34 protein-coding genes (1 of these 34 running past the window's edge) are annotated in these 57671 nt (G+C 62.8%); 6 read left to right on the top strand and 28 right to left on the bottom strand.

Annotation, left to right across the window (positions count from 1 at the left end; genetic code table 11):
- From V7M64_RS00885 to V7M64_RS00955, 15 genes are all read right to left on the bottom strand, one after another.
- Window positions 1-8207, bottom strand: partial view of a hemagglutinin repeat-containing protein gene (locus V7M64_RS00885; RefSeq protein ID WP_333676341.1) — the 5' portion only. Its footprint begins 850 nt before the window's first position; only the first 8207 of its 9057 coding nucleotides appear in the window; the start codon lies at window positions 8205-8207; the stop codon falls past the left edge of the window.
- Between the two features lie 161 nt (window positions 8208-8368).
- On the bottom strand, window positions 8369-10096 hold the full coding sequence (locus tag V7M64_RS00890; protein WP_333676343.1) for a ShlB/FhaC/HecB family hemolysin secretion/activation protein: 1728 nt from the start codon (window positions 10094-10096) through the stop codon (window positions 8369-8371).
- Between the two features lie 216 nt (window positions 10097-10312).
- Window positions 10313-11083 (bottom strand): glycosyltransferase family 2 protein, encoded by a 771-nt coding sequence (locus V7M64_RS00895; RefSeq protein ID WP_333676345.1) that lies wholly within the window; start codon window positions 11081-11083, stop codon window positions 10313-10315.
- Entirely contained in the window at window positions 11080-12267 is a 1188-nt protein-coding gene (locus V7M64_RS00900; protein ID WP_333676347.1) for a hypothetical protein, read from the bottom strand. Before V7M64_RS00900 ends, V7M64_RS00895 begins: the two co-directional genes overlap by 4 nt.
- The gene (locus V7M64_RS00905; RefSeq protein ID WP_333676348.1) at window positions 12267-13466 is read right to left on the bottom strand and encodes a glycosyltransferase family 4 protein; all 1200 of its coding nucleotides are present in this window, start codon (window positions 13464-13466) and stop codon (window positions 12267-12269) included. Before V7M64_RS00905 ends, V7M64_RS00900 begins: the two co-directional genes overlap by 1 nt.
- Window positions 13463-14104 carry a polysaccharide deacetylase family protein gene (locus tag V7M64_RS00910; RefSeq protein ID WP_333676349.1) on the bottom strand — a complete coding sequence of 214 codons (642 nt, stop codon included), beginning with the start codon at window positions 14102-14104 and terminating at the stop codon, window positions 13463-13465. The genes V7M64_RS00905 and V7M64_RS00910 overlap by 4 nt, the downstream gene beginning before the upstream one ends.
- The gene (locus V7M64_RS00915; protein WP_333676351.1) at window positions 14101-15270 is read right to left on the bottom strand and encodes a glycosyltransferase family 4 protein; all 1170 of its coding nucleotides are present in this window, start codon (window positions 15268-15270) and stop codon (window positions 14101-14103) included. Before V7M64_RS00915 ends, V7M64_RS00910 begins: the two co-directional genes overlap by 4 nt.
- Window positions 15267-16406 (bottom strand): glycosyltransferase, encoded by a 1140-nt coding sequence (locus tag V7M64_RS00920; RefSeq protein ID WP_333676353.1) that lies wholly within the window; start codon window positions 16404-16406, stop codon window positions 15267-15269. Before V7M64_RS00920 ends, V7M64_RS00915 begins: the two co-directional genes overlap by 4 nt.
- Complete coding sequence (locus V7M64_RS00925) at window positions 16403-17761, bottom strand: phenylacetate--CoA ligase family protein (RefSeq protein WP_333676354.1); 1359 nt, start codon at window positions 17759-17761, stop codon at window positions 16403-16405. Before V7M64_RS00925 ends, V7M64_RS00920 begins: the two co-directional genes overlap by 4 nt.
- Entirely contained in the window at window positions 17758-19023 is a 1266-nt protein-coding gene (locus V7M64_RS00930; RefSeq protein ID WP_333676356.1) for an O-antigen ligase family protein, read from the bottom strand. Before V7M64_RS00930 ends, V7M64_RS00925 begins: the two co-directional genes overlap by 4 nt.
- Window positions 19023-20138, bottom strand: a complete 1116-nt coding sequence (locus V7M64_RS00935) for a polysaccharide deacetylase family protein (RefSeq protein ID WP_333676358.1) — start codon at window positions 20136-20138, stop codon at window positions 19023-19025. The genes V7M64_RS00930 and V7M64_RS00935 overlap by 1 nt, the downstream gene beginning before the upstream one ends.
- 409 nt (window positions 20139-20547) lie before the next feature.
- On the bottom strand, window positions 20548-26979 hold the full coding sequence (locus V7M64_RS00940; protein ID WP_333676360.1) for an amino acid adenylation domain-containing protein: 6432 nt from the start codon (window positions 26977-26979) through the stop codon (window positions 20548-20550).
- A gap of 11 nt (window positions 26980-26990) precedes the next feature.
- Window positions 26991-34334: an amino acid adenylation domain-containing protein gene (locus V7M64_RS00945; RefSeq protein WP_333676362.1), complete on the bottom strand. Its 7344-nt coding sequence runs from the start codon at window positions 34332-34334 to the stop codon at window positions 26991-26993.
- Window positions 34335-34383: 49 nt separating this feature from the next.
- Window positions 34384-35301: a cupin-like domain-containing protein gene (locus V7M64_RS00950; RefSeq protein ID WP_333676363.1), complete on the bottom strand. Its 918-nt coding sequence runs from the start codon at window positions 35299-35301 to the stop codon at window positions 34384-34386.
- 189 nt (window positions 35302-35490) lie between these two features.
- Window positions 35491-36174 (bottom strand): hypothetical protein, encoded by a 684-nt coding sequence (locus V7M64_RS00955; protein ID WP_333676364.1) that lies wholly within the window; start codon window positions 36172-36174, stop codon window positions 35491-35493.
- A gap of 254 nt (window positions 36175-36428) precedes the next feature.
- Between V7M64_RS00955 and V7M64_RS00960 the strand changes: the two genes are divergently transcribed.
- Entirely contained in the window at window positions 36429-37100 is a 672-nt protein-coding gene (locus V7M64_RS00960; protein ID WP_333676366.1) for a J domain-containing protein, read from the top strand.
- A gap of 158 nt (window positions 37101-37258) precedes the next feature.
- Here the strand turns inward: V7M64_RS00960 and V7M64_RS00965 are convergent, their stop codons facing one another.
- The 5 genes from V7M64_RS00965 to V7M64_RS00985 all read right to left on the bottom strand — a co-directional run bounded on the left by V7M64_RS00965 (window position 37259) and on the right by V7M64_RS00985 (window position 45089).
- Window positions 37259-38620, bottom strand: a complete 1362-nt coding sequence (locus tag V7M64_RS00965) for a TIGR03013 family XrtA/PEP-CTERM system glycosyltransferase (protein ID WP_333676367.1) — start codon at window positions 38618-38620, stop codon at window positions 37259-37261.
- A 394-nt stretch (window positions 38621-39014) separates the two neighbouring features.
- Window positions 39015-40694, bottom strand: a complete 1680-nt coding sequence (locus V7M64_RS00970; protein ID WP_333676369.1) for a GMC oxidoreductase — start codon at window positions 40692-40694, stop codon at window positions 39015-39017.
- A 49-nt stretch (window positions 40695-40743) separates the two neighbouring features.
- Window positions 40744-41754: an NAD-dependent epimerase gene (locus V7M64_RS00975; protein WP_333676370.1), complete on the bottom strand. Its 1011-nt coding sequence runs from the start codon at window positions 41752-41754 to the stop codon at window positions 40744-40746.
- A 92-nt stretch (window positions 41755-41846) separates the two neighbouring features.
- Window positions 41847-43124, bottom strand: coding sequence for a Vi polysaccharide biosynthesis UDP-N-acetylglucosamine C-6 dehydrogenase TviB (gene tviB, locus V7M64_RS00980; protein WP_333676372.1), 1278 nt, complete (start codon window positions 43122-43124; stop codon window positions 41847-41849).
- Window positions 43125-43313: 189 nt separating this feature from the next.
- Entirely contained in the window at window positions 43314-45089 is a 1776-nt protein-coding gene (locus V7M64_RS00985; protein WP_333676374.1) for a peptide-N4-asparagine amidase, read from the bottom strand.
- Window positions 45090-45692: 603 nt separating this feature from the next.
- Here V7M64_RS00985 and V7M64_RS00990 point away from each other — a divergent pair.
- Window positions 45693-46049 carry a YciI family protein gene (locus V7M64_RS00990; protein ID WP_333676375.1) on the top strand — a complete coding sequence of 119 codons (357 nt, stop codon included), beginning with the start codon at window positions 45693-45695 and terminating at the stop codon, window positions 46047-46049.
- Between the two features lie 6 nt (window positions 46050-46055).
- On the top strand, window positions 46056-46808 hold the full coding sequence (locus tag V7M64_RS00995) for a hypothetical protein (protein WP_333676377.1): 753 nt from the start codon (window positions 46056-46058) through the stop codon (window positions 46806-46808).
- Between the two features lie 94 nt (window positions 46809-46902).
- On the opposite strand, the gene V7M64_RS01000 is transcribed toward V7M64_RS00995, so the two are convergent.
- Window positions 46903-47907, bottom strand: a complete 1005-nt coding sequence (locus V7M64_RS01000; protein ID WP_333676379.1) for a DNA topoisomerase IB — start codon at window positions 47905-47907, stop codon at window positions 46903-46905.
- 313 nt (window positions 47908-48220) lie between these two features.
- Window positions 48221-48781 carry a hypothetical protein gene (locus tag V7M64_RS01005; RefSeq protein ID WP_333676381.1) on the bottom strand — a complete coding sequence of 187 codons (561 nt, stop codon included), beginning with the start codon at window positions 48779-48781 and terminating at the stop codon, window positions 48221-48223.
- A gap of 468 nt (window positions 48782-49249) precedes the next feature.
- Here V7M64_RS01005 and V7M64_RS01010 point away from each other — a divergent pair, with 468 nt between their 5' ends.
- Complete coding sequence (locus V7M64_RS01010; RefSeq protein WP_333676382.1) at window positions 49250-50653, top strand: sialidase family protein; 1404 nt, start codon at window positions 49250-49252, stop codon at window positions 50651-50653.
- Between the two features lie 132 nt (window positions 50654-50785).
- On the opposite strand, the gene V7M64_RS01015 is transcribed toward V7M64_RS01010, so the two are convergent.
- The 3 genes from V7M64_RS01015 to V7M64_RS01025 are packed head-to-tail and all read right to left on the bottom strand — an operon-like array spanning window position 50786 to window position 52997.
- Window positions 50786-51574 carry an enoyl-CoA hydratase/isomerase family protein gene (locus V7M64_RS01015; protein ID WP_333676384.1) on the bottom strand — a complete coding sequence of 263 codons (789 nt, stop codon included), beginning with the start codon at window positions 51572-51574 and terminating at the stop codon, window positions 50786-50788.
- Between the two features lie 30 nt (window positions 51575-51604).
- The gene (locus tag V7M64_RS01020; protein WP_333676386.1) at window positions 51605-52039 is read right to left on the bottom strand and encodes a nuclear transport factor 2 family protein; all 435 of its coding nucleotides are present in this window, start codon (window positions 52037-52039) and stop codon (window positions 51605-51607) included.
- A gap of 52 nt (window positions 52040-52091) precedes the next feature.
- Complete coding sequence (locus V7M64_RS01025; protein WP_333676387.1) at window positions 52092-52997, bottom strand: alpha/beta hydrolase; 906 nt, start codon at window positions 52995-52997, stop codon at window positions 52092-52094.
- 89 nt (window positions 52998-53086) lie between these two features.
- On the opposite strand from V7M64_RS01025, the gene V7M64_RS01030 reads away from it, so the two are divergent.
- Both V7M64_RS01030 and V7M64_RS01035 read left to right on the top strand, forming a co-directional pair.
- Window positions 53087-53716 carry a TetR family transcriptional regulator C-terminal domain-containing protein gene (locus V7M64_RS01030; RefSeq protein ID WP_333676388.1) on the top strand — a complete coding sequence of 210 codons (630 nt, stop codon included), beginning with the start codon at window positions 53087-53089 and terminating at the stop codon, window positions 53714-53716.
- 172 nt (window positions 53717-53888) lie between these two features.
- Window positions 53889-54749: a class I SAM-dependent methyltransferase gene (locus tag V7M64_RS01035; RefSeq protein ID WP_333676389.1), complete on the top strand. Its 861-nt coding sequence runs from the start codon at window positions 53889-53891 to the stop codon at window positions 54747-54749.
- Between the two features lie 174 nt (window positions 54750-54923).
- Here V7M64_RS01035 and V7M64_RS01040 read toward each other — a convergent pair whose 3' ends face one another.
- The 3 genes from V7M64_RS01040 to V7M64_RS01050 all read right to left on the bottom strand — a co-directional run bounded on the left by V7M64_RS01040 (window position 54924) and on the right by V7M64_RS01050 (window position 57278).
- Entirely contained in the window at window positions 54924-55289 is a 366-nt protein-coding gene (locus tag V7M64_RS01040) for a response regulator (RefSeq protein ID WP_333676390.1), read from the bottom strand.
- A 106-nt stretch (window positions 55290-55395) separates the two neighbouring features.
- The gene (locus V7M64_RS01045; RefSeq protein ID WP_333676392.1) at window positions 55396-55716 is read right to left on the bottom strand and encodes a hypothetical protein; all 321 of its coding nucleotides are present in this window, start codon (window positions 55714-55716) and stop codon (window positions 55396-55398) included.
- Between the two features lie 278 nt (window positions 55717-55994).
- Entirely contained in the window at window positions 55995-57278 is a 1284-nt protein-coding gene (locus V7M64_RS01050; protein ID WP_333676393.1) for an SGNH/GDSL hydrolase family protein, read from the bottom strand.
- Window positions 57279-57671: the final 393 nt, after the last annotated feature.

The raw sequence follows: 57671 nt of genomic DNA on the forward strand, positions 1-57671 counted from the left end.
TCATCCGTGAAATGTGTACCCACCTGATAAACCAGGCTGTTCGCCGCCTGCTCAAACTCAGCATTCGCTTGCAGCTTGCCAAGATCTGGACGCGCCAACGCCGCCTGATCATCCAAGCTGGCGTCTCTGCTTATTCCTGCAATGGCTTCTTCAACGGTCTTACCTGTTAATGCCTTTTGCGCTTGCCCATCCGTGATGACGATAGTGCCATTGGCGATGGCGCTATGCGTGGTGCTGCTGTGGTTCTCGCTGTCACCGCCGCCACCCATTAGATTGCCCACAACGGTCTTACCAATAGCGTATTTGCTTCCGCTAAGTACGCTACTGTCGCTACCAAAGCTACTGATAGACGCCTTGCCGCTACTTTCGTTTTGAATGTCCTCATAGGTGAGCGTGCCAGTGGCCAAACTATTTTTGCTGGGATCAGCACTGCTGGCGATCACGCTTCCCATCAAGTGGGTGTTGCCGCCCACCGCGATATCGAAGCCGCCGCTACCCGCACTGATGCCGCTGAGGTCTGTGACGCCAGCGTAGTGGCTGCTGGATTTGTTCTGGTTGTAGCTAAAGCTGCCACCACCACCCATGCCGATGACCATGGAGCCGCCGATCTGCTGCTGTTTGCTGGCGAAGTCATCGGTGTCTTGCTCGCTTTGGATCAACAGGTTGTTGCCGACGTTGGCAAGTACCGTGTTGCCGGTGAACTGCGCCCCCTTGATAGTGGTATCGTTACCACTGATCAGGGTGAGAGTGTCGTTCGCGTTGACGGTGCTGAGGGCGTGCGTGGTGCCATTGCCGTGCGCACTGCCTTTGCCCATGGAGCCTTCGGCGTAAAAGCCAAAACCATTGCTGCCAATCTGCAGGCCAATGCCACCGCTGGCGTTCTTGTTACTGCTTTCCAGGCTATGGTTCTCGGCCTGGCTCAGGATATTGAGATTCTTGGCGGCGGCAAGTGCCACGTTCTGACCATCGATCTGGCTGCCAATGATGTTGAGATCGCCACCGGTGGCCGCGATGGTCACATTACCGTTGCTGTGGATACGACTGCCGTAAGCGGTCTCATCATGGGTGGTTGTACTACTGCTGGCGCTGCTTGCGCCAAGGCCGATGCGCAAGCTGATGCCTTGACTGACACTGGTTCCTTCCGATGCCGCAGCACTCGCTGAGTCCTGGTAGGCGTTATACGCCTCGTAGCCGGTATACGCGGCCTGGGTTGCATACAGCGCTTTTACGCGATCGTCTTCGGTGTGATTGGCGGCCTGGGCGCGGCCATAGACACTCTGCGCAACGCCGGCCAAGCCGCCACCAAGCCCCAACGTGAGGCCAGCTTGCTGTTGCTTATAAGTCTGCGTGGTGTCCTGAGTGCCCACCGCCGCATCAATGGTCACATCCTTGCCCACGATCGCCGTACCGGTGTTGCTCAGCACATCACTACCGGTGATGTGGACGAGATTGCCGGCCGTCAACGTGACACCGCCGTTCAAGCTGCCGATCACGCTGCCTTGCGGGGTGGTGTCGGTTTCGGTGGTGCTCTGGCTCTCCTTGCTGCTACCGATCATCAAATTCAGGCCGCTGGTGAACACACCGCTGGTCTGGGTGGTTGTGTCGTGCTGCTCGCTGTGCGTGCTGGTGGCCGTGCCGATGTTGAGGTTATTACCGGCGGCCATCACGACGTCATCGTTCGCGACGATTTGCGCGGCTTGGGTGTTCACGTCGTGACCGGCCGCGACGGTGACGGCATTGCCGCTGAGCAGGCTGCCGACGGCATAGCTGTCCTGCACGGCGTCGTGCGTGGTTGTGGTGGTGCTGCTGAGCAGGCCACCGCTGTGGGTCTTGGTGTTCTGCAAGGCGCTGTGGTTTTCCTGGCCGGCGTTGAGGTTGATGTCATTGCCGGCAGCGAGGGTGATGCCGCCGTTGCTGCTGGTGATGCTCGCGGCGACGGTGGTGAGATTGCTACCGGCGCTGATCGCCACGCCGTTGGTTGCATCCAGATTGGTGCCGCGCAGGGTTTCGTCGTACTGCCCGGTGCTGACGATGGTTTTACCCTGGAACCCCTGCGTGGTTTTGCTCGTGCTGTCGGTGACCGCGTTGAGCACGATGTCGTGGCCAGCGCTGACGCCGAGCTGGTCGCCGGCCTTGATGTTTGCACCTTGGCTGATCAGGTCGTTGCCTGCCGCCAGGACGGCATTACCACCTGCTGTCACGGTGGTGACGGTGTGCGTGGTGCTGGCTTGGCCGTTGGCCTGCGTGCCGTTGCGTTCGGTATGCGTGGCAGCGTTGAGGTTGAGGTGGTTGCCGGCAATCAACTGCGCGTTGTTGCCGGCATGGATGGTGCTGGCCGTGGCGTTGAGGTCGTTGTTGGCCGCCAGGCCGAGGTTTTGGCCTGCGCTGACGTTCACCGCGTTGAGCGTGAGGTTGTTGCCCGCTTGCGCGGTGAGGTTGCCGATGGCGGTGATGTTTCCGCCGGTGGGCAGATCCAGTTTGGGCGCAGCGATCGCACCAAGGTTCAGGCCGCTCACGTTGATGTCGCCAAGGTTCGCGCTGCTGGTGAGGTTATTGCCGGCCACCAATTGCACGTTGCCGCCCTGGATGCTGCCCACGTTGAGCAGGTCCTGCGCGGTTTGCACACTCAGGTTGCCGCCGGCGGCGAGGTTGCCCGCATTGAGCAGGTTGCCGGCCTTGAGGCTCGCATCCTGGCTCGCTTGAATCGTCCCGGTGTTGGTCAGGTTGCCACTGCTGTTCAACGTGACGGTGGTGCCTTCAATCACCGCACCGCTGGCCACGCTGTTGGCGGTTTTCTGGCTCAAGTACACGACCGGCACCAGCACGGATTCGCCGTTTACCTGTCCGCTGACCAGCCACACCATGTCTTGGGTGAGGCTCGCCACTTGATCGGGGGTGAGGGCTACGCCAACGGCCAAGTTGAACTGCTGCGCTTCCTCCATGCCCGCGTCCATCAGTGCCTTGTATTGCTCCAGCGCATCGCCGTTCCCGTCGAGGAAACGGCGGCCGGTGAGGCTGGTGAGCTGGTCCATCACCAATTGGGTTTCGTAGAAGGCATCGCCCAGGCGCTTCAAGGTGAGGTCGCCATCCAGCCCCAGGTGGCTCAACAGGTAATCGCTGCCGAGGAAGCCGCTGTAGGTCGCAAAGCGCGGATCGGTTTCGACGAGGTAGGGACGGCCGCTGCCGGGGTTGAGGGTGTAGAGGCCGTTGCTGGGCAATTGCACGGGCAGCGGTCGATCGGGCGTGCCGACAAACTGGGAGCCGGGAGCAGGGCCCAGATTGCCCAGATTGCCGGGGTTGGCGTTGCCGCCGACGTTACCGGCGCCGCCACCACCCTTGCCGCTCAGGTTCAAGCCGCCGCCATTGCTGCCAAGACCCACGCCGCTGACCGGTTTGCCGTCGGCACCCACTTGCGTGTTGCTGATGTCGTGCGCGCTGATGTCCACCGCGTTGCCGGCACTCATGCGCGCATGGGCGTCGGGGCCGATGGCTTGCGTGATCCAGCTGGGGATTTGGCCATTGCCCAGCGCAATGGTGTCGGTGAAGGTCTGTTGCCCGTAGCCCATCCACGGGCCATCGATCCATTCGCGCGGGTCGTCCTGCAGTTGCTGCGTGGCGGATTGCTCGTTGAGGGTGGTGCGCACGGTACCGGTAGGCACGAAGGCAATGTTCCGCACAGTGTCCGCGCCGACGTTGCCGCCACCGTTGTGGCCATCCTGCCCGTTGATGGTCAGGTTGTTGCCGGCGGCGATGGTGGATTTGTCGTTGAGCACGGAGCCGTGGATGGTGATGTTGCCACCGGCCAGGAGACGGCTTTCGGCGCTGGTGGCGTCGATGCGGGTGATGGAGGTGAGCGTTTCGGTGTAGATGCCCTGGAACGTGTTGGGCGAGCCATCGCCGAACGGATAGCCGGCACAGCGCTGGTTGTCGGTGCTGGCGTTGAGGTTGTCGCAGAAGCGCTTGGCGATGGCGAACTCGCTGGAGTCGACGATCTGGCTGGGGTTGGCATCGTCCGGTGGCGTAATCGATCCGTGGTTGCCGGGGCCACCGTTCCACAGGTAACGCGCGAGGATATAGGTAGTGGTGTTTCGCGCCTGCTCGTCGGGCGTGAGGGTGTACACGGAGGTATCGAACACGCGTCGTTGGTTGGTGAACTGGTGGGTGGCGAGATAAATATTGCCCGCGGTTTCCATATCACCGGAAAGATTGAGGATCGACGCATTGCGCGCGCCGGATGCATCGGCGGCAATGGTGAGGTCGCCAAATGCCGAGTACAGCAAGGCATCGCGGTTGAGCACGTTGCCGGTGATGTACAGATGGACGTCGTTGACGGCGGCGATCAACGCGGTCTGGTAGGGGGTGTTGTCCGTCTGCTGCCCAAGATCGACACCATTGATGAGGTTGTTGGCGTTGATGGTGATGGCGTTGCCGATGATCGTGCCGGTGTTGGTGACATCGACGGCATTCAACGTCACCGTATCGCCTTCGAGGCGGCCGTCGTTGGTTTGTGTGCCTGCGTTGAGGGTGGTGGCGGCGCTGTTGATCAGCGCGTCGGCCTGGTTGTCGACGCTGGCGGCGTTTACCGTCAAGGCGTTGACGGCCTGCAGCGTGGCGCCGCTGGCGTTGGTGAAGGCGCCGCCGACATTGAGCGTGACATCGTGATTGGCGAACAGGGTGTTGCCGGCAAGGTTGGCGTAGTCGCCGGCCAGGCTCAGGGCGAGGTCATTGCCAGCACGCAGGCGACCGACACCGTCGAAGGCGTTGAAGCTGGCGTTGACGTTGTTATTGGATGCGATGTCGCCGCCACTGTTATGCACATTGCCAAGCAGCAGCGCGATATCACCGCCCGCACCGACGGAGCCGGCGGTGTTGTCCAAGGTGGCGCCGCTGTTGTTCCAATGGAGGTTGTTGACGCTATAAAGCGTGCCGTTCTGATTGGCGACGTAATCGCTTTGTAGCGTAAGGGTGTTGCCAGCCACCACGGTGCCGGCGGTGTTGGTGAGTTGGGCGACGTTGAGCGTTACATCGCCTTGGCCACCCAGGGTGCCGCCCGTATTGTTCACGGTGTTGCTGCTGACGAGGGTGTCGCCGTTGGCGGTGTTGGCGATGCGGCCCGATTGGTTGCTGAGCGACGCGGCGTTGAGCGTCAACGATGCGTTGCCCTGGCCGCTGCCGGCTTCCAGGCGGCCGTTGTCGTTGATCAACGTGCCGCCCACCTGGGCGTCGACGCTTCCCAGCGCTTGCAGCGCGCCAGCGTTGGTGATGTTGCCTTGCGTGATCAGTGCGAGGTCGGTACCGGCGTAGATTTGGCCGGCATTGCTGACGTCGCCCGCATTGAGCGTCACGCCATGGTTGCTGCCCAAGAAACCACTCGCGTCGTTACTGAGCAGCTGAGCGGTGATCGCCAGGTCGCCAGTCAGTGCCTTGATCTGGCCGTTACCGTTGATCAGGGCATTGGCGTCGATACGCGCATGGTTGGCTTGCAGCAGGCCGCCCTGATTGCCGAGTGTGCCGCCGAGCGAGGCTTGCAGCGTATCGGCCATCACGGTACCGCCCGCATTGCCGAAGTCGGCGCCGGTAAGCGTGGCGTTACCGGCCACACTCAGCGTGCCACCGTCGTTGTCCGTGGTGGTGCTGTCGAGCACGAGGTTGCCGTTGCCGACGATCTGGCCCTGCGCATTGGTCAACGCGCTGGTGGTAAGGGCGAGCGTGCCGGCGCCGGCGTGCTGGAGGGTGGCGTTCGTGTTGTCGAGGGTGGCAGCGGTGAGGGTGACGTTATGCGCGTTGCTGGCGAGCGTGCCGTCACGGTTGTCCAGCAGGCCGTCGATCGTGATCGAGGTGTCGCCCGTACCGGTTTGCAACAGCTGGCCGGCTTGATTGGCGAAGCTGCCAGCGTGCACGTTCAACTGGCCAGCCTGGAGCCGGCCTTGTGCATTGTTCATGGCCTGCGCCGCCTGGATGGCTAGACGGCCATTTGTGGCGAGGTCGCCGCCCGCGTGGTTGATGGCGCCCTGTGTGGCGGTGAGCGCGATATCGCCGCTCGCGCGCGTGGTGGCGCCGTGCAGGTCGAGCGCGCTGCCGCGGAACGTGAGGGCACCGGACGCGGCGTTCTGGCTGGTGGCCGTGAGCGCGCCTTGGGTGGCGACACTGAGCTGCGCGTTGCCGGTGAGGTTGCCATCCGCTTGCAGACCGGCGGCCAATGTGCCGGTGCTCGCCAGTTGGTCCGCCGTAATGGCGAGGTCGTTCTGTGCAGCCAAGGTACCGGAGCTGGTGAGCGTGCCGCCCACCTGCCATTGCGAGGCGCCACCGGCATACGTCGTGCCGCTTAGCGTGGCGCTGCCATCCACGTGCGCGGTTTGCGAGCCATCGCTACGCAGGGCGCCGCTTTGGTCGAGTTGGCCGGCGTGCAGGCTTAGCGCTTGGCCGGCGTAGATCGTGCCGCTGGACTGCAGCAAACCGATGCTGTTGAGTGAGAAATCATCCGCCGCGTACAGCGTGCCGCTGCTGTTGGTGATGCTTCCGGCACGCAAAGCCGCGTTGCTTGCGCTGATCCATTGACCCTGGGTGTTATCAAGCAGGCCACCGATCTGGGCGGTCGCCGTGCCGCTGGTCTGTACCGTGCCGTACGCATTACGCCATGCGGCGGCTTGCGCATCGAGTTGAGCGGCCTGTATGGCACCGCCCGTGTTGTCGACGGTGCCTGCGCTGCGCACGGTGAGCGATCCATTGGCGGCGAGCGTGGCATGTTGGTGATCGATATCGCCGGCGGTGCTGGTCAGCGCCATATCGCTACCAGCCTGCGTTTGGGCATTCGACAGGTCCAGCGTGCTGCCTTGCAGGGTGATGCTGCCTGCGGCGAGATTGCGGCCCGTGGCGCTGAGTTGATCGGAGGTAACCATGGCAAGCGCACCGCTGCCTTGCAGCGCGCCGTCGTTGGCGATACCTGCACCGAGCGTCCCGCTGGAGGTGAGCTGTTGTGCGCGCAGGTTGGCGTTGTTGGCGGCGGCGATGGTGCCGCTGTTGCCCAGGGTGCCTCCGGCAGTGAGGTTCACATCGCTGCCGCTGTAGAACGTACCTGCGTTGGTCAGATCGCCCGTCGTCGTGGCATCGATATGGCTTGCTTGCAGTGCGCCACTATTGCTGAGCGCACCAGTGTTGAGTGACAACGCACCGTTGCTCACCAGGGTGCCGCTGTTGTCCACGTTGCCGTTGGTTCGCACGGACAATGCGCCGCCCGATTGCAACACGCCGCTGTTGGCAAGCGAGCCGGCGTTGATCGCGAGGTTGCCGGCTGACGACGTGGTGCCGGTCAGTTGCAATTGACCCGCGCTATCGATGGTGAAGTCGCCGCTTTGCGTCGCCAACTGGCCCGCGTTGCGCACGCCGATGCCAGCCTCGGTGCCGATCAATCGAATCTTGTTGGCGTACATGCCGCCCAGCGCGGCCGCGTCCACGCCGACTGCGGGAGTGGCCCCATCACCCGCGATCGTCTGTGTGGCCAGATCCGCATAACCCACCTGATTCGCGCCGGTCACCACATTGAGATTATTGGCCCATACCTTGCCGTCGACGGCGAGGTTGCGTGCGATGAGATCCAGGCGATCAATGTTGGAGGCATTAAGGCCATCGCCATCGATGCTGATCGTGCCGCGCGTAGTGTGAAAAGCACTGAGTGAACCTTCGCCACCGAACACCGGCACACCGGTAGTCAGGGTCGCATGCGGAGTGTTGATGAAACCCGCCCCCGACACGCTGATGCCGTTCGGGTTGGCAATGATCACATCCGCGGCGTTACCGGCCACTTCCGTGTAGCCGCGCAGACGCGTGGGGTTGGTGGAGGTGACTTCGTTAACGATGATCTTCGCCGACTGGCCAGCCTGATAATTCGGATTGCCCGTGATGTAGCCTGCCAACTGGGTCTGCGACATGTTGGCCGCGTTGTTGAGAATCAGGCCCTGCTTGTCGACATTGAACTGGTGGTATTGGTTGTGCGACACGCCCGCGGCCGACGGCGCCACGATGTTGACCACTGGTGTGCCATTCGCCGCAACATCGACACCAGGATGATGCGCGCCGGCATTCGGGGCGGGAGTCACCTGTGCAGTAACCAGAACTGGTGTGTTCAACAGGGCGGTGAGTACAGCGGTGGTCAATGCATGAGGCTGCAGTTTGCGAAAAGAAGCCGGGGAAACACGACGCGGAGTCATCATCCTGTCCTTGATGAACAATCGAAACGAGTCAGGGAAATAAGGTTTTGCAACGGTAACAAGCACAACCATGCGGTTACGCACGGACGACACAAAATCAGCGAACGCCTACGTGAAAAATGAATCAAGAGCGCAAGACAAAACACGGCACATCACTCGCCTCAAAGCGCATACACCAGTTGAAACCCGGTCGCCGGCCGCGTGTTTTCCAACACCTTGCCGCCATGCATCGCCTTGCCAACGAACACATCCCAGCTCAGCTGTTTGTAGCTGCCACGCAAGCCAAAGAAGCCGCCGGCCAGCGTGGTGTTGCCGGGAATGTATGCTGTGCCGGGCCCGCTCGCGCGACCGGCATCGATGCCGGCGTACCACATAAACGGCCAGCTGCTGATCGGTTGACTGAGGGTGTTGCGCCAATACCAACCGCGCTCGGCGGCGAGGGTTTGTTCGCCATCGAAACCGCGCACGGTGTAGCGGCCACCCAGGCTGAGGTATTCCGAACCATATAGACGGCTATGGCTGTATTGCGCGTGGAATTCGCTGGTCCATTGCGCCGGCTGTCCGGCGAGCGAGAACGGTTGGTTGAGCGAGGCATCCAGTGTGGTGAGCCGGTAGCGGAAGGTGGGATCGTCGCTGGCGCGGCCGGCCGGATCGCGCTGGCCGCCGAACCACGGCACGCCGAAGCGTTCAGCCAGGCGAAGATCGAGTTGCGCGTTGCCCAGATAACGGCGGTGCGCAATGGAGGCTTCGATCGTGCTCATATGGCGGCGCTGCGAATCCAGCTCCACGTCTTCGATATAGCTGTGTGCCCAGCGCTTGCCGAGATGCACTTCGGCGGTGGTCTTGCTGTGGTGGTCGCGATGCAGCAGGCGTTGGGCGCCAAGATCAATCGATTGGGAGGTGCCTCGGCTCAGGAAGGCCTGCGCAGAACCTTCCACCGTCTGGTGATAGCGATAGCCATACGCGCCCGCCGTGAACAGCCAGTTGCCGCGCGGCACGGAGTAGTTGGCGTTGTAACCCTGCGTGCCACGGCCGTTGCCGTTGAACACGTCGTGCGTTACGCCCAGCGACAACATGTCGTTGGCGTTGAGCGGATTGTCGATGCCAAGGTTGAGGCCGGCTTGATACAGGCCGGTGGACGATGCACCGGAATCGTCTAGCGTGGCGACCACGCGCCAGGGTTTGCTGCGTTGAACGGTGATGATCAAGTCGGATTGGCCGGGGATATCCGTCGGCGCGATATCGATGGTGACGTCCTGCGACGGCACGCGTTTCATCTGCTCCAAACCCTGTTCGATGTCGCGCAGGTTGAGCAGATCGCCAGGGCGAATCGGCAATGCCCATGTCCATTCGCCGGAGGCGGTGCCATCGGCCTTGCGCACGCCGTGCACCAGGCCAGGCACCAGCGTAAGCGTAAGCACTTCTTTGGAGAGATCCTGTTTGCCAAGGCCAATGCGGGTGGTCACATAACCGCGGTCAAGAATCAGGTCACCCGCGCGGCGCACGATCATGCTGATGCCTTCCTGGCCCACGCAACGGCCCGCATAGCGATCGAGATAGCGCTGCACGAAGCCGAAGGCGTCGCTGCGTTCGCCGTTGAGGCGTATTTGCTTCAGCTCAATACACGGGAGTTCAGCGGGAAGTTCGGTGCTATGGAAATCCGTGGCAGCACGCTGGCCGATGCGCACCTCTGGCGCTTGCGTGCGCGAGGCACGTTCCTGCGCCTGTTGTTGGGTGCGCAAGCGTTGCTGTTGTTCGTCGAGTGTGAGCGGCTTTTCTTGCCCGAATGCAAGGGGCGAAAGCGTGGCGAACCCAGCGAGGGGCAGCCAAAGCCTGCGTGGTCGGTGGGGACGCGCATGGCGATCGTCCTTGATGCCTTTTGAATGCATGGCTGCCTTCCCATAAGCGCATGTCCGAGCGGGGAGTGCGATTAAAGAGGAAAGCGGCGAGGCACAGCTATGAGATAAATTCGATCTTTATGAGGTTTTTCCTACTGATCAAGTATCGCTGTCGTCACCAGCCCCGTCTGTTCGCATGCCGCAGGGCTGGTGACGACGGCGATACTTATTCAGTGTTGCCTTAATGCCGTCGCGGGGTAACCCGACCTAGGCGTGCTCTGCGTGATGGCCTCTGCGCTTCATCACCGCATGCTGCACATACCGCGCCATGCAGTATGCCGAATGCATCAGCCCCAGCTTCGCGACGCTGCGATAAATCTCCCACTGCCACGACGCTGCCCGCAACTTGTTGGCCGACAGCGATCGCTCGCGCACCAGATACCAGGCCAACGGCTCGTCCGATTCCACGCATACGGCACAGCCAGCGCGCCGCACCTGCTCCAGCCAGAACACATAATCCTCATGGCCGATGCGCTGGAAGGGTATGTCGCCAAGCCGTCGCACATACATGCCGGTCAAGTTGCCGATGAAGTTGCTGGCGAGCATGTCCCGCCACGTCACTTGTGGCGGCGGTGTCACTTTGCCCAGCACGCGGCCGTCTTCGGCGACGCGCCAATACGCGCTGTAGCTCACCAGGGCGCCGGTGCGGCGCACGCTGGCCAGTTGGCGTTCGAGCTTGGCTGGATGCCACCAATCGTCGGCGTCGAGAAACGAAATATAACGGCCGCGCGCAGCGGCGATGCCTGCGTTGCGTGCAGCGGCCACGCCACTGTTGCACGGCTGCCGCAGCACGCGCACGCGGGCATCGATGGCTGCATAGGCATCGAGCATGTCCGGCGAGCGGTCGCTTGAACCATCGTCGACGGCGATCAACTCCAGCTCGCCATGACTTTGTGCAAGCACCGAATCGATCGCGCGCCGCAGCCACGCCTCGGCGTTGTAGACCGGCATGATGACGCTGACGAGATCGCGGCTCATGCGGTTACGTCATGTGCGCTGGCGATACGCACGCCCGGGGGCGGCAGCTCGTAGTCGCGGTAGCCATGCGGATTGCCGGTCAAGCCCGCTTCCGCCGCCTTGATGATGTTGTAGACCTCGCGCGCGGTGACGTAATGCAGTACGTAGCGCTTGCCGTCGTTGTAGTTGTCCTCCAGGTAGCGGTGCATGCGGTCGGCGGCGTCGCCGAGCAGCGTATCCATGTCGCGCTCCTGCGTGCCATGCGTGTGGATCTTGACGAACACCCACTCGGGACGTCCTTCCACGTGCACCCCGGTGTTGATCCATGCGTCGACGCGATCCGGCGTAGGCGGGCAGGCGCGGCGCACGTCGGCATTCTCGATACGCGGCACGATGCCGAGGCGCCGGCTGCGCCAGTTCAATCCCAGCGGTCCCTGCACGATCATGAGATCGCCGCTGGGTTTGCCGCCGACGCGGACAAGCTCGCCGGAGTCGTGCGATTTGGGCCGCGCAGGGTCGTCCGTCGCGTAATAGATCGCGTTGATCATGCGCGTTTGCGTTTCGCTCGGCGCGGAGGGCAGGGTGAAGTCGGCGTAGCAGCCCAGTTCGCGCAGCAGGATCAGCTCGTTGTTGATGCCGCACCAGCGACCGTCCGCGCGCGAGTTGTCCAGGCACCAGTTGCCATGGATGAAGCCGAAGCGCAGTCGGCCGGTTCGGGGATCGCGCGGCAGCGCGTTGTGCCGTCCGTGCAACACGCGGTTAAAGCGGTCGATGGTGGTACGGAAGTTGTCGGGCGTGTCGTTGTCGTGATGCAGATGCACTTCGATTTCGCCGAAGCCATCCGCGCACAACGACGCCAGCTTGTCCAGGTGTTCTTCGAGGTATTCCTCTTCGGGATAAAAGAACGTGTGCTGCGGCGGCCGTCCATCGGCGTCGCGGTGCGCGCCGGCAAGCTTGCGGTAATCGCGGCACCAGCGATCCACGCGCGCACGCTGGGTGGACAGGTCGACCTTGCCCCAGGCCGGTTCAAAGTGGTCGACGAAGCAGAACATCACGTGGATCGGCTTGCCGGTCACGCGCGGACGTTTGCGCCGGATATAGCTGCCGAGCCAGATCTGCATCTGGCGCGCGCGTATCGCCAGCGTGACGGCAACGGCCAGCATCAGCAGCAGGGCAAGCGCGGCGATTAGCGCGATCGTCCACATCAGTGCGCTCCTTCGAGCATGCCGTGCTCGCCAACCGGGGCAGGGGCGCCGGGTATCAGGGTAAGCAGCTGTTCCGCGTTATTGCGCCACTGGCGCTCGCGCTGGATGTAGCGGCGCGCGGCATCGCCCACTCGCCGGTGTTCGTCGTGTTGCGCGGACAAGTCAAGCACGCGCTGCACGCACGCATCGATTTCGCCGTGCGGAAACAGCCAGCCGGTGGCGCCATCGCTAATTACTTCGGCCACCGGCGCGTAGTCGGGTGCGACCACCGCTACACCCATGCCCATCAGCTCGAACAGTTTCATCGGCGAGCCATAGTGGTTGGAATTGGGCAGCACGGCGTAATCCATGCAGGCGATCCAGCCGGCGATGTCGTCGTGCGCAACCCGGCCGGGCAGCAATACGCGGTCGGACAGGCCGCGTTCGGCGACAAGTGCACGTACGGCCGGCAAGGTCTTGCCGTCCCCGACAAACACCAGTGCCAGTTGTGGTGCTTCATGCAGGCGCGCAGCGATGGCTTCGACAAACGCATCGACACCATGCCAATGCGCGAATACGCCGATATGGCCGCAGACGATGCAGCCGTCCAGCCCGCGTTCGGCGCGCAACGCGGCAGCGTCAAAACGCGCAGGATCGAAGCGGGACAGGTCGACCGCATTGGGTGAAACCACCGATGGCGCGATCCGGCCGTAGGCAGCTTGCGCCTGGTCGCGAAAAAAGCTCGAGATAAACACCAGGCCCGTGCAATGGCGCAAACACCAGCCTTCGATGCGCCGCGCCACACCTTTCAAGCGCAACGGCCGCACGCGTTCGACCAGGGCCGAATCGTTGATCTCCAGCACCAACGGAATGCCGCGCCGCCGCGCCAGCCACACCGTTGCACACAGAAACAGCGAATAGCGTTCGTAGATCAGCTGCGGGCGTTGCCGGTGGATCGCCGCGCCCACACGAACGAGCGTGACGGCGTTGTAGGCAAGCTCGAGGCATTCGAACAGCACGCCCGGCAACCGCGTGATGGCTGCCGCGATGCGGCTGCGCTTGGAGCTGCCCTGCGTGGTCGATTCGTATTCGGGATCGGCGCCGGGAAACGACAGGATCGATACCGCATGCCCCAACGCGCGCAACGCATGCACGATGCCACGGATATGCACGCCTTCGACGTGGCGCCCGCGGGTGCGATGGTGATACAGGATGTTCATCGCGCCTCCTGCGGCAGCGCATGGAAGCTGTATCCGTCGGACAGCCATTCCGGCAGCATCACCGTCAGCGCATCGCGGGCGCGATCGCTGTCGTCGTGCATCAGCACGATGTCGCCGGGCGAGGGCGGGTCTGCGCGCAGCCGCTCGACCATCACGCGGTTGGGACGGTCCTGGTAATCCAGGCTGTCGTACGACCAGTAGACAAACGTGCGCCGCTGCACGGCGAAATAGCACAATAGGTCCGCACCGACATAGCCATGCGGCGGCCGCATGCGATGGTGGAGCCTTCCGTCGAAGGCGCGCAGCAAGGCATCGGTGCTGTTGATTTCGTCGAGCTTCTTGCGCGTGGTCATGCGCTTGAACGACCAATGGCTATAGGAGTGATTACCCACCATGTGCCCCTCGGCGATGATGCGCTCCACCAGCTTGGGGTGACGCTCGATCTTGTGACCGACCAGGAAAAAGCTCGCCTTTGCACCGTGCCTGGCGAGCAGATCCAGCAATGGCGGCGTGTAGGTGGGGTCGGGGCCGTCATCGAAGGTGAGGTAGCGGATATTGTCGCGACCGGAGCCCTTGGTTTGCACCAACACGTCCGGCAGCAGGCCCAGCCACTGGTGTTTTCTCGGTCTCATGTTCATGCGGAAACACCAGCGGGGGCGGAGGATTCGACGGCGGCGTGCAGGATGGCATCCAGCTGGCGGATGTTGTCTTCCCAGCGAAAGCCGCGTGCATGCGTGGCGATGCGCTTGTGGTTCCAGCGCCGTGCGCTGGCTTCGATGAGCGCGGTGGACAGCGCTTGCCGAGCGCGAGGCGGCACCAGCACGCCGGCGTAGTGGGGCACCACTTCCGGAATGCCGCCGACGTGACTGGCGACGATAGGCGTGCCGCAAGCCATCGCTTCGAGCACGACATTCGGCACGCCTTCGTTGTGGCTGGGAAGGCACAGCAGGTCGGCGGAACGGAACCAGTCGCCTAATTCGCCGTGGGCTACTGCGCCGGCGAATTCGACGTGATCGAGGCAGCCCAGTGTCTTGGCGCGTTCGATCAAGGCAGCGCGGGCCGCGCCCGTGCCGACATAGATCAAGCGAGCCAGGGGCTGGACGGCGAGCAGCGCCGGAAAGGCTTCGAGCAGATCGAGACAACCCTTGGACGGCTTCAAGTTGCCGACGAACAGCAGCAGCGGCGAATACGTGGAAAGCCCCAGTTTTGCGCGCGATGCGGCGCGCGTTTCGGCATGGAAGATGGAGGTGTCGACGCCGTTGTAAAGGACGTGCACATGCGAGGGTTGCGTACCCAACCCGACCGCTTTGGCCGCCAATGCCTTGCTTACCGCCACCACGCCCGCCGCGCCCTTCAGCGCCGAGCGGATCTGTGGGCGCTGCAACAGGTTATTGGCTTGCACGTTGAGGTCGCTGCCATGCACCTTCACTACATAGGGAATGCGCAGCCAACGCGCCAACCAGCCGACGGCGGCGCCGTCGGGGTAAGCCCAGCTGACCAGCATGCAGTCGTAATGGGCGCGCCGTATCTGGCGGCCACGTTGCCACAACAGCGATAGGAGCCAGCAGATGGCGTGCAGCGAGCGGCCGATGCGCGGCGGAAACACGAACACGAAATGATCGGTGCGCAGATGCTGGGCGTTCACCTCGCCACGACGCTCGCCGAGCCGTTCGCGAAAGTCGATCGCGGTGATGACGTCCACGTCATGCAGCTGCCCCAGGCGTTCGAACTGCTGGCGATTGAATGCGCCGCGCAGCGGATCCCAGGGTGTTGGAAACAGATTGGTGAGGATCAATACTTTCATTCGGTTTGGCCGTCCCTAATGCCTTGGTGAAGTTCGTCGCCGTCATAAAGCTGCGCGTAACGCATCGCCATCGTTTCCAGCGAGCCGTAGCGTTCGACCCACGCGCGTGCTGCGTGGCCCAGGCCCAGCGCATGCCGCGGGTTGCGCAAGAGCGCGAGCATTGCGTCGGCCAGCGCCGCCGGATTTCCGGCCGCCACCAGGCTACCGGTGATGCCGTTACGCACGATCTCGCCATTGCCGCCGACGTCGGTAGCGATGATGGGCAGCGCGACAGCGCTCGCTTCCAGCAAGGCCATCGAATAGCCCTCGCTCAGCGACGACAGCACGAACAGGTCCAGCCCTTGCAGCCATTCGCGCACGTCATTGCGGTCGCCGAGAAAATGCACGCAATCGCTCACGCCTTCGTCGATGGCGCTCTGCTGCAGGGAGGCGCGCAGTTCGCCGTCGCCAATCAATACGAGTGCGGTATCGGCATGTTGCTCGTGCACGCGCTTGAACGCGCGGATAAGGCCAAGCTGATCCTTGGTCCAGTTCAGGCGCCCGACCGTGCCGATGATCCGCGTCTGCTCAGGCAGGTTCAGCAGGCGCGCAACATGCCCGTGTGTTGAGGGCGAAGCGGTTTCAAACATTTCCACGCGAATGCCGTTCGGCACCACGCAAGCCTTGGCGGAGGGAATGATGCCGCGCCGGATCGCATCGCTGCGCGCCGCTTCGCACACGGTAGCCACGGTATCGGTGCGCGCCAGTGCACGCCGGTACAGCCATTCGCGCCGCCGTGCGCGATGATTGACGCCCATGCCATGGCGCGTATTGATCACGCGGCGCATCGGAAGGCCACACGTCGCCAGCACGGCCTGGTAATGCGCGACCGCGTTGTGGGTATGCAATACCTCGGTGGCATGGCTGCGTACCATCCGGCGCGCACGCGCCAGCGCCGTCAGGTCCAGGCCCTGGCGTTTTCCGCATACCTTGACGGCAATGCCCAGTTCATCCAGTTCATGCGCCAGCGAACCGGACGAATACAGACACACCACCTGGCAACGATGGCCTTGCCGATGCTGGTATTTCACCAGCTCCAGCACCATGCGCTCCAGGCCGCCGCGATCCAGGCTTTCGACGAAATGAGTAATGTTCACGGCACCAGCTCCGATACCGTGACGCGCATTTTCCCGCTGCGCGTGAGCGGAATCTCGTCGACGAAGTGGCAATGCAGTTGCACGCTGTCGCCGAGCACCTTGTCGACTTCGCGATGGATGTATTCGAGCGAGGCGTCGTCGAAACCGGCGCCGCGCACGATGGAAAGATCGAGGCGGTCGAGCCGCCGCTGCACCAGTTGGAAACGCTGCAAGCCGGGAACGTCCTTGAGCATGTGCGGAAAAAATTCGCCGGGCAAAACGTGCCCGCCCGGCGTACGAATCGCATCCAGGATGCGTCCCTCCACACGCGCCAGCAGCGGCAGGCCACGCCCGCAGCTGCAGCGTTCTTCAGATGCCGTCGCCATGTCGCCATTGGCGTAGCGCACGAACGGCATGCCGTAGTTGAAAAGATCGGTGATGACGACTTCGCCGGCATGGCCTTCGCTTGCTGCGCCATGCGCGGTACGCAGCTCCACCACCAGATGATCGCTGTTGACGTGCAGGCCATGGCGTTGCTCGCACTCGGCGCCGATCAACATGAATTCGCGACAACCATAGGTATTGAACGCGGGCGCCATGAACGCCTGCTCGATCGCCTCGCGCTGGAAGCCATGCATCGCTTCGGCACCGCCGATGATCGCCTGCGGCCGCCAGATCTTGCGGCCGCAGGCGGTGAGCCATTCGGCCAGCTGCACCAGTGGCCCGACGTAGGCGACGATGATGTCCGGCCGATAGCGATCGATCGCATCGGCGTATTCGGCCATGTTCGCCTCGGTCATCTTGAAGCTGTTGAGCACGCGGCGCGCGAACACGGTGTTATAGAGACGATCCTTGAGCTGATGCGCGCGCGTGGGATCGCCCACCGTTCCGCCCCACAGGAACAGCGTGCGGCGCCCCATGCGCGAGCCGGCCCATTCGTAGCCGCGCCACATCACGGCGGTGCGGCGGTCATTGCTTTCGCGCGTAAAGCCGAAGCGCATCGGCTCGCCGGTCGAGCCGCCGGTCGCCTTGTACAACAGGCGATCGCGCCAGGACTCGGCCTTGAGTTCGTCGAAATGCTCGCGGATGTCGGCCTTGGTCAGGATCGGCAGGGCCGCGTAGTCGTCGAGGTTGCGGATGTCCTTGGGCGTCAGCCCAAGTTCGCGCCATCGCCGGCGGTAGTAGGGCACTTCGCGGTAACAGTGTTCGAGCAAGCGCTGCAGCCGCTCCCATTGCAATGCCGCGAGCTGCTCCGGCGCCAGCCACTGGTCGCGCCGATAAGCGTCGAGATAGGCCAGCGTGCGGCGGCGGCGCAAGCCCGCCTCGTAGGCGGGAAACAGTACGCGCCGAAAGGCCGTTTCGTAGAGACCGCTCATGTGGAAACCCGCAACAGCACCGCCACCAGCACGAAGAAGCCGAAGATGCTGCCGGCAGAGGCCGAGAACCAGAACCAGACGTTGCTCCCCAGCTTGAACAGGCGCAGGCCGGGAAAGCGCTGCCGCGCACCGATGTAATAGCCCACCACCATCGCGGCCAGCAGATACATCACCACCGTGTAGCTGCGGCTCAAGAAAAACGCGGCCGAAAACAAGCCGAACAGCGACAACAGCAAGGTCAGCGCCATGCGCTGTTCGCTCTGCCATGCCTTGGCGCGCGCCGGGTCATCGAGGCCATCCGGCCTGTGGCGCAGCACGGTCAGCATCATCCAGAAGCCGTAGCCGACGAAGGCCAGCCACAGCAGGTAACCGACGAAGCCTGTCTCGGCCAGCACCAGCACGAACGAGTTGTGCGCGGTAAGGTCGTTGTATTCGGTGAAGTTGCCCGCACCGACGCCGAATACCGGATGCGACAGGAACATGTGCAGGCCTTCGTACCACGCATTCACGCGTCCGGATGCTGATTCCTCGTCCGGATCCAGGTCCTGCATGCGCGAGGACAGCAGCTTCATGCAGGCCAGGCCGACCACGCCCAGCGTGCCGGCGGTAACGAAGCCGCGTTTGTGCCAGACATACACCCCTGCCACCACCAGCACCGCGAGCAGCGCGCCGCGCGAATTGGTGAGATAGGTGCCGTAGAACAGCAATGCTGCGCATGCCAGCCAGAACAAGCGCAGCATCAAGCCGCGCAGCGTACTGAGATAGACCGACATGGGAATGGCGGTGGCGAACAGCAGGCCCAGGTCGTTCGGGTCGTTGAATATGCCGACGTATTGAATGCGCCCATCTTCGGAAATCGGCACACCCGTCCAGCCGACACCGTCCTTCGCTTGTTGCACGCCGTGCACGGCCAGCACCACCGAGCACAACACGAACACGGCCATTGCGATCGTCACGCGCCGCTGCGTGTTGCATGCCGCCGCAAACACAAAGAAGGCGATGGCGGTCGGCCCGAATTTTTCGAATTGATCCAGCGCGCCGCCGAACCAGCCGTTGACCACCACAGAAATCATCAGCACCAGTAGAAAGACGGGCAGGATGATGAATTGCGGCGCCGCGAACGTCTTGGCGTTCGACGCCAGCCAGCACAGGAAAGCCGCGACCAGCACCACCGGCAGGATCGGCACGCCGGTAAACGCGGCCATGTATTCCTGCGGTCGGATGATGGTCAGCACCAGGTAGAGCAGGATCAGCGGAAACATCAGGCGTGCACCTGCTCGCGTACCGGCTCGTGGTGGGCGCTGGGGTGATGGGCGGTGGGGTAGCTGACCAGGCTTGGCAACGCCAGCATCGCGGCAAACCAGCCCGGTCCCATCATGCGTTCGACCGGAAGGCGCAGCAGGGCATAGCGGTTGGATGCCGGGCGTGGATTGGTACCGCAGATGTAGCAGACGGCCAAATCAAAACCGGCACCGCGCGTGGCGTTCATCACGCCCTCGTCGAAGGCGCGGTCGCCACCGACGGGATAGGACATCAAGGTGGCGGGAGCGCCAAGCTCGCGATCCAGCGTTGCCTTGGATTGGCGTATTTCCTCTGCCATGAGTCCGCCGGACAGCTTGGCCAGCATGCGGTGGTAGACGCCGTGCGAGCCGATGTCGAAGCCGGCGGCGTGCATCTCGCGCACTTGGTCCCAGGTCATCGGGCGGCAATCGTCCGGCCGCACGTTGCTGGTCATCCGCCACTCCTGCTCCAGTCGCTCGATCATCGCTTCCTGCTTCATCGCGTCGATGCTTTTCATGTTCTTCAGGACGGTGCCGGCCAGCGAACGCCGCAGGCCGCGATCGTGCGGCATGGGCACGTCCATGCCGATTTCCGATAGCACCAGCCGTGGCGCATGGGTCAGCAGGATCATGTGCACCAGCCAGTCGTAGCCGAATGGTTTGCCGGTATCGATGTGGCCGGTGGAGACGAAGAACGTCGCGGGAATATCCAGCTCGCGCAGGATGGGGTAGGCGATGCGGTAGTTATCGTCGTAGCCGTCGTCGAAGGTGATCGCCACCGCATCGGCCGGTAGCGCATTGTCATCGTTCAAGGCGGCGGCGACGTCGCCCAGGCTTACCGGCGTGAAGTGCTGCTTGACGTGCAGCATCTGCGCACGGAAGCGTTCCGGGGTGGTGCTGATCAATTCCAGGTCGAAGTCAAACGTGGCCGGATCGGGCAGCGGCATTACCCGGTGATAGGCGAGGATGCGCAGGTCCCGTTGCCACCATGAGCGCATGCGTTGCAGTGAATGCAGCGCGCCGGTGCTGTAGCACAATTCCGCCACTCGCCCGCGGATGCCGGATGCCCTGCCGTGACTTTCTACGTGAGTCAGCATGGTGGAGTCCTCAGTGGTGAGTGTGGTGACGGGGCCGCGCGTTGTCATTCCGGCGGAGGCCGGAATCCAGTCTTAAGACGTTGTGCGCAGCACACATTGCGTTTTTTATGCCGGGTGCTCCGCACGTCGTATTTGCACTGGATTCCGGCCTTCGCCGGAATGACGACATGGCGGCGTGAGGTGATGACTGCTCCCTCCCCTGAGTCAGCCCCAAGCGCATGGCGAAATGACTTTGCGGCGACGTCCGCCGCTCGCCGCTCGCTTCGTTCGCACCGCACCCTCGCCCTCCCCTGCAAGCAGGGGAGGGAACTGGTTTGCGGGTGCTTGTTAGATGGATCGGTAGCGTGGAATTTCCACGCATACGTTCCAGATGCTTCATATCGGCTTCCCCCTTACCGATGCGCTCATGTCACCGACGCCCGAACAAACGCCCCAGCCGCGAGCCGAGCTTCGCAGGCGGCGGCATCTTGGGCGCACTTTCAGCCAACCCCGCCGCCAACGTGCCCAGCGTGCCGTTGGCGATATCGAGCAAGTGCAACGATATGCCGGTCTGCCGTTGCACGTGCGCCGCCATGTCCACCGCCATCAACGAATGTCCGCCGATGTCGAAGAAGTTGTCGCTGGTGCGGACGCGAGCGGCATGCAGCAGTTCTTTCCAGATGGTGGCCAGCAATTGCTCGTTGGCGGTCTTCGGTTGCGTGGCGTCGTCGAGATCGTCGCCGGCCGTGGCTTCGGCCAGCAGCGGCAGCGCGGCGATGTCCACTTCGCCGTTCGCCATCATGGGCAACGCGTCGAGCAGCACCACATGCTGCGGCACTTCGTGCGCAGGCAACGCGGCGGCCAGTTGCGCCACCAGCTGATTGCTATCGAGCGCGCGCTCGGGCGCGGCGACGGCATACGCGTCGATATGCGTGCTGCCGGCCTGATTCATGCGCGCGACGGCGATAGCCCGTTTCACGCCGGGCTGGCTGAGCAGTTCGGCTTCAATCGTTTCCAGGTCGACCTCGCGGCCGTGAATGCGCTCGCGGCGATCGGTGCGGCCCATTTCCTGCACGCTGCCGCTCACCAGCCAGCGCCCACGGCAATGGGTGCGTTGCAAGCGCATATCCGGTGATGCGGCAGAAGCCGTCGCCACGCCATCGCCATGCGCCATCGCGCGGGCGCCGAATGGCTGGCTCAGCGATGCGCCGCCGACGTGGACCTCGCCGATCGCACCAATCGGGCAGGGCTGTTGTTGATCGTCGAGAATCCACACCGCCGTGTTGCCGAGCGGCTGGCCGCTGTGCAGGCTTTCTGCCGGCCGCTCGATGCGGCCACACGTTGCAGCCGGGGCAGCGTCCGCGCAGCCCGAGACGGTCCAGATGCCGGCGCAGCGTTCGGCCAGCTTTACGGCCAATTCGGGCGTGGGCAGGCCGCCGATGCAGATGGCCTTCATCGCCGTAGGGCCGGCCCAGTCCGCGGCAAGCATCGCTTGCCACGCACCGGTTGCCGCAAACATCGCGCTGGCTTGATGGTTTTGCGCCAAACCGATCAGCGCTTCGCCGTCGCGCGCTTCGCGTGGATGGGCGAGAACCAGTTCGGCGCCGAGCGCGAGCGGCAACAGGTTTTCGATGATGGCGTCGCTGGTCGCCGCCGAGGCAGTTGCCAGGATGCGATCGTCCGCCGACAAGCCGAGCGACGCTTGCAATCCCTCCAGCACGTTGGCAATGGCGCGATGCGTAAACGCCGCGCCGCGCGGCCGGCCATCGACGCCGGGCAGGTACACAACAATCGCGACGTTGTCGTCGAGGCCCTCCGATGCCAAGCGGTTGCGATCGCTGGCGGCGCCGATGATTTCGACAGTATCCGCGTCGAACCACAAGGCTTGCGCGCGCGGCCACTGCAGCGCGCTTTCCAGCGCGCTGTCGCCCACCAGCAAGCTGATGGACGCATCGGCAATGATTTCCTTCAGGCGCGTGGATGGATCGGTGGGATCGAGCAACACGCATACGCCGCCTGCCTTGAGAATGCCCAGCATGCCGGCCAGCCGGTTGATGCCAGGTTCCGCCGCCAGGCCGATGGCCGTGCCGCTGCTTGCCCCGCGCGCACGCAGGCAATGGGCGACACGATTGGCGCGTTGCTCGATGTCGCCATAACGCGTGCCCCAGCTGCCGAAGGTCAACGCGGTTTTGTCCGGTGTGCGATCGGCTTGCCGTTCGAACATGGCCGGTACGCTATGGGGTAACGCGACAGCCATGGACGTCGCATTCCAGGCCTGCTCCTGCGCCAGCTCGGCATCGCCAATGGCGGTGAGCGAACGGATAGGTTGGCGCGGGTCTTCGCTGACGCGCGCCATCATGGCCAGGTAGCGGTCGCGCAGCAGGCGCGCCGTGTCGGCTTGCAGGATGTCGGCGTTGTAGGTGACGCCGCCGACCATGCCCTTGTTGCTCTCGAGGAACCACAGGCCGAGGTCTTCCGTGGCGCCGCTCTGGAACAGCAGGATCTGTTCGTGCGCCAAACCACCCCAGTCGACGATGCGCTGGCGTGCATCCTGGAACGAGAACAGCGCCTGGTACAACACCGCGCCACTGCCGGCGCCAACGCGCAACTCGCGTTGCAGGTATTCGAGCGGCACGTCGGGATGGCCGAAGCTTTCGATCGCCGCGCACTTCACGTGACGAACGAAATCGATGAACGGCAACGTGGTGTCGACAGTGATGTGCAGCGGCAACAGGTTGTTGAAATAACCCATTACCGATTCGACTTCGGTCTGGTTGCGCGCACGCACCGGCGTGCCGACCACCAGGTCACGCTCGCCGGCCATGCCGCTGAGCAGCACGTAATACAGCGCCAGCAAGGTCATGTTGAGCGTGGCGTCCGCCATGCGCGCGACATCGTGCATCGCCTCCACCGCTGGCTTGGGCACGCGGATCCACTCGGTGCGGCCGATGCCGGACATGCCTGGCCGCCGCGGCTGATCGGTGGGCAGGGCGCGAATATCCGCCATCTGTGCCAGCCGCTCGCGCCAGAAGGCGAGCTGCGCCTGGAACTGCGGCCCTTCCAGCCATTGCGCATGCCAGGCGGCGAAGTCGCCGTAGCTGACCGGCAACGGCGGCAACGGCGATGGCGCGTCCGCGATGAAGGCGCGGTATAGCGCCGACAGTTCGGCATACAGGATGTCGAACGACCAGCCATCCCAGATGATGTGATGGGGCATGAAGAAGAACACATGATCGTCGTCGCCAAGCCGGAACATGCGGGCGCTGAACAGCGGCGCCTGGGTGAGATCGAACGGCGTGTCGGTGAGCGCCTGCAGGCGTGCCATCAAGGCGGATTCCCGCTCGCTTTCCGGCCGCCCGGAAAGATCTTCGGCAGGAAACAGGCGCACTTCGAGATCGGGAACGACGATCTGCGCGACCTCATGGCCGTCGCGCCGGAACGCCGTGCGCAGGATCGGCTGGCGCTGGATCAAGGCCTGCCATGCAAGCTGGAAGGCGGTCTCGTCGAGATGGCCGCGCAGGCGATGCGCGGAGGGCGCGTTGTAGGTCACCCGGCCGGGTTGCAGTTCTTCCAATGACCACAGGCGATGCTGCATCAAGGAGAGGGGGGCGCGGCTTTGATCCGCGCGCCGTGCGATCGGCTGCGTGGCGGGAGCGGCGCCGCTGGCTGTTTGTGCACGGATCGCCGCGGCAAGCTCGGCGATGGTCGGCGCATCGAACAAGGTGCGGAACGACAAGGTGATGCCGAATTCGCGGTTCAATCGCGCAGTGAGTTGCGCCGCCAGCAGGGAGTGGCCGCCGAGGGCAAAGAAGTCGTCGCGCACGTCGAGATCCGGCAACGACAACACGCTTTCCATCGCCGCCGCCACGCGGCGCTCATCGTCGTCGCGCGGGGCGATGCGCGCGGTTTCCGCGGCGACCGAATGGATTTGCGGCGCTGGGAGTGCCTTGCGATCGGTCTTGCCGTTCGGCAGCAGCGGAATCGCATCGAGCGGAATGATGTGCTGCGGCAGCATGTAGTCCGGCAGGCGCTGCTTGAGCGCATCGCGCAGCGCCGCTTCATCGAAGCTGGCTTGCTCGCGCATCACCACGTAAGCGACGAGACGCACATCGCCCGGGCGATCCTCGCGCGCCGTCACCACTGCGCGATCGACCTCCGGCACGTCGGCCAGCACCGCTTCGATCTCGCCCAGTTCGATGCGATAGCCGCGCACCTTTACCTGGAAATCCAGTCGACCCAGGTGTTCGAGCATGCCGTTGGCCAGCCAGCGGCCGCGATCGCCGGTGCGGTACATGCGTGCGTCGCTGCGACCGGCAAACGGATCGGGCAGGAAGCGTTCGGCATCCAGTTCCGGGCGATTCAAATAACCCAGCGTGACGCCGGCACCGGCGATATGGATTTCGCCCGGAACGCCAAGCGGGCAGGGTGCGCGCCGTTCGTCCAGGATGTGCACCTGGGTATTGGCGACCGGACGCCCGATAAAGATGCCGGCGCGCGGATGTTCCACTCGCCAATAAGTGGAATAGACGGTGGTTTCGGTGGGGCCGTAGCCGTTCCACACCTCGCTGCAACGCTGCAGCAGCGCCTCGGCCAGATCGACCGCCAACGGCTCGCCGCCCGAAACGGCACGAAAATGTTCGCGGCCCTGCCAGCCGGCCTCGATCAGGATGCGCCAGCCGGAAGGCGTGGCCTGCATCATGGTCGCGCCGCTTTGCTCCACCAGCTTGCGCAAGGCGGCGCCGTCGCGCACGTCGTCACGATCGGCAATGATCACTTCGGCGCCGACGCTCAACGGCAGCATCAGTTCCATGAAGGCGATGTCGAACGACAGCGTCGTGACGGCCACCAGCCGATCGTCTTCCGCGATGCCCGGCACGCGTTGCATGCTGGTGAGGAAATTCGAGGTGGTGCGATGGGGAACGCGCACGCCCTTCGGCCGGCCGGTAGAGCCGGAGGTGTAGATCACGTAGGCCACGGAATCGGGCGTCGCTGCCATATCGTCGCGCGGCAGGCGCGTGGCGAACGCCAGTTCGATCGCCGCGGTATCGCGCGTCAGCGACAGCACGTGCGATGGCGGAAATGCCAACGCCGGTGGCGCGGCATCGTCGACGATCAGCATCGCCAGGGCCGCATCTCCGGCCATGAAAGCCAGGCGGTCGGCGGGAAACTGCGGGTCGAGCGGCACGTAGCCGGCGCCGCTCTTGAGCACGGCGAGCACCGCCGCCAGCATGTCCGCGTTGCGCGCCAGCGCAATGCCAACCAGTTTGCCCCGACCGATGCCGCGATCGCGCAGCACGTGCGCGAGCTGGTTGGCGCGGGCCTCCAGCTGGGCATAGCTCAAATGTCTTGCGCCATGGCGTACCGCGGCATTGTGCGGAACGCGCTCCACCTGTCGTTCGAAATATTCGTGCGCGAGCTGTTGTTCCGGATACGGCGTGCTTGCCGGTTGCAAGGCCGCGATGTCGCGCTGTGCAGCCTCCGATAGCAGGCCGAGTTCATGCACGGCCGTCTCAGGGGTTGCCACGGCGCTGCGCAGCAAGATTTCGTAAGCGTCGAGCCAGCAACGAATCGTTTCACCGCGGAACAGGTCGCTGTTGTATTGGCATTCCAACCGCAAGCCGTCACCGACCTGCACGGCATTTACGAACAACTCGAAATTCTCGAACGCACGCGCGTTGCCGGAAAATTCAAAGCTGAGGCCAGGGAAGGAAACCGTACGTTCGTCCAGCGCCTGATCGAGGTTGAACAGCACGCTGACCAGCGGCAAGCGGCCGGGATCGCGCGGCATCGCCAGGCGCGCAAGCAGGCTGCCGAGCGTGTATTGCCGATGTTCGAACGCATCGAGCAGGTCGCCGCGCAATTGATCGAGCACCGTGGCGAACGGCGCTTGCGGATCGATCGCCGTGCGCAATGGCAGCACGTTGACGCAATGGCCGACGAGGTTGTGCTGTCCATCGACCGCTTGCCCTGCGCTCGGGATGCCGACGACCACATCGTCCTGGCCGGTCAGGCGATGCAGCAGGGTGCTGAACGCAGCCAGCAGGGTTGCGTAAAAACTCGCGCCGCGTTTGGCACCCATGCGCTTGATGTCAGCGATCAGCGCGCCATCGAGCGTGCGATCCTCGCGTTGCGAGGCGAAGCTGCGATGGCGGCGGCGAGCGCTGTCGGTGGGAAGATCCAGCGATGGCAGTTCGCCACGGAAGCGGCTCAACCAATACTGTTCGTCGGCATGGCCGCTATCGGTTTGCGTGCGTGCCATTTCAGCGCTGGCATAGTCCGCAAACGCATCGGCCGGTGCTGGACCATCGCCTTGACCCAACTGCTGCGCGTACAGCGCGGCGAGGTCGCGCACGATCACGCCGAACGACCAACCGTCGCAGACGATGTGATGCGCCGTAAAGATCAGCAGGTGCTCTTGCGCGGCCAGCCGCAGCAGTTGCGCACGCACCAGCGGGCCATGCTCCAGGTCGAACGGTGTGCTGACCGCCGCGCTGAGCGCTTCGGCAATGTTTCCGTCGCGGTCGGTCTCGGTCAAGCCGGACAGATCGTGGACGATGCAGTCCAGTGCCACATCGGTGGCGATGCAAAGCTCGTTGCCGTCCGCGCTCAAGGTGGAGCGCAAGGCTTCATGCCGGTCGACCACGCCTTGCAGCGCCGCCTGCAGCGCGGCCGCGTCCAGCTCGCCGGACAGGCGTATCGACACCGATTCGTTATAGGCGAGCGAAGCCTCCTGTTCGAGCTTCGCAGCCAGCCATATTTCACGCTGCGACGCCGTCGCGGGTACGACGCGCGCAAGCGCGGCTTCGGCAAACGGATCGTAGTCGACGGCGGTGGCAACGATACTTGCATCATGGGTGTTCATGGCGTGCTGCCTCATGCGCTCAACTTCATGTACTTGCCGGGTGCATCGGGGTTGGGCACGAACCAGGTCGGCCTGCCTTCCTCATCCTTGCCCAGGCGCGCACCGGCGACGGGTGGCTTGGCGGCATCCAGCGGAAGCACTTCGATCTTTTTGCGTCGTGGCAGGAACTCGGCTTCCTGCAGTTCGAGCACGGAATCCTTGAAGGCCTTGGCGATCGCTGCGAAATCCTCTTCGCCATGCGCGGTGGTGAAGAAGCAGGGGAAGTTGTCCAGGATATGGATGCCGCGGCTGCGCATCATCGCGAACAGCAGATCCTGCAGCGGGTGGTCTTCCAGGAAGTTGGTCTTCCACACGGATGCAAAGTGCGTCACCTTGATTGGCGCGCCCTTTTCCGCGCAGAAAGCGTTCAGTTCATCGGCTAGCGACGCCGTGCGCGCGTTGAGACGCTCCTGCAACGCAGCACCCGCTGTCTTCAAGTGATCGAGCACCGCATGCGCAGCGGCCAGCGCAAGCGGATGGCGCACGAAGGTGCCGGCGAAGTAGGTGACGCCAACCGTCGGAATCGACGCATCCCCGAACTGCCAGCCGCCGCCATCGAGCGCGTCCATGTATTTGCGCTTGCCCGCAATGACTCCGATCGGAAAACCGCCACCGACGACCTTGCCGTAGGAGGCGAGGTCCGCATCGATACCAAGCACTGCCTGCGCACCACGCGGATGCGAGCGGAAGCCGGTGACCACTTCGTCGAAGATCAGCAAGGCGCCGGCATCGCTGGTGATGGCGCGCAGTTCCTGCAGGAATTCGCGCGGCTGGAAATCAGGGCGGCGGCTCTGCACCGGCTCGACCAGCACGGCCGCGATCGAGGATGCGCGCTCGCGGATGATCGCCAGCGATTCGGGTGTACCGTAGTCGAGCACCAGCACGTGCTCGGCGGTGTTGCGCAGAATGCCCGGCGCTGCCGGCACCGAGCGCAGCTTCTTGGTGCCGCGCACGATCACTTCATCGAAGATGCCGTGATACGAGCCGGTAAAGATCACCAGCGTGTCGCGGCCGGTAACGGTGCGCGCCACGCGCACGGTGCCCATCACCGCTTCGGAGCCGGTGTTGCACAGCGCGGCGCGGTCGAAACCGGTGAGCTCGCAGATCTGCTTGGCGACCACGCCGGCCAGCGGATGCTGCGGGCCGATTTCGTAGCCCAGCTCGAGTTGCTTGCGCACGGCGTCCAGCACGAAATCCGGCTGCCAGCCGAACAGGTTCATGCCGAAGCCGTTCAGTGCATCCACATATTCGTTGCCATCCAGGTCCCACACCTTCGAGCCTTTGGAGCGATCGATCACGATCTGGTAGATGATTTCCTTCAGCAGCGGCCGGAAGCCGTTCACCACGCGCGGATCGGCCAGGTGCGGACGATGTTTCTGCGTGTACGCTTTCGACTGCTGCGTGCGCTCGATATAGCGGCGCATGAAGGCATCCAGGCGAACGCGCTGGCGGCCGGTCAGCTCGGTGGAACCGGAGTGGATGCGTGCGATCGCGCCGAAGGCCTTCTTGACGTCGTAGGTGGTGTGCGCGAGTGCGGCCTCTTCGTCGGGCGGCGTATCGACTGCCTGCACCCCTGGCCGCGTCTCGACCGGCGGTGTTGGCGGTGCAGCCACGCTTGCCACCGGTAGGATGGCCGGCGCTGCGTTGCCCGCATTGGCAAGTAACGCCAATTGCTGCTGCATGATCAGCATCTGCTGCTGGATCACGTCCTGGATCAATCCACCACTGGTTGGCAGGGACATGACGGCTACCTGATTTGTCGTTGCGGCCGGTGCGGCAGGCGCGGTGGCGGCGGCTGCATCCACGGCGGTGGTGGCTGCTGCGGCTTCGGGCGGCAGCAAGCGGTCGATATGCTGGGCGAGGCTTGCGAACGAGGAATGTGCTTCCATCAATTCGCGGAAGGTAATCTTCAATGCGAAGGTCTTCTGCAACTGCAACGCCACCTGCGTCAGCGACAGGGAGTCGAGCCCGAGTTCCACGAAATGCGTGGCCGGATCGACGTCGTCGAATTCGGCGCCGGCGACGTCTTCGAACAGCGCGCGGAGCTGCGCGACCAGGCGGGTGGCGCGTGCGGACGTGGTGGATGGGGCCATGGTGGCCTCCGGATTGGTGTTGAGGGGCATGGCGGCTGCCACGGCGGGTTCGGATCGCACGGGCAGCGCGACCACGTTCGATATCGCTGCCGCCGGTGGTGCGTCGGTAGCGCGGGGCACATCGATCCAATGCCGCTTGCGCTCGAACGGATAGGTCGGCAGGCGCACGCGCTGCTTGCGTTGCCGGCGGTCCAGTTGCTCGACGGATATCGCTACGCCACATGACCAGCATTGGCCCACCGCATCGAGCCAGGTGGCGCGTTCGTTCGATGGGCTATCGGCCAGCGAGGCCAGCACGATGCGGCCTCGGCTTTGCGCATGCTGGCGTGCCAGCAGGCTGAGCGTGGTGCGCGGTCCCACTTCGAGCAATGCGTATTGCGAGTCGGCCAGCAAGGTTTGCAGCGCGGTCGAAAAACGCATGGTGCCGCGCAGATGCCGCGTCCAATAAGCGGCGGATGTAGCCTCGTCGTCGTTCAACATGTTGCCGGTCAACGTTGAAGCAATGGGTATGCGCGGTGCGGACAATGCGATCTGTTCGACGGCCTGCCGGAACGGCGCCAGCGCCGGATCCATCATCGACGAGTGGAACGCGTGCGAGGTGTGCAGCAGGCGGCACGCGATACCAGCTTGCTCAAGCTCGGCCTGGAAGGCCTGGACCAGCGATGTTTCGCCGGACACCACGCAGGCATTGGGTGCGTTTTCGGCGGCGAGCGACAACGTGGCAGGCAGGCGTGTTGCCAGGTGCGCGGCGTCCATGCGCACGGACAACATGGAACCGGCGGGCAGCGCCTGCATCAAGCTTCCACGCCGGGCGACGAGTCGTGCACCGTCGGCAAGGCTCATTACGTCGGCGATCACCGCGGCGACGAATTCGCCGATGCTATGGCCGATCATCGCTACGGGCACTACGCCATAACTCATCCACAAGCGTGCGAGCGCGTATTCCATCGCGAAGATGGCCGGCTGCGTGAGTCCGGTGGCGCGCAGCGCTTCGGCATCGTCGGCAAACAGGCGTTCGCGCAGGTCGAAGCCAAGCTCATCGCGCAGGATCTCCGCGCAGGCGTCGATCGCCGTGGCGAACGCGGGTTCTGTTGCATACAGTTCGCGCCCCATGCTGGCGTATTGCGAGCCCTGGCCGGGGAACATGAAGACCATGCCGGGTGGTGGATTGAGCGCGGTCTTGGCGGGCGATAACGTCAGGTCCAGCAGGCGCTTGGCAGCGTCGTCGATGCTGTCGGCAACGATGTGTGTGCGATGCGCGAAGAGCTTGCGTCCTTTGCATAGTGTCCAGGCGATATCGGCCAATTGGGCATTCGATGGCGATGTCGGGGTTCGCGTGGGCTCGCCCCGACCTACGTGTTTGGCGAGGTGTGCGCGTAGTTGCTCCACTGCGTGGCCAAGCGCTGCATCGCTGCGTGCGGAAAGCAGCAATAGTTGCGGGCCGTCGGCGGCGTCGGAAGGTTCGCGTTGCGGCGGTTCCTCAAGCACGACGTGTGCATTCGTGCCACCCACGCCGAAGGAACTCACGCTCGCGCGCAGCGGACCGCCGTCGAACGTCCAGGCGCGCAACGTGTCGTTGACGAAGAACGGCGAGTTGCCGAGATCGAGCTTGGGATTGCTGGCGCGGAAGTGCAGCGACGGCGGCAGGCGACGTTCGGCCAGCGACAGTGCGGTCTTGATCACACCGGCCGCGCCGGCGGCCATCACCAGATGGCCGACGTTGCTTTTCACCGAACCGATCGCGCAGACGCCGCGCTCGCTGGTGCTCTGGCGAAACACCTGGGTCAATCCTTCGATCTCGATCGGGTCACCCAATGGCGTGGCGGTGCCGTGGGTTTCCACATAGGAAATCGAATTCGCCTCGACACCGGCGTTATCCAGCGCCATCGTGATCACGGCCGCTTGCCCGGCACTGCTGGGCGCGGTGAAGCTGGCCTTGGCGCCGCCATCGTTGTTCACCGCGACGCCGCGGATCACGGCGTAGATGGGATCACCATCGTGCAACGCATCGGCGAGGCGCTTCAGCAACACCACCGCGGCGCCATCGCTGAATACCGTGCCGCGCGCATCCGCGTCGAAGCTGCGCGTGTGTCCATCCGGCGACAGCATCGAACCTTCCTGCGAGACATAGCCACTGCGCGGCGGGCAGGCGATGGACGACCCGCCGGCCAGCGCCATGCCGCAATGGCCAGCACGCAAGGCGTCGAAAGCCTGGCACAGCGCGACCAGCGAGGTCGAGCATGCGGTGTTCATGCTGATCGCGGGACCGGTAAGGTTGAGCTTGTGCGCGATGCGTGTGGCCAGGTAATCCTTTTCGTTGGCCAACATCACCTGGAACGCACCCAGCTTGTCGACCAGGTCGGGCCGGGTGCTGATATGGCGCTGGAAATACGTGGCGTTATGCATGCCGCCGAAGACACCCACCGGCACGTCATGCTCGTCCGGCACGTAGCCGCCGCGCTCCAGGCATTCCCAGCACAACTCCAGGAAGATACGCTGCTGCGGGTCCATCAATTCCGCTTCGCGCGGCGACATGCCAAAAAAGGCCGCGTCAAAATTTTCTACGCCGTCGATGATGCCGCGCGCGGACACGTAGGCCGGATCCTTGCGTTGCTCGGCGGGAATGCTCGGATCAAGTTCGTCCGCGCTGAAAAACGTAATCGACTCGCGACCGGCGCAAAGGTTGTCCCAGAACGTCTCCACGTCGTTCGCCCCAGGAAAGCGGCCAGCCATGGCGATGATGGCGATGGGTTCGTCCATGCTGGACGAGCGATGATGCGACAAGCGCGAAGCCAGCGCGGCGCGTGCATCGCCATGCTCGATCATCGCAGCGAGAGCGGCAGGTGTAGGCGTGCCAAAGAAGGCCGCGATGGTGGGCAGGCTCGTTGCCAGCTCGCCATGGATGCGCGTCACGGTACGCACGGCCAGCAGCGAGTTGCCGCCAAGGTCGAAGAAGTGATCGTTGCGGCCCACTTGATCCAGGCCGAGCACGTCGGCGAACAGTTCGCACAAGCGCTGTTCGGTTTTTCCGATCGGCGGCACGTAGACGCCGGCCAGTTCGGAACGGTGGTTGTCCGGCGCGGGCAGGGCACGGCGATCGAGTTTGCCGTTGGCCGTGACAGGCAGCGCATCCATCGCGATGTAGATGGATGGCAGCATGAAATCCGGCAGCACGTGCGCCAAGCGGTCGCGCAAGGTACGGGCGTTGACCGATGCATCGTCGGCCACGTAATACGCCACCAATCGCTTGAATCCCGGCCGGTCTTCGCGAGCCAGCACGGCGCATGCGCGCAGGCCGGGCTGAAGTTGCAAAACCGCCTCGATTTCGCCGATCTCGATGCGGTAGCCGCGGATCTTCATCTGCCCATCGGCACGGCCGACGAACTCGATCGTGCCTTGTGGCAACCAGCGCACCAGATCGCCGGTGCGGTACAGGCGTTCGCCGGCTTCAAGCGGATGCGTAACGAAGCGCTCGGCCGTCAGCTCGGGCCGCGCCAGGTAGCCACGCGCCAGGCCGGCGCCGCCGATATACAGCTCGCCGATCACGCCGGTAGGCACCGCCTCGCCACGGCTGTTCAACACGTACAGCGTGGTGTCGGTGATCGGGCTGCCGATCGGAATCGAGCGCACGTCCGCCGCGATATCGCGTGGAATGCGATAAGTGGCAGCGAACGTGGTGCATTCGGTCGGGCCGTAGCCGTTGATGATGGTGACGTTGGGCAATGCCGCATAGGCCTTGCGCACGTGCGCGACCGACAGCGCTTCGCCGCCGATCAATAGTTGCTGCAGGCCGCGCAGCTTCTGCGCGTTTTCATCGACGATAGCATTGAACAGTGCCGCCGTCAGCCATGCGATGCGCGCGCCGTGGCGCTCGATCGCATCTTCCAGCCCGCAGCCGGTGGGAATGCGTTCGCCGTGCACGATGCAGGTGCCGCCATTGAGCAGGGCACCCCAGATTTCCAGGGTGGATGCATCGAAACCGAGCGGTGCGGCGTGCAACAGGCGTGGTTGGTTGCCGAGGTCGACATAGGTGACGTCACGCACCAAGCGAATGATGGACCGATGCGTGATCTCCACCCCTTTTGGCGTGCCGGTGGAGCCGGACGTATACATCACGTAGGCGAGAGCGCTGCCGTCGACGGCAGGCGGCTGATACGCGGATGCATCGCGCTCCAGCGATGCGAGTTGCACGACCGGCAGCTGCACGTCGGGCAATGCGGGAACATCCGCGCCGGCAATGATCAACGCAGCACGCGCATCGTTGATCACAAAGGCAAGGCGTTCCGTCGGATAGCCCGGATCCAGCGGCAGATAGGCCGCGCCCGCCTTGAGAATGCCCAGGATGGCAACCAGCGCTTCCGGTGAGCGCTCAAGCAATAGCGCAACCGGCGCACCGGCTTCGACCCCCGCGGCCATCAATCCCGCGGCGATGCGATCGGAACGCGCATCGAGTTCGGCGTAGGAAAGCCTGAGATCCAGTGCTTCGATCGCCGATGAACCGGCATGCTGGCGGGCCTGCTCCTTGAACAAGCCATGCACGGTGTCCGTTGCGCGGCGCGATACGGCCGTGGCATTCCATTCGACCAGCATGCGCTGGCGTTCGGCCGGATCGCAGATGTCGAACGATGCCAGGTCGGCATCATCGGATGCACACAACCAGGCCAGCGCACGCATGACGCCGGCGGCGAGCAAGTCGATCGCGGCAGCACTCCATGGCGCGCGAAAGGCCACCTCGATCCGTGCGGGTGAGGTTTGCACGCACCAGTGGCTGTCGCTGGCGCCGCCATCGCACGAGGACTCGGAATCGGGCGAAGGAAGCTCGCCGCTGATGATCCATGCACTGCGGACACTGGCCGGCATCGCCTTGCCAAGCGACGAACAGAACGCCCACAGCCATGCATACCGCCCACCGGTGCGCGGGACTTCCATCGATCGCTGCCTTGCTACGCCGCCCTCGGCGTAGCTGGCTGCTACGACTCGCGTACCCGCGAATCGGGATTCGGCCAGCGCCAATGCAGCACAGAGCATCTGCGTATCGCTAACACCATGCTGTTGCTCTGCGTTGCTCAAGGCGGCGACGAATGCTTCGTCGAGCGCGTATTCGCACCGCATCCAGCCGCTTGCGCAAGCACCCGCCAAAACACCGGCCTGCACGGGCAATACGTCCAGCAACACGCTACCTTCCGCCGCGCCATCCTGGGGCCTGGCTATGCCTATGTTCATGAGGTTTCCGTCCTCCCCGCAGGTGGTGTTGCGTTACGTGATCATTCGGTCAGTCGGCCAATGCATAGGCGCTTTGATGCGCCAGCGATGGACAGGCCGGCAGATGGCTGCCGGTGCCGTGCGCGGCGACCATCACGGACGCGGCGGCATAGGTCAGCGTGTCGAGCAGTGGCAGCTTGCCCACCGGCACCGGCGTGATGCCTTTGCGAGAGAGCAGGTCGTTCACCACATGCCGCATGGCGTTGCGCCGCGTCGCCGCCGTGCTGTAGGTGAAGCTGATAGTGATGGATGGCTCATCGCCCGTTTCGACCATGTGCGGGCAGGTGATGGGCATATAGACGCCCATGCCGGGGCCGACGATGAAAACATGCGCGCGTTCGCGAAACGCTTCGCTCCACTTCACCAGTCCAAGATCATGCCGCGCGTGGAAAACGTCGCGGGCGTGTTCGCTGCACACCTCGGTGTCCTCGGCATCCCACACGTACACTTTCTTGGTGCCGCGAACCTGCAGCAGGATGCCGTGATTGCGATCGATATGAAACGGCGTGGTGGTGTGCGGCGAGGCGACGAAAATCCATCCGGCGCGGTAATGCATGCCAGGATCCTTGCGCTCGATCAACGGCTGGATTGGGTCCATCGCCATGTCGACCAGGCTGCGGTAGGTCGGGTCGTCCTGCACGTGGCGCAACAGCATCCATGCCTTGGCGTCGTTGATGCCCTGCAACGTATCGGCAGCGGATTTTCGATTGGGGTACAGACGGCCGACGTCATCGAAATTGGCGTCGGCGCCGGCGTCGTTGTTGAACGTAAACAGCCGCGTGCTGCCCTGGAAACGCTTGCCCAGCGCCACCAGCTGGTCGGGTTGCAACAGGGGATGCTCGGATAGGCGATGACGCACGGGCTGGATGCGCCATGGGTCGAAGGTGTCCCAATCCAGATCGATAAGTGCCGCCGCGCGGTTGTTCATGATTGAGCCCTCCCGTCATGCAAAAGTTGGTGCAGGGCGTAAACGTTCATTTGCGCCGACACATCACTTGCGTCGCGTTCGCCACGACGTCTTGCTGACCATCTCAGGTTTTGTTGCAACCACTGACGCGGATACGTCAGTCCCCCAACTTATCGATGCATCGCCCCTGGCAATGCATCGCCTCGCACTTCATCTGGACTGGAACGCCAGCAACCACAAAATGGCGCCTTGGGCCGGGGCGCCTTGCCAGCTGACGTTGTACCTGCCTGCCGCAGCGACCTGCTTATAGGCCACCGCGCATTGCACGCCGCTGTTGTCGGGAAGCTTCAAATAGCTGTCGATAACCGTGAATCCGTTATTGGGTACGGCGGACATGCGTTTTACGCCACCATCGCCCCACCACACGGCAATCAGCGTGGCAGGGCCGCTGGTAGTGACGGTGCCGCTGCTCATGGTCGTGCCGGTGGGTGCGTAGGTCTGGCTGACGTCCTTGAGCACGCCCGCATCTTTGATCTCGATGAACGGCACGGATATTTCGCCGGCCGCATTGCCGTTCTTGATGAAACTGACGGTGTGGCCGGGGCCGCCTTTGGCTGCGAGCGCCACATAGGCCTTGACGTTGAAGCGGTCGCCGTAGCCGTTGCCGAACGGCACGTCGTTGCCCAGTTGCTTCCAGCGGTTGCCGTAGTTGTCGATCGGATCCAGCGCGTTGCTCGAATAGCCGCCGTTGAAGACGATCAACGAACTGCCATGTTGCTGTGTTGTGATCGGATCGGTAATGACCGGGTTGGTGCCGAGGCCTTCGGACTGGGTTTGCAGCGTATGCGCGCCCAATGAGACGGTTGGAACGCCCGGTGCCCCCTGAGCTGGCACGCAACCTGCTACAGCGACGCAAAGCACACCGGCCGCGGTACGGCGGCAACAGGCGGCAAGATAGTCGCGACAGCCTTGCACGGGATTCCCCTCCCCTAGGGCGTGTGATCAATTTTGAGAACTAGATCACACTAAGTCAAGCTGAAAATATGCTTGCGAAGATCTTCACACTGCGCGAGGCTAGCGTTGTTCCTCCGCAGCCGCCCGGGTGGCCAGGCGTGCGGGAGCGGCACCATGCAACAGGGGAAACAAGCATGGCCAACGAGATCGATTTTCTTGAGTTGTATCGGCAGCTCAGGGTGAGCCCCGATTGCAGCGTGGACGAATTCAAGCGCGCCTACCGCCGCTGCGTATCCACCCTGCATCCGGACCGTACACTCCCGGGACATGAGGGATATAAGAACTCGCGCAGCGGGCAGCGCTTGCAGCAGCTCAATGTGCAATACGACGCGGCGATGGAATTCCTGCGGCTTCATGGGCGCCTGCCTGGCGCGCCGCCGCCTGCGTTCGTTGCCTCGCAGCGAGTGAACCCGCCGCGCCCGACGCCGGCGCCGTCATTTTCACCGCCGCGTACGTCGCGGCGCCCGCACATGAAATGGTTGATTTTGGTGGCGCTGCTTGCCACCGGCATTCTGTTCTGGGGCGCATCCGCGGTGACGCCCTCATCGGACGGCGGCAACGACAGCACCAGCCACGACAGCGACACCGCGCCCACCGACGCACCGGCTGCACCGATGTTGACCCTGGGTATGTCGCCGGAAAACGTACGCGCCATCGAAGGCAGACCTGTCGAGATTCGTGATGACCTGTGGGAGTACGGACCATCGTGGGTGCGGTTCGACCACGGTTCGGTGGTCGATTGGTACAGCTCGCCATTGCATTCGCTGAAAACGGCTCAAACACGGCCACCCGGCGCGCGCAATTGATGTGGTTTGATTGCCTTCGGCCCGCGTAAATCCCATCGCCGTCATTCCTGCTTTCGCTGGAATGACGTCGTTTTAGCTTTCCCGCAAGAACAGCGAAAAATTTCCCCGGACAGCAGTGCGCTTCCGCGGGAATGACGGCCATACGTAGGTCCTTGATGCTACCGTGCGCCGCGGCTGAACAGCACCACCTCCACGGTCTCGATCAGGATCAGCATGTCGAACAGCAAATTCTGGTTCTTTACGTAAAACAGGTCGTATTTGAGTTTTTCGGCGGCGTCCTCTTCCGACGCGCCGTACGGATAGCTCAATTGCGCCCAGCCGGCGAGCCCGGGTTTCAAGCAATGACGCAAGCTGTAGAACGGAATCTTGGTGGCGAGGTCGGCAACGAACTGCGGCCGTTCCGGACGCGGACCGACAATGCTCATGTCGCTCTTGAGCACGTTCCATAGCTGCGGCAATTCGTCGAACCGCAATTTGCGGCAAATGCGGCCCACGCGCGTGACGCGATCGTCTTGCCTGCTGGCCCAGCGCGCGACGCCGTCGCGTTCGGCATCGGTGCGCATGCTGCGGAATTTGAGCAGCCAGAACGTCTGGCCGTTTTCGCCGACACGTTCCTGCCGATACAGGATGGGCTGGCCGGGGCCGGATTCGAGCCGGATGGCCAATGCCACCAGCAGCATCAATGGCCAGCACAGCAGCAACAAGGCGGCGGCGGCCATCACGTCGAAACAGCGCTTGGTCACGCGGCGCAGCGGCGTGGCATGGAAGCCACCCGAAAACACCAGCCACGACGGCTCCAGCGACAGCAGTTGCACGCGGCCGGATTCGCGCTCGAAGAAGGTGGTCAGATCGGTGATCATCACGCCGGCCTGCCGGCATTCCAGCAAGCCATCCATCGGCAACCTGCCGCGGCGGTCGTCGACGCTTACGACGATCTCATCGATTTGCTCGCGCTTGGCCAGCATCGGCAACGGCACGTCCGGCACAATCAGTTTGTCGGCAGGAATGGCGACGTTTTCGCCGGGGCAGGGGAGATAGCCGACCACCGTGAAACCGCGGCGATCCGAGCGCCGGCGCATGCGGTTGTGAATCTGCGCGGCGCGTTGGCCAGTGCCGAGAATCAAGACGCGCGGCTTGAACGATTCGATGTCCACCACGCGCATGAACAACAAGCGAAACACCATCACCGCCAGGAAGCCCATCACCAGCGCCATGCTCAACACGCCACGCCCGACATACGCCTGCGGCACCAGGTAATAACCGACGATCAGCAACAGGCCGCCGATAACGAAGGCGACTGCCTGGCGCGCCACCGCACCTTGCCAGGTCGTGCGCAGATGCGTGCGGTATTCGCCGAGCGCCACCATGCCCAACATGATGACCACCGCAAAGATCACGGACCGCAACAGCAAGTGGTGCGATACATCGACCAGCTCGTCGGCATTGCGCAAATAGCGCAGCTGCATGGCCAGGTAAAGCGAGGACGCCAGCAAGGCCAATTCGGCAATGCCGAATAGCATCAACCAACGCACCGTTTGACGCCGAAGAAAGCGAAGCATCCCAGCTACCCCTAAACGCTGTTTTCCCCTTGAGGAGGCTGAAACTACGCTATTTTTTTTTCGGTGTCGATGCTGATTTTCAGCCGTATGGAAGGTGTTGCAGGCGCGAAACGGGGGTGTTGTTACACGGGTGATACAGGGGTGAGAAAGTGCTTAAAGAGTACGTGAGGGTAGTTATTGAGGGGTGGAACGAGGTACATCCCATCACCATAAACTCCAGCCCGTCATTCCGGCGAAGGCCGGAATCCAGTCCAAGTACGTCGTGCGAAGCACTCAACATAAAAATGTCGTGTCCTTCGGACGCATATTTAAACTGGATTCCGGCCTTCGCCGGAATGACGGGCAAGAGCGTGGCTTACACCGCCTCCGACACAGCGGACGCACGCATCGCCGCACGCAACTGATCGGCAAGCCGCAGAGCCAGCGCAACGATCGTAAAAGTCGGAAACGCCCAACCACCGGTGGGAAATACTGAACTCCCGGCGACATGCAGGTTTTCCACGCCATGCACGCGGCAGTGCGGATCGACGACGCCGCGCCGTGGATCGTCAGACATGCGCGTCGTGCCCAGGTGGTGTGCGGTGGTGTGGACTTCGGCGGTGGCGTTGTCGTCGCCGCTCAACCATGCGGCAGGCCGGTAAGTACCACCGCAAGCGCTGGCAAGCTCGTTGCCGAACAACGCCGCCGCGGTGCGGTAGGTGTGGCGATCGAGCGCGGTGAGCCGCCAATCCACGCAGACCTTCGGCAAACCCAATGCATCGCGCTCATGGGCGAGCGTTATGCGGCTATCGGGATTGGGAGCTTGTTCGAAATACCCCATCAGTTCGACGCGGTTGCTGCGCACGGTCGGCTTGTTGCGCAGCTTTTGCAGGAACGCCTTGGCGATATCCGTGGAGCCAAGCCCGACGCGCAGCGCCAGCATCGCAATAGGGTCGTTGCGCGCACGCGCGTCATCATCGTTGGCGGGCGCGTTTCTCAGCGCAGCGCAAAGACGTGCTTCCAGCAATGCATTTTCCTCCTGCACGGATGGCCGCAATGCGGCACGGAAATCGCGCAGGGAGCGAATGCCTTGCGGGACGGAGCCTTCGACGGCAAACGGATGGACGCGTCCATTCAAGATGCGCTGCGTTTCCTGGAACGCATGCGACAAACCAATTTCCGGGAACGCGGGCGCGGGGCCTTTGCCGAGATTGCGATCGTAAGGGCGCGTCAGCCGTTCCGGCGTTTCGGCAGTGATCGTGCCCATGTTGCCGCAGGGATGATCCATGAAATAACGGCCGACCAGATCATGCTGGTTGCCCAGGCCATGCGGCAAGACGGAGTTCGATAGCAACAGCAGACGCGCATTTTCGATGCCGCCGCAAGCCAGCACGTAATGCTGCGCGCGCACGACGCCCTTGCGTCCATGGACGGTGCCAATGCGCGCATGGCGGACGGAAGCGCCACTGGCCGAGGCATGCAGCTCAAGCAGGTTGGCATGCAGCAAGACAGTGATATTCGGCGCTTTTTCCAGCTCGGCGCGATACGCCTTGCCGAACAGGATCGGGCTGCGCGCAAAGATGTAGTTGACCAGCTTGTCGGCGTCGAACGGCAGCGGCGCGCGTGCGAGCGGCGTCAGGAAGGCGCCGTCGCCGAGATAGTGCGCCTCGACCTGGCAATATTCGCGCGCGCGTTCGTAATAAGGCTTCAGATCGTCGTAGGCGATGGGCCAGCCGCTATCCGGGACCCAATCGCGTTCGGCCATGTCGCGGCTGCCCAACGGAATGCAGCCGCCACCCCATAAATTGCAGCTGCCGCCAAAGACGCGCATGCGCGAGGTGCCTGCATCCAGCCGCGGAGTACCAATGGACATGCCTTCGTAAAGCGCCTGGCTTTGTTCTTCGCCGGTGGCGCCGCCGCCTTCGATCAGGCAGACGGAGATCGGCGTGCCGATGAAACGCCGTGCGATGGCAATGCCGGCAGCGCCTGCGCCGATGATGCAGAGATCCGCATCCAGGTCGGATGCGGAAGAACTATCCAGGTAATCAATGATCACGTCGCCCCCAAGGCTCTTTGCGTGCGCAAGTCGCAGCGAGCTGCCTAAGCTACTCGCGGTAGTAGTCCCTGTACCAGCTTACGAAGTTCGCGATGCCCGTGGCCACGGAAATTCTGGGCGCATAACCGACGGACTGTATCAGTTCCGTTACATCCGCTTCGGTATCGGGCACGTCGCCAGCTTGCAACGGCAGCATTTCCATCTTTGCCTTGCGGCCCAGGCACTGCTCGAGCACCTCGATGTACTGAAGCAGTTCCACCGGTTGTTCGTTGCCGATGTTGTAGAGCCGGTACGGCGCGACGCCACTGCTGGCCGGATCAGGCGCGGCGCTGTTCCATTCGGCGTTTTTTCCAGGCGCGCGATCCAGCGTGCGCACGACGCCTTCGACAATATCGTCCACATAGGTAAAGCTGCGCTTGTGCTTGCCATGGTTGAACACCTTGATGGGCTCGCCGGCAAGAATCGCCTTGGTGAACAGGAACAGCGCCATGTCCGGGCGACCCCACGGCCCGTACACTGTAAAGAAGCGCAACCCGGTGCTAGGAATGCCGTACAGGTGCGCATAGCTATGCGCCATCTGCTCGTTGGCCTTTTTGGTGGCGGCATAGAGGGTGAGCGGATGTTCGGCCGATTGATGCTCGGAGAAGGGCATCGCGGTATTGGCGCCGTAGACCGAACTGGTCGATGCAAACACCAGGTGTTCGACAGAATGCTGGCGGCAGCCTTCGAGGATATGCAGAAATCCGGTGACGTTGCTGGAGACGTAGGCGTATGGGTTTTCAGCGGCATAACGCACGCCTGCTTGCGCAGCGAGATTGATGACGCGTTGTGGCTTGTGCGTGGCGAAGGTCTGTTCGACGGCGTTGCGATCGGCAAGGTCGGCATGGACGTGCGTGTAGTGCGGGTGGTCGATGAAGCGCGCCAGGCGCGCCTTCTTCAAGCGGACATCGTAGTAATCGTTGAGGCTGTCGAAACCGATGACCTCGTCGCCCCGTTCGAGCAATTTGAGCGCTACATGCGAACCGATAAAGCCGGCGGTGCCGGTGACGAGCACTTTCATGGCGTGACATCCTGGATGTCTGGGTGAGCTTCGTAGGCTGGGATGAAATCCCAGCTTTTGTCAGCATGGCGATGCCGGGATTTCATCCCAGCCTACAGCCGTCCATCAACGGCTTCACGCGGCAGCACGTACTTCACGTCATAAATCACCGACGTCGGCTTGCCGAAGGCACGTATGCCTTCCGCCCCCAACGCCACGAACTCCCGATGCCCGACTGCGATGATCACCGCATCGTAGTCACCATTCTGCGGCAGCTTCACCGGGGTAATCGCATATTCGTGCTCGGCTTCGGTAGCGCTCACCCACGGATCGTGCACGTCGACCTGCGCGTTGTAACCACACAGCGCCTTGAGGATATCCACCACGCGCGTGTTGCGCAGGTCGGGACAGTTTTCCTTGAACGCCAGGCCCAGCACCAGGATGCGCGCATTCACCGGATTGATGCCTTTGCGCACCATCAAGCGGATCACTTCGCTGGCGACATAAGGGCCCATGCTGTCGTTGGTGCGCCGACCGGCAAGAATGACATCCGGGTGATGCCCGACTTCTTGCGCCTTGTGCGTGAGGTAATACGGATCGACACTGATGCAATGCCCGCCGACCAGGCCGGGCCGGAAGGGGAGGAAGTTCCACTTGGTGCCGGCTGCCTGCAGCACTTCCAAAGTGTCGATGCCGAGCTTGTTGAACAGGATCGCCAGGTCGTTGACCAGCGCGATATTGAGGTCGCGCTGGGTGTTTTCGATCACCTTGGCCGCTTCGGCCACCTTCAGCGAACTGACCTTGTGTGTGCCGGCGGTGATCACCGATCCATACAGGCTGTCGACAAAATCCGCGGTTTCCGGCGTCGAGCCGGATGTGACCTTGAGAATGCTGGTGACGCGATGCTGCTTGTCGCCGGGATTGATGCGTTCGGGACTGTAGCCGGCAAAAAAGTCGCGGTTGTAGACAAGGCCCGACTCGCGTTCGAGGATGGGAATGCAGATTTCCTCGGTGCAGCCCGGATATACGGTCGATTCGTAGACCACCACGTCGCCCACCGACAGCACCTTGCCCAAGGCTTCGCTCGCCTTGATCAAGGGCGTCAGGTCAGGGCGCTTGGCATTGTCGATCGGCGTCGGCACGGTGACGATGTACGTGTTGCGATCGGCCAGTTCGGCGATATCCGCACTGAACCGCAACCGCGTGGCCTCGGCCAGTTCGGCGGCGCTTACCTCCAGCGTGCTGTCGTGGCCGGCACGCAACTCATCGATGCGTCCTTTCTTGATGTCGAAACCGATCGTGTCGTAGTGCTTGCCAAACTCCACGGCCAACGGCAGGCCTACATAGCCAAGCCCGATGATGGCGAGCCTGGTGTTCTCCAGCTTCCGCATACGTCTCCCCTGATCGTGAGTACTTCCTGGTAAGAAATGGATCGGCCAGCCAGCACGCGCAGTTGACACCAGCCGCGAATCATCTGCAACTGGGCCACCGTAGCGTGGCGCTGGCGTCCCGCAGGTTGGGGCGAAATTCCAGCTCTTTCAGCTCCCCGTGCGGAATTTCATTCCCGCCTGCCGAGTGCCTCAGGTCGCCGGCTGTACCACAGGTGTTACACAACCTTGCCCCGGCCCGACTGCAACAACAACGTGATCGCGCGTTTCCACCCGCCGCGCGTAGCAATGGCCCAGCGAATCGCTGAAGCGATATGACTGCTGTCCATGTTGTCCGCGCGAGCCGGTAATGCCTGTGCCGCCGGCGTTGAAGTCGGTGTTGCTGTGGCTGGTGAGGTGGTTGTCCAACGTGGACCAGAAGCTCACGCGGCCATTTTCGGTCTGCTGGACCTTGCTCAGGTAGCCCTGCTGCAGCGTGATGTCCGCGGTGAAGTCACCGCTTGGGTGCACCTGCTTGCGGATATCGATGAGCAGGGGATAGTCGAGGTGGTGTGTCTGTTGCACCGTGCCGGCATCGGTGATGGTGCGCACGTCATCGGTCACTTGCGTGTGCATGGCGATGCGCTGCTTGTAGATGTCCTTCGATAGATGATCGAAGCTCTGGCGATTGGCGAAATCCGCGTGTTGCTCGACACGGGTGACGACCTTGCCGCGCGCGGTTTGCAGTTCGCCCGCGATCACGTAATGGCCGTTTTGCAAGGTATCGACCTGGCCTTGCAGCGTGCCGCCGGTACCGTTTTTGAAATGACGCCGCACTTGCGGCGGCTGCCCATCCTGCGTGGCAAGCGTGTTTTGCGTGAGCTTGCCGGTGAGCACGTCGCGACCGTGGTCGCGCCACGCCAGCAGGTTGGCGGCGAGGCTGAAGAAGTCGTGGGCGCCCAGCACGCGCACGGCCACGGTGTGCGGCTTGCCGTCGTCCAACAGGGCGGCAAAAGGCGTGAGTTCCACGCGGTACGGCGTGAAGTTGAGGGTCTGGATGTCTGTCGTGGGCCGCCACAAGTTGGGATCGACGCCGCCGGTGTAGGTCCATGGGTAGACCGGTGCGAGGCCCGCCGCCTGGCCGTCGATGCTCACGGCCACCTCGCGGAAGTTGCCGCCGGGGCACTGTTCCAGCGGGTCGCCCGCGTTCGGAGGCCCCAACGAGAATTCGCGCGTGGGCTCCGCATCGGCATCATCGATGCACATGTACCACTGCTCGTCCACCGCCTGGCTTTGCGCGATCAGGTCAAGCGCCACGCGCTCGACGTTGCGCGGCAGCGTGAGCGTGCGCGAAAGCGCTTCCTTGCTGTCCTGCACGTCCACCGGATGCCCGTTGCTGTCGCCGACCAGGCCGATGACGAGATCGGCGGCCGGCGCAGCCTTGCTCTCCGTCGTGGCCGGATAGAACACCAGTTTCGCGCTGCCATGGATCACGCCGGTGCGCGTGGCGTCTACCCAATTGTTGAGGATGGTCTGGCCGTGCCCGGCCGCATGAAGCAGGCTGGCGTAATCGGTCACGTCGCGCTCGACGTGCCAATGCGGACCGACCTTGGCGCTTGGTTCCTGGGTGGTGCCGTAGAAAAGATTGACACCCTTGAGCCACAGGCTGACCGTACGGTCGTACTGCCGCCCGGCCGTCACCGAGAAATCCGCCTCCAGCACCACTTTCGACCACGGTCCTGCACATGGCGCGGGCGGCGTGTACGTCCACTCGCGGGGCTTTGCGGCGCGCGAGGTTGCATCGCCGTGATCATCGAACGCGACGTCGGTATACAGGCTGGCGACGCAAGGTGAGCCAGCAGGGCGCGGCACCGGCATATCGGCATTGGCCACGCCACGATCGCCCACGGCGGGGGAGGCTTGTGCAATGGCGAGCGCGCTCGGCAGGAAGGCTGCAAGGGCGAGGCCGGGGCGAATCAGGTAGTGCATGTGGATCATCCTGCGGTGGCTTGGCTTATAAGCATGCACACGATGGCGTGTTCTGGCGAGTTTCGCCAAATACAATGCTTATTCGCCGGGACGACGTACTGTGGGAAATATGAGACGTGCCGGCAGCTACATACTTTCCTCGACAGCAAAGAAAAAAACACAGCAACCCTACCAGGCACTCGAAGAAAGCCATGAACGCACAACTATTGGAACGCAACGAATTGTTCGAAGAAGACTTCTCAGGCCTGGACCTGGCCGACACCGTACTGGAAGAAAAATCTTTCGACAGACGGGGCTGGTGACGACGGCGATACTTATTCAGTGTTGCCTTAAAAGTTACCGGTGCCGTGTTCGAGGAGTGCAAGCTATTGGACGTGGACTGGACCCGAGCCGACTGGCCGCGCTATGCCGCGCCGGGAAAGCTGGCGTTCCGAAAGTCTCTTTTGGACTACTGCAATTTCTTCCGCCTCTCGTTTCCCGAACTGGCGATGGAAGAAAAAGAGAAAAATTTTTCGGGCAGCCGGTCGAATTCCGCGCCTGCCGTTCGTCGTTCCAATGAAGATCGGGCAGCCAGCCCGATGGAAGACCCATCCGGAGAGGACCATGCCGCAATATCTGATTTCCACCTATATTCCCGCGGACTTCGATCCATCGCTCGTCACCGAAGAGACCATCCAGTCCATCCATGCGCTCAACCGGGAAATGATCGCGGCGGGCGTCAGGAAGTTTGCATGCGGCTTGAGCCCGAAGGCCGTGACCGTGAAGTCGCAAGGCGGTGGCGAGGTGATCGTCACGGATGGGCCGTACCTGGAGGCGAAGGAGTACGTAGGCGGCCTTTCGATCCTGGAAACCGACAACCTGGGCGAGGTGTTGGCATGGGTGCGCAAAGGCGCCCAGGCGCTGCCGGGTGTAGTCGAAGTGCGTGAGATTTTCTTCAACCCGGCCCCCGCAGAGGACTGAGCAGCCATGCGTAACAACAACACGATCGGCGCCTTCCTGATGAAATGCTCCGCCTTGCTTGTCGGGCTTGGCGTGGTTCATCACGCAATGGCACAAGATGCCGCCAACCCGTATCCGAAGATGGGCGCCGTCGATCAATACCTGATGCCGGATCGGAATGCGGAGATCGCCTTGGCGCGCAGTGCGGCGCCCGCATCCATCTCGCGAGATGCGACGGTGCTGGTGCTGGGGCGCAAGGGTTACGAGAAGGCGGTCGAAGGCAAGAACGGATTCGTATGCGTGGTGGGCAGAAGCTGGACGGGACCGTTTGACTGGCCCGAATTCTGGAATCCGAAAATACGGGCCGCCGATTGCCTGAACCCGCAAGCTGCGCGTTCGATCGTGCCTGTCTTCTATCTGCGCGCCAAGCTGGCGATGGCGGGGCGTTCCAAGGCGCAGATGCTGGCAGCCGTCAAGGCCGCCTATGCGGATAAACAATTGCCGGCCCTCGAAAACGGCGCGATGGATTACATGATGTCGAAGTCGTCGTATCTGACCGACGAGGGGATGCACAACATGCCGCATCTGATGTTCGATACGCAGGTCAAGGACAGCAAGGATTGGGGATCCGGCGCCGAGGGTTCACCGGTGATGTCCAGTCCCTACTGGTTCATCACGCCGCAGGCAGCCACCCAGGCGAACGGATTGCCGCCGATTCTCGTATTCCTGGTTGCGGCGCCGACCTGGTCCGACGGAACACCCGTGGACATGCATCATTGATACGCGATCTTGCGGCGCGGGGATGCCTCGGCAATGCCCGCGCCGTCACGATTGCGTCGCGCCACCTGCAATTCTCTTATGACTACGCGCAACGCTACGGCCCAAGGCGGTGGCGCTTTTCGAGATAGCGCACGAGGGCGCGTTCCTGTCTGTCGCCACGCAAGCTCGCGAACGCTTGCGCAGTGAGACGGCCATCGAGCCAGTCGTTGATCACCTGCGGATCGATATAGGAAGAGCGGCACACGGCTGGTGTATTGCCCATGGCCTCGGCGACCTCCTTGATCACGCCGGTGACCACGCGTGTACGTGCACGCAAACCACCCGTTTCCGGCAACGGACGTTTCGCCAACAGCCTGGCGGCAAGCAGGGTCGCGCCCCAGGTGCGAAAGGTCTTCGCCGTGAAGCATTCGTCATCAGCAGAACCTGCGGCTTCCCGCAAGTATTGATTCACTTCAGTGGAATCCACCGGTTGGCGAACGCCATCGTCATCCAGATACTGGAACAGCTTTTGCCCCGGTAGCTTGTGGATACGGCGGATGATCCTGGCCAGGCGCCGGTCGTCCAGCTCCACGTCGCGCTCGACACCGCTCTTGCCCTTGAACACGAACCGCAGCCGGCCCCGTTCATGCTTGAGATGGCGGGAACGCAGGGTCGTCAATCCATAACTGCCGTTCTCTCGCACGTAGTTTTCGTTGCCGACGCGGATCAAGGTTTTGTCCAACAGCGCGACGATCGTCGCCACCACTTTGGCCTGGCAAAGTCCCGGCAACGCCAAGTCGCTGCGCACCTTGCGGCGAATGGCCGGCAATGCCCGGCCGAACGAAACCAGGTTGGCGAATTTGCCCGCATCGCGAAATTGCCGCCAACCGGGGTGATAGCGATATTGCTTGCGACCGCGATCATCGCGGCCAGTGGCTTGCAGATGGCCGTGCGGATCCACGCAGATCCATACGTCCTTGTAGGCCGGCGGTATGGCCAGGCTGCGAATGCGCTGCAGGATGCGCCGATCCGTGACCGGACGCCCGGTGCGATGGCGATACGCAAAGCCCTTGCCGCAGCGCACACGCCGGATGCCCGGCTCCCGGTCGCTTACGTACACCAGGCCTCGCGCACGAATGCGCTTCTTTAAAACAGTCGATGCCGATACCGCCATCGCGTTGCCGTCGATCTAGCCAAGCAGAATGGAAAGACATTGATCAGCAGTCGGCGTTGACAGGATGTGACGAGTGCATGGCGGCAACGTTCGGCCCGGTTTGGGGGACAGCGCGTGCAGTGTTTTGGAGCTGACCATCACAGCTGCTTGATGCCTTTCCCTTTGCGCCAACGTCATCCCATGGACGTTGATGCGTAGGCAGGACGAAAGCCCAGTTCGTTGCTCGGGAACATGCCATTCGCTGCAGCAGTGCGGCCGCTTACTGCACGCCGGCCTTCCGTTCCAGGAGCCGGGTCAAGCGTGCACGAACGAGGCGAAGATGGAGGATGGGATAGAGATTGAACACTGCCTGGATCAGCACGAACAGCAGCGCCTCGGCAAAAAGACCGCGAAATGCGATGTAGGCGATATATGGCGTAAACAGCACGGCTGCCCAGAAGTGAATGGTCTCCGCGGACTCCGCCTTTCGAAGCAGGGCGGGAAAGTCCTGTCTTGGGCTCGTGAGATAAACGGAGTGGTTGAGATAACGAAGCGGGGTATTCCGAAGGAAGCTGCCAAAGCTTCGAATACCCCATCGATCCGCGGCACCTGCGGCGGTGGCATTTGAATCGACGGCCCTCAGGCCGGCGGGCATGCGGAACAGGAACTGTGGTTCTGCCGATTTGGCCGTGCCCATGAAGTAGAACATGCAGAAGAGTCCGAGCCAGGGCGAGCCAATACCCTCAACCCTGACCCAGATGAGGGTGCAGAGGCAGAAAAAAGCCCCGACCACGACCGCCTTGCCAATACCGAGCCATAGCCTCACCACCGCCGCTCCCATGCATGGTCCTGCCGATAGGTATGCCTGACAGCGCTGCCCGTGACAACGAAAAAGCCCCGGCAGAGCCGGGGCTTTTGACACATCCTGTGAGTGATGCCCCACTCGTCGGATCGCGACTTCCTTGCCGCTCCTGACATCCGTGTCACCAGCCGAACGTCGGCGGGACTTACGGGACATGGCGCCATTCTCTGTCAGGAAAGAGAGTTGGGCTATCAGGCTGTTTCGTCTTCTTCTGTAGGCGAATTCCTACAAAGGCGGTCCATTCGCCTGTCAGGCCTGACGGATACGGCGGATTGCCGGTAAACCGTCGCCTCGGCTTTCTCCCCAGGACGGGCATATCCATGCGGCCGGCCGTTTGTGCAGGATTCGGCAGATGGGTCAGGCAAGTACTACAAGACGCCTGAAGGGAAGCGGCGCAGAATCCATGGCTCATTGTGCAAAGCTTGCGCGCCAAGGCGGGGACCATTCATGGCGTTTTTTGTCAAACCGGGCCGGCTTGCGTCGGGTGTCGCATGCCTGGTCGCTACCGCGATTCCTGTCAGCCTTCTTGCTGCCGACACCGCTACCGAACCGATGGCGCCTCAGGCAACGGTGACGACGCTGACCAAGCCGGGTTTCTTCACCGAGCCGGGTATCGCGATCAGCCCGCTGGATCCCGACAAGGTCACGGCGATCTACCAGGACAACGTCCATGTCGCTTTCAGCAACGACGCTGGCGTCCATTGGAATGACGTACCCAGGGTGGCGCCACCGGAGTGGCGGGTGTCGGGAGACGTTTCGGTCACCTACGACACCAATGGCCATGCCATCGCCAGCTATATGGCTTTCAATAAGCTGGGTACGGAAGATTATTGGGCGCACAACGCACCCGCCGGCGGCCTCTACATCCGCCGTTCGCTGGAGGGTGGCAAGACGTGGGAGAGCCAGGCGCATGCAGTCATCGAGCATCTCGGCGACCATCCGCCACCGCTATGGGAAGACAAGCCGTTCATCGTCGCGGACCAGAGTCACGGCCCGCATGCCGGGAATCTTTACGTGGGATGGACGCGCTGGACTTTGACCGGATCGGAAATCCTGCTGAGCCGTTCCACGGACGATGGCTTGAGCTGGTCCACGCCGATGGAAATCGATGCGCATCCTGGCTTGCCGCGCGATGCCACCGGCGCCAACGAAGGATTCTGGGGCGTAGTGGGCCCGGATGGAACCTTTTACGCGGTGTGGGCGGATACCAGGCACATCGCCTTCACGCTGTCGAAGGACGGTGGCCGCAGCTTCTCCAAAGCGCGTGACGTCATTTCCACCGCGCCCATCATGTACGGCATTGCGGACCTGGACCGCGCCAATGGGTTTCCGCAACTTGCGATCGACCCGCGTGCCACGGCCGGCGCACCGCGTGGAAGGTTGTATGTGGCGTGGGCCGACTATCGAAATGGCGGTATAGATGTCTTTCTTTCCACCTCCGTCGACGACGGCAATCACTGGACGCCGGCGGTACGCGTCAATGACGATCCCTTGAACAATGGTGCCGATCATTTCTTTCCGGCGTTGGCGGTGGATGCGGTGACCGGCGATGTGTATGTGTCTTTCTACGATCGCCGCGCCGATCCCCGCAATCGTGCCGCCACTGTGACGCTGGCCCGCTCGACGGATCACGGCAATACATTCGTCAACTACGCGTGGACGAAGCAGCCTTTCACGATGCGTAACGTTTTCATGGGCGACTACAGTGGCCTGGCAGTGCATGGCGGTCATGTCTATGGCGTCTGGACGGAGCATGTCCAGACGCCACCAATGGAAGGCAAAGCGGGGCCGGGAGAGCGGCGGCGCGACAACAACACCGTTGTCAACGTGGGGACGGCGACGTTTCGCTAAGATCGGACTTTGCCAGTCGCAAAAGTGTTTCAGCCGCCAGATGCGATCGTGGCGAGCGTCGCCTCGCCATTCTCGCCCGCTATAAAAAACACGCCGTTGCTCAACACACCGGTTGTGATTGACGCTTGCGCCTTATAGGCCTTCAAAAGGAAACACAGGCCGCGGCCTCGCGTTCTTGATCGCATCGACAGCCGATGCGATGCCACCCGTCGCGTCCTGCGAATCAAACACCGGCATGGCGATATCAAACATGATCTGGTCGGTCGCCGCGATGCCGCCGTTCGCCCATGCGCGCAGCAAAAGCTTATGCGCCGCGAACGCCCGCGTCGGCCCTTTCGCAAGCTTGTTCGCGAAGGCGCGCGAGTGCGCGAGCAAGTGGTCGTCCGCAACGAGCTTGTTGATGACGCCCGCGCGCTCCATGGCCGCGGCGGAAACCTGCTCGGAGGTGAGCGCCCATTCCGCTGCGCGCGCACGGCCGGCGCGCTCAGCAACACGGTAGATGCCGCCAAGCAAGGTCACGATGCCGAGCGTCTGTTCGGGATGGCCGAAGCGGGCTGTTTCCGACGCGAAGATGACGTCCGCGCGCAGGGCAAGTTCAAGGCCGCCTCCGAAGCAAAGCCCTTGTACGGCCGCTACGACGGGGAGGGGGAGTTGTTCGAACCGGTTGAATACTTCCATGTAGCGTTCGAAGGTTGCCCGCAGTTCGGAGCGACTGCGTTCCGGCCACGGCAAGATGTCGCCACCGAAGCTGAAGTCGGTGCCAGACGCGCACAAGAGCACGGCCCGGCTGTCGCTGCTTGCGATGTGCGCGATGGCGGCAGCAAGCTCTTCGACCATCTGGTCGCCGATGCGGTTTTGCGGCGCGTTATGCAGCGTGATGGTCGCCACGCGTTGGTCGATGGTGCAGGTGAGATGGGACATGGCACGTATCCTGAGTTGTCGGTGTGGCGATCACTGCGCCGGCACGGGAACGATCGCCGAAATGCGCCAGCCTTCGGCGGTGCGGATAGCGAATTCGTTGACCAGAAACGAATAGGTCGTTCCCGCCTGGCCCGCGGCACCGACGGTGATGCGTGTGGGTGCATAGATATGGGCGGTATCCGGTCCGAGCGGCAGAACACGGATCGCGTCTTCTTCGGGCTCGAAGCGCCAGGTTCCCGCGAAGACCGTGCGGAAATGATCGACCACTGCGTCGCGTCCCCAAAAACGATAGGCACGCGCCACGAAGTTCACCGGGTCGGGTTGTCCCGGCGGGGTGTTGGCAAGCACGGACTTGATCACTTCGATGTCATGCGCGGTTTCGCCCGCGGCCTGGCGTAGAAAAAGATCGCGGATCTCTTCGATGTCCGCAGCGCTGATTGTGTTCGCGTTCTGTTCGTTGATCACGATGGATGCTCCTGTAGATGGGATTGACCGGGCAAGGCTGTAACTGTTCTGGCTATGCGGATTCGTTGCCGAGATGCTCGGCAAACCATGCGGTCGCAGCAGCTTCGGCCAGGGCAAACTGGCTGCGATACGGATCGAAGTGGCCGCCGGGTACCAGCACCAGCCGCTTGGGCTCAAGTGCGCGTTCGTACGCGGCGAGGGCAAGGTCGGTAAGCGTCACCTTGTCGTCTCGTGCAACGACGAGCAGCAAGGGAGTTGGCGATACGCGGGCAATCCACGCGCCGGGTTCGTACGTGCGCGCCGCTCGCGTCGAGCGAAGCGTGATGGTGTTTTCCCACAATCCGGCTCGAATCGGTTGCAGGTAAAAATCGATGGCGTCCTGCGAACGATAAGCGGCCGAAATGCCCGGATCAGCGCTTACCACCGCTTGGCGGCCCGGCGCGGCGCCGTGCAGTTGCGCTCTTTCATCCTCGTTGAAGGCGTTCTCCAATGCCGGTAGCGCATCGGGCGATATACGGCGCTTGCCTTGTTCGTAACCGCTGATGGTCGGCACCTGCGCGACCACGCAGCGCAAGCGGCGATCGGTAGCGCCAAGCACGATCGCATGGCCACCTGCATAGCTAGTTCCCCATAGGCCGATGCGGGCCGGATCGACCTCGGGACGGCTTTCCAGATAAGAGATCGCACGACGCCAATCGGCAATCTGCCGCCAGGGATCGATGTCACCGCGCGGCTCGCCACCGCTGCCGCCGAAATTGCGGTGGTCGTGGACCAGCACCACGAATCCCGCGGCGGCGAACGCCTGCGCGAAACGGATAAGGCCATGCTCCATCGTGCCGGCGAAGCCATGGGCCATGGTGATGGCCGGCCTGGGACCGGCGCCTGCCGGCAGGAACAGGCGCGCGCCGAGTTCAATATCGCCGTCCGCCGGGATGCGGACATCCATCGTGCTGACCATAAATCCTCCTCTGACCCATGTTTGCCTTGACGAATGTCCCGGCCTGGAAAATAATATGACCAGTCGTCTTAAATTAGTCAATGAAAAAAATGAAAGCTGGATCACCCGCCCGCCGAGGGCCAAAACCCAAACTGGATACCCGCGACAACCTGATTCGCGCGGGCCTGAAGACAATCCATGCCGGTGGATTCACGGCGACCGGCATCCAGGACATCGTGGATATCGCCGACGTGCCGAAGGGTTCGTTCTACAACCACTTCGCCAGCAAGGAGACATTCGGCGCGGAGGTCATCGACACCTACTCAACGCTCGGCCAGCAACGCCTGCGCACGTTCCTTTGCGATCCGGGCATGCCGCCGCTCGCCCGGCTGCAAGCTTATTTCGACGACCGGATCGAAGCCTTTGCCGCCAATGCCTATGCCCGTGGCTGCCTGATGGGCAATTTCAGCGCCGAAGCCGCCGATCACAGCGCAGTGATACGAGAACACCTGGTCACGCAATGGGATGCCTGGAGCGGCATCTTCGAAAGTTGCATCGCCCAAGCGCAGCGCGAGGGAGCTATCGACGACCGCAGGTCTGCGGCGTTGCTGGCCCGCTTCATGTTCAACAGCTGGGAAGGTGCGCTGCTGCGCATGCGCGTGGAAAAAAACGGCGCTGCCCTTGCCGAATTCAAGGACGTCATTTTCGGAATGGTTCTGGCGCCGCGGCAGCAGGCGTGAGCCTTGAGGCAACACTGATCAAGTATCGCCGTCGTCACCAGCCCTGTCTGTTCGCAGGCCACAGGGCCGTCGGCGAAGGCAGACGGGTTGTCTGTCGAGACGGCGGACCTGCGGCATGCGGACACAAATGCAGAGATAAAATCAGCTCACCGGTGTTCTCTGGAGTTTAGTGATGACGACGGCAGAAGCAGCCGCGCCGGACAGCACTGCAGCACGGACCGCCTTGTGGCGTGCCCTCCACGTCAACATCGATCCAGCGCCGCATGTGCTTGAGGATGAGGTCGGCTTGAAGTTGCTCGCGCCAGGTGACGACTGGCTGGCGCGTGGTGACATGAATCCGCAGTTCACACGGCCTTTCCGCGCCTCCGTCGTCGCCCGGTCCCGTTTCATCGAAGACTTGATAGCGCAACAGCTCGCGCACGGCGTTTCCCAGTACGTCATTCTCGGCGCCGGCCTGGACAGCTTTGCGCAGCGCTGGCCGGAGCTCGCATCGCGCCTGACTGTATTTGAAATCGATCAGCCGGGAGCGCAGGCGTGGAAGCGTCAACGCCTGATCGACATGGGCTTTGGCTTGCCGGATTGGCTGCGTCTGGTGCCCGTCGACTTCGAGGCATCGGACTCCTGGTGGTCCAAACTTGTTGCGGCCGGTTTCGATCCAGCGCAACCAGCCGTCGTGGCCTCGATGGGGGTGAGCATGTATCTGACCGGCGAGGCAAACCGTGCCACATTGCGGCAAATTTCGTCGCTCGCTCGCGGCTCAATCTTCGCCATGAGCTTTCTTGTGCCGATAGAGCTGGCCGACCCTGCCATGAGACCAGGCTTGGAAATGGCAGTCGCAGCTGCGCACAAAAGCGGCACGCCGTTCGTGTCTTTCTACACGCCAGGAGAAATCACCTCGCTCGCCTTGGCGTCGGGCTTTGGCGAAGCCGAACATGTGTCGGGAGACCAGTTGGCGCAACGCTACTTCTCGCAGCGGCATGACGGCCTGCGCCCACCGAACAATGCCGAAGAACTTCTTGTTGCGCGGGTATAGATGCGCTTGCAAGCGCCAGGCGAAAACCAGTGCGGGGAGCATCAAGGCTGCACCTCGCAAGGGGCGCCTGTGTTCAGTCGATCGAGATCGCCCTTTGGCGCTTTACGCGCCGCGCCGCTTGCTCAGTGCGCTGGTTGAGTGCCATGCCTGGTCCTGAAGTAGGCCAGAGCATCCCTAGGGATGGATGGCAGCTATCGCGTTCAGCAAGTCATGCATGCCAAAGGGTTTTTCGAGGCAAGGAAGATCTTGGTAAGCGGCGGGAATTTGATCGCAGGCCAGTCCGGTGATCAGGAGCGTCGTGGTGGAGAGCTCTCGTAACCGGTTTACGATCGGATAGGCTGGGCCACTGGGCAGCATGACGTCGATGAGCGCCACGTCAGGAACCAAGCCACGGTCCAGCCATGTGAATGCCGCGGGGACGTCGTACGCATGACCGACCACGACGATCCCCGAACTTGCCAACACGTCCATCAAGGTGGACGCGACCATGGGCTGATCTTCAACCACAAAGGCTTTCAACGGCTGGGAGTCGCTGGACACTCAAGTTCGCACGCATTTGAAAGAGCAAGGATAGCGATGCCGAAGTTAACGAAAGGTCCACGCGCTGCTCACGTTCGAGCGAACCTCGTCCGACTTGGCATATTCCTTATTGCTGAGGGCTGCTGCCGGAAGCCTGCTGTCCACCTATCGGTGGTTTTTGGCTGTCCGCAAGGTTGGACGGCCAATCAGCCGGTTCGTCTGCCTCGTGGATCGGCAGCAGGCGGCTGTCAAAGGTGCGCCACGCGCCATCGGTACCCTGGATTTTGATCACCGCGTCGCTTGCGCCGCGGCGCGCGGCCTCGCGGCATTCCTGCAAGGCATACGCCAACGCTTCTTGGCGAGAGGGAAAGCGATGGGTGTGGTGATCTTCCACGACCACCGCCGTCGGCGCCGATAGCTTGGGGGCGAGCTGGGGAATGCAAAACATGGGCGGGACAAACCATGAGGTTGCTGGCGACTGTGCAATGGCGCGCGTCGGCGGCGTGTGCAATGACAGTCGATGGCACATGGTTGCCACGGACGCGTTTATCCTGTGGCAGCTTTCATGCGCAACGCGTCAAACGCACGCAGGTACACAGGCGCTGGGCTGCTGATCGTCGTTCAATGTCGCGTGCAAGCATTGCGCTTTGACATAGACGGCGGGCAGGGCGGTCGCCATCGCAGGCGCCGCCCTCCATCATCGGTTGCTTGTTGCTGCCGGGTGGTTCAGTTTTCGAGCACGCGCAGATCGATGGAATTCGCCATCGCCTGGTATCCGGCGTCGTTGGGATGCAAATGATCGCCGCTGTCGTAGGCGGGCAACAAGGCAGTGGGATTGGATGGATCGCGCACGACCTGGTCGAAATCAAGTACGCCGTCGGCGCCGTTTGCCGAGCGCACGAACGCGTTCACGGCCTCGCGCTTCATTTCCCCTGCGGGGTCGTAATACGAGGCGCCGTTGTATGGAGTTATGGTGCCCAGGTAGATCTTGATCCCGTTGGCTTTCGCCTGGGCGATGGTCGCCTGCATGGCCGCGATGATCTGGTCGGCGGAAACGTTTTGCTGCGGAATTTCCTCGCCAATGCCAATGTCGTTGATGCCCAGCAGGATCATGACGTGGGTCGCGCCCGAAACGCCGGCAACATCATGGGCGAATCGAGTCACGCCGGCGGGACCTACGCCGTCGTAGATCCAGCGATTGCCGGCGATGGCGGCATTGACCACGCTCACGCGACCGAGGTCTTCCGCATCGGACTGCACGCGATTGTCCAGGTAGTTGGGCCAGCGGTGGTTGGCATCGATGGTCGAACCGTATCCGTCGGTGATCGAGTCGCCGAACGCCACGACCACTTTGTATGGATGCGCCCACTGGTCGGTGCCGTTGGCAGAGGAGCCGACTGTCGATGCGTCAACCTCGCTGAGCCAGTAGTACATGGTGGTTGCCGTGGCATTGGCCATGACCGCGGCGCCGGCCTGGTCGCCCGGTGACAGGTAATTGGTTTGCATGCCTATCGTGTGGGTGGTGACGACGGGCGTGTTCTGCGGCACGTACAGGCTGATTGCCAGATCCGATTGCGTCGGCACCTGCAGGTAGACCGGATCGCTCCACCGTTCTTCGCCGGGCGCGAGCGTTACGGTGTGGTTGCCGGCGAACCGGAGCCTGCGATCCGTGGCCGGATCGATGCCGCCGTTGCCGGTGCTGCGTGCAAGGTGGGCTTCGGCGAACGTCACTGGCGTGGTTCCGAAGAAGTTGGACAGCTTGACGCGGATCAGGCTGCCGCCATGCGATGTGTGGACAATCTGGCGGACCGACTGATCGGAGATGGCCTGCGGTGGAACGGTGATGCCAGGGTAAAGGATGTTGTAATTCTGCGGCGCCGCGTACCAGGTGGCGAACCATGGCGGCTGATTGCAGGCTGCCGATAAAAGCACGACCAACGCCATTACGGCGAGGGCTTTTCCGAGCAAAGAAAAGGTGCGGGTGCCTCTCTGGAATACGCGCGTACTCATAACCGTTTCTCCTTGGTGGTGGGCTGCACGTGGGTTACGGAGGGTGGTTCGGTTCAGGAGCGTGTGCAGAAAGCAGCAAGCCACCCGGGCGGGCGGACACGTGAATACGTTCTTGGGTACGTGTGGGGAGCGGGCGTTCTGTTGCTGGCGTGCGATGAATTCGTATGACAGGTGATGCCGAGGCGTTATCAGCGCGCCCCGATTTCGATGACACGATAGCGATCGTTTTTCGCCGCGAAGAGCAGGGTGAAGAATTATGTGTAGCGACGCGGCAGTACCCCTGCACCGGCACCGCAAAACCATTGCTTCATAACCGGCCGCGGCACCGCATCGTCATAACATCGGCTTCGACTGGAAAGGTCCAATTGACCAAAAAACCGGAAGGCCAATGAA

The sequence above is a fragment of the Dyella sp. genome, assembly GCF_036746095.1.
Lineage (GTDB): Bacteria > Pseudomonadota > Gammaproteobacteria > Xanthomonadales > Rhodanobacteraceae > Dyella_B.

What these genes read in the sequence shown, in the direction of transcription:
- V7M64_RS00890 (WP_333676343.1), bottom strand. Translation starts at nt 10,096, where the DNA reads ATGCATTCAAAAGGCATCAAGGACGATCGCCATGCGCGTCCCCACCGA.
- V7M64_RS00895 (WP_333676345.1), bottom strand. Translation starts at nt 11,083, where the DNA reads ATGAGCCGCGATCTCGTCAGCGTCATCATGCCGGTCTACAACGCCGAG.
- V7M64_RS00900 (WP_333676347.1), bottom strand. Translation starts at nt 12,267, where the DNA reads ATGTGGACGATCGCGCTAATCGCCGCGCTTGCCCTGCTGCTGATGCTG.
- V7M64_RS00905 (WP_333676348.1), bottom strand. Translation starts at nt 13,466, where the DNA reads ATGAACATCCTGTATCACCATCGCACCCGCGGGCGCCACGTCGAAGGC.
- V7M64_RS00910 (WP_333676349.1), bottom strand. Translation starts at nt 14,104, where the DNA reads ATGAACATGAGACCGAGAAAACACCAGTGGCTGGGCCTGCTGCCGGAC.
- V7M64_RS00915 (WP_333676351.1), bottom strand. Translation starts at nt 15,270, where the DNA reads ATGAAAGTATTGATCCTCACCAATCTGTTTCCAACACCCTGGGATCCG.
- V7M64_RS00925 (WP_333676354.1), bottom strand. Translation starts at nt 17,761, where the DNA reads ATGAGCGGTCTCTACGAAACGGCCTTTCGGCGCGTACTGTTTCCCGCC.
- V7M64_RS00930 (WP_333676356.1), bottom strand. Translation starts at nt 19,023, where the DNA reads ATGTTTCCGCTGATCCTGCTCTACCTGGTGCTGACCATCATCCGACCG.
- V7M64_RS00935 (WP_333676358.1), bottom strand. Translation starts at nt 20,138, where the DNA reads ATGCTGACTCACGTAGAAAGTCACGGCAGGGCATCCGGCATCCGCGGG.
- V7M64_RS00940 (WP_333676360.1), bottom strand. Translation starts at nt 26,979, where the DNA reads ATGAACACCCATGATGCAAGTATCGTTGCCACCGCCGTCGACTACGAT.
- V7M64_RS00945 (WP_333676362.1), bottom strand. Translation starts at nt 34,334, where the DNA reads ATGAACATAGGCATAGCCAGGCCCCAGGATGGCGCGGCGGAAGGTAGC.
- V7M64_RS00950 (WP_333676363.1), bottom strand. Translation starts at nt 35,301, where the DNA reads ATGAACAACCGCGCGGCGGCACTTATCGATCTGGATTGGGACACCTTC.
- V7M64_RS00960 (WP_333676366.1), top strand. Translation starts at nt 36,429, where the DNA reads ATGGCCAACGAGATCGATTTTCTTGAGTTGTATCGGCAGCTCAGGGTG.
- V7M64_RS00965 (WP_333676367.1), bottom strand. Translation starts at nt 38,620, where the DNA reads ATGCTATTCGGCATTGCCGAATTGGCCTTGCTGGCGTCCTCGCTTTAC.
- V7M64_RS00975 (WP_333676370.1), bottom strand. Translation starts at nt 41,754, where the DNA reads ATGAAAGTGCTCGTCACCGGCACCGCCGGCTTTATCGGTTCGCATGTA.
- tviB (WP_333676372.1), bottom strand. Translation starts at nt 43,124, where the DNA reads ATGCGGAAGCTGGAGAACACCAGGCTCGCCATCATCGGGCTTGGCTAT.
- V7M64_RS00985 (WP_333676374.1), bottom strand. Translation starts at nt 45,089, where the DNA reads ATGCACTACCTGATTCGCCCCGGCCTCGCCCTTGCAGCCTTCCTGCCG.
- V7M64_RS00990 (WP_333676375.1), top strand. Translation starts at nt 45,693, where the DNA reads ATGCCGCAATATCTGATTTCCACCTATATTCCCGCGGACTTCGATCCA.
- V7M64_RS00995 (WP_333676377.1), top strand. Translation starts at nt 46,056, where the DNA reads ATGCGTAACAACAACACGATCGGCGCCTTCCTGATGAAATGCTCCGCC.
- V7M64_RS01005 (WP_333676381.1), bottom strand. Translation starts at nt 48,781, where the DNA reads ATGGGAGCGGCGGTGGTGAGGCTATGGCTCGGTATTGGCAAGGCGGTC.
- V7M64_RS01010 (WP_333676382.1), top strand. Translation starts at nt 49,250, where the DNA reads ATGGCGTTTTTTGTCAAACCGGGCCGGCTTGCGTCGGGTGTCGCATGC.
- V7M64_RS01015 (WP_333676384.1), bottom strand. Translation starts at nt 51,574, where the DNA reads ATGTCCCATCTCACCTGCACCATCGACCAACGCGTGGCGACCATCACG.
- V7M64_RS01025 (WP_333676387.1), bottom strand. Translation starts at nt 52,997, where the DNA reads ATGGTCAGCACGATGGATGTCCGCATCCCGGCGGACGGCGATATTGAA.
- V7M64_RS01030 (WP_333676388.1), top strand. Translation starts at nt 53,087, where the DNA reads ATGAAAGCTGGATCACCCGCCCGCCGAGGGCCAAAACCCAAACTGGAT.
- V7M64_RS01035 (WP_333676389.1), top strand. Translation starts at nt 53,889, where the DNA reads ATGACGACGGCAGAAGCAGCCGCGCCGGACAGCACTGCAGCACGGACC.
- V7M64_RS01045 (WP_333676392.1), bottom strand. Translation starts at nt 55,716, where the DNA reads ATGTTTTGCATTCCCCAGCTCGCCCCCAAGCTATCGGCGCCGACGGCG.
- V7M64_RS01050 (WP_333676393.1), bottom strand. Translation starts at nt 57,278, where the DNA reads ATGAGTACGCGCGTATTCCAGAGAGGCACCCGCACCTTTTCTTTGCTC.